Origin of the sequence: Staphylococcus sp. GDY8P45P (assembly GCF_017892745.1) — a bacterium.
GTDB classification, from domain to species: Bacteria; Bacillota; Bacilli; order Staphylococcales; family Staphylococcaceae; genus Staphylococcus; species Staphylococcus cohnii.
Genome location: NZ_JAESLS010000005.1, coordinates 57,672 through 115,342, shown reverse-complemented (window position 1 = coordinate 115,342; position 57,671 = coordinate 57,672). Strand labels below are relative to the sequence as shown.

Annotated in this window: 54 protein-coding genes and 2 tRNA genes (2 of these 56 cut by a window edge); 17 read left to right on the top strand and 39 right to left on the bottom strand. The window is 32.1% G+C overall.

The window, feature by feature from the left end; all coding sequences use genetic code 11:
* Positions 1-845, top strand: the 3' portion of a protein-coding gene (locus KA873_RS04065) for an acyltransferase family protein (RefSeq protein WP_107384693.1). Its footprint begins 160 nt before the window's first position; 845 of the gene's 1,005 nt are visible here — the last part of the coding sequence; its start codon lies beyond the left edge, outside the window; it ends in the stop codon at positions 843-845.
* A gap of 120 nt (positions 846-965) precedes the next feature.
* On the top strand, positions 966-2,126 hold the full coding sequence (locus KA873_RS04060) for an aminotransferase class I/II-fold pyridoxal phosphate-dependent enzyme (protein ID WP_107505387.1): 1,161 nt from the start codon (positions 966-968) through the stop codon (positions 2,124-2,126).
* A gap of 396 nt (positions 2,127-2,522) precedes the next feature.
* On the opposite strand, the gene KA873_RS04055 is transcribed toward KA873_RS04060, so the two are convergent.
* The 5 genes from KA873_RS04055 to KA873_RS04035 all read right to left on the bottom strand — a co-directional run bounded on the left by KA873_RS04055 (position 2,523) and on the right by KA873_RS04035 (position 8,037).
* Positions 2,523-2,960, bottom strand: a complete 438-nt coding sequence (locus KA873_RS04055; RefSeq protein ID WP_107384695.1) for a MarR family winged helix-turn-helix transcriptional regulator — start codon at positions 2,958-2,960, stop codon at positions 2,523-2,525.
* A 442-nt stretch (positions 2,961-3,402) separates the two neighbouring features.
* A complete protein-coding gene (gene menB / locus KA873_RS04050; RefSeq protein ID WP_107384696.1) occupies positions 3,403-4,221 on the bottom strand; it encodes a 1,4-dihydroxy-2-naphthoyl-CoA synthase in 819 nt (272 codons plus the stop codon).
* Entirely contained in the window at positions 4,214-5,023 is an 810-nt protein-coding gene (gene menH, locus KA873_RS04045) for a 2-succinyl-6-hydroxy-2,4-cyclohexadiene-1-carboxylate synthase (RefSeq protein WP_107521324.1), read from the bottom strand. The genes menB and menH overlap by 8 nt, the downstream gene beginning before the upstream one ends.
* Complete coding sequence (gene menD / locus KA873_RS04040) at positions 5,010-6,692, bottom strand: 2-succinyl-5-enolpyruvyl-6-hydroxy-3-cyclohexene-1-carboxylic-acid synthase (protein ID WP_107384698.1); 1,683 nt, start codon at positions 6,690-6,692, stop codon at positions 5,010-5,012. The genes menH and menD overlap by 14 nt, the downstream gene beginning before the upstream one ends.
* The gene (locus KA873_RS04035) at positions 6,685-8,037 is read right to left on the bottom strand and encodes an isochorismate synthase (protein WP_107384699.1); all 1,353 of its coding nucleotides are present in this window, start codon (positions 8,035-8,037) and stop codon (positions 6,685-6,687) included. The genes menD and KA873_RS04035 overlap by 8 nt, the downstream gene beginning before the upstream one ends.
* Before the next feature lie 190 nt (positions 8,038-8,227).
* Between KA873_RS04035 and KA873_RS04030 the strand changes: the two genes are divergently transcribed.
* Entirely contained in the window at positions 8,228-9,166 is a 939-nt protein-coding gene (locus KA873_RS04030; protein ID WP_107384700.1) for a 1,4-dihydroxy-2-naphthoate polyprenyltransferase, read from the top strand.
* Positions 9,167-9,254: 88 nt separating this feature from the next.
* Here KA873_RS04030 and KA873_RS04025 read toward each other — a convergent pair whose 3' ends face one another.
* On the bottom strand, positions 9,255-9,806 hold the full coding sequence (locus KA873_RS04025; RefSeq protein ID WP_210140169.1) for a GNAT family N-acetyltransferase: 552 nt from the start codon (positions 9,804-9,806) through the stop codon (positions 9,255-9,257).
* A gap of 176 nt (positions 9,807-9,982) precedes the next feature.
* Here KA873_RS04025 and KA873_RS04020 point away from each other — a divergent pair, with 176 nt between their 5' ends.
* On the top strand, positions 9,983-10,195 hold the full coding sequence (locus tag KA873_RS04020; RefSeq protein ID WP_107504744.1) for a TM2 domain-containing protein: 213 nt from the start codon (positions 9,983-9,985) through the stop codon (positions 10,193-10,195).
* A gap of 106 nt (positions 10,196-10,301) precedes the next feature.
* Positions 10,302-10,391, top strand: a complete 90-nt coding sequence (locus tag KA873_RS13735; RefSeq protein WP_019469096.1) for an SAR1012 family small protein — start codon at positions 10,302-10,304, stop codon at positions 10,389-10,391.
* Between the two features lie 179 nt (positions 10,392-10,570).
* Here the strand turns inward: KA873_RS13735 and KA873_RS04015 are convergent.
* The 3 genes from KA873_RS04015 to KA873_RS04005 form a co-directional block, all read right to left on the bottom strand.
* Positions 10,571-10,659: transfer RNA gene (locus KA873_RS04015), tRNA-Ser, on the bottom strand.
* A 2-nt stretch (positions 10,660-10,661) separates the two neighbouring features.
* Positions 10,662-10,736: transfer RNA gene (locus tag KA873_RS04010), tRNA-Asn, on the bottom strand.
* A gap of 153 nt (positions 10,737-10,889) precedes the next feature.
* The gene (locus tag KA873_RS04005) at positions 10,890-11,453 is read right to left on the bottom strand and encodes a competence protein ComK (RefSeq protein ID WP_107505016.1); all 564 of its coding nucleotides are present in this window, start codon (positions 11,451-11,453) and stop codon (positions 10,890-10,892) included.
* Positions 11,454-11,704: 251 nt separating this feature from the next.
* Between KA873_RS04005 and KA873_RS04000 the strand changes: the two genes are divergently transcribed.
* Entirely contained in the window at positions 11,705-11,923 is a 219-nt protein-coding gene (locus KA873_RS04000; protein WP_019469091.1) for an IDEAL domain-containing protein, read from the top strand.
* A 78-nt stretch (positions 11,924-12,001) separates the two neighbouring features.
* Here KA873_RS04000 and lplA read toward each other — a convergent pair whose 3' ends face one another.
* Positions 12,002-12,991 carry a lipoate--protein ligase gene (lplA, locus tag KA873_RS03995; RefSeq protein ID WP_019469090.1) on the bottom strand — a complete coding sequence of 330 codons (990 nt, stop codon included), beginning with the start codon at positions 12,989-12,991 and terminating at the stop codon, positions 12,002-12,004.
* Positions 12,992-13,188: 197 nt separating this feature from the next.
* Here lplA and KA873_RS03990 point away from each other — a divergent pair, with 197 nt between their 5' ends.
* Positions 13,189-13,374, top strand: coding sequence for a YkvS family protein (locus tag KA873_RS03990; protein ID WP_002508073.1), 186 nt, complete (start codon positions 13,189-13,191; stop codon positions 13,372-13,374).
* A 5-nt stretch (positions 13,375-13,379) separates the two neighbouring features.
* Entirely contained in the window at positions 13,380-13,982 is a 603-nt protein-coding gene (locus KA873_RS03985) for a CPBP family glutamic-type intramembrane protease (RefSeq protein ID WP_107384867.1), read from the top strand.
* Between the two features lie 209 nt (positions 13,983-14,191).
* On the opposite strand, the gene KA873_RS03980 is transcribed toward KA873_RS03985, so the two are convergent.
* The 7 genes from KA873_RS03980 to KA873_RS03950 form a co-directional block, all read right to left on the bottom strand.
* Positions 14,192-15,700 (bottom strand): bifunctional metallophosphatase/5'-nucleotidase, encoded by a 1,509-nt coding sequence (locus KA873_RS03980; RefSeq protein WP_107384868.1) that lies wholly within the window; start codon positions 15,698-15,700, stop codon positions 14,192-14,194.
* 184 nt (positions 15,701-15,884) lie between these two features.
* Positions 15,885-17,243 (bottom strand): TrkH family potassium uptake protein, encoded by a 1,359-nt coding sequence (locus tag KA873_RS03975; RefSeq protein ID WP_107384869.1) that lies wholly within the window; start codon positions 17,241-17,243, stop codon positions 15,885-15,887.
* 18 nt (positions 17,244-17,261) lie between these two features.
* Positions 17,262-19,004 carry a S1C family serine protease gene (locus tag KA873_RS03970; RefSeq protein ID WP_107505155.1) on the bottom strand — a complete coding sequence of 581 codons (1,743 nt, stop codon included), beginning with the start codon at positions 19,002-19,004 and terminating at the stop codon, positions 17,262-17,264.
* Between the two features lie 189 nt (positions 19,005-19,193).
* The gene (locus tag KA873_RS03965; RefSeq protein ID WP_107384871.1) at positions 19,194-19,991 is read right to left on the bottom strand and encodes a TerC family protein; all 798 of its coding nucleotides are present in this window, start codon (positions 19,989-19,991) and stop codon (positions 19,194-19,196) included.
* Positions 19,992-20,355: 364 nt separating this feature from the next.
* Positions 20,356-21,918, bottom strand: a complete 1,563-nt coding sequence (locus tag KA873_RS03960) for a peptide chain release factor 3 (RefSeq protein WP_107384872.1) — start codon at positions 21,916-21,918, stop codon at positions 20,356-20,358.
* Positions 21,919-21,930: 12 nt separating this feature from the next.
* On the bottom strand, positions 21,931-22,179 hold the full coding sequence (locus KA873_RS03955; RefSeq protein WP_267896363.1) for a YueH family protein: 249 nt from the start codon (positions 22,177-22,179) through the stop codon (positions 21,931-21,933).
* On the bottom strand, positions 22,160-23,644 hold the full coding sequence (locus KA873_RS03950) for a UDP-N-acetylmuramoyl-L-alanyl-D-glutamate--L-lysine ligase (RefSeq protein ID WP_107505157.1): 1,485 nt from the start codon (positions 23,642-23,644) through the stop codon (positions 22,160-22,162). The genes KA873_RS03955 and KA873_RS03950 overlap by 20 nt, the downstream gene beginning before the upstream one ends.
* Positions 23,645-24,074: 430 nt before the next feature.
* Between KA873_RS03950 and KA873_RS03945 the strand changes: the two genes are divergently transcribed.
* Both KA873_RS03945 and ltaA read left to right on the top strand, forming a co-directional pair.
* Positions 24,075-25,250: a diglucosyl diacylglycerol synthase gene (locus KA873_RS03945; protein ID WP_019469081.1), complete on the top strand. Its 1,176-nt coding sequence runs from the start codon at positions 24,075-24,077 to the stop codon at positions 25,248-25,250.
* Complete coding sequence (ltaA, locus tag KA873_RS03940) at positions 25,228-26,430, top strand: lipoteichoic acid biosynthesis MFS flippase LtaA (protein ID WP_181187540.1); 1,203 nt, start codon at positions 25,228-25,230, stop codon at positions 26,428-26,430. Before KA873_RS03945 ends, ltaA begins: the two co-directional genes overlap by 23 nt.
* A gap of 128 nt (positions 26,431-26,558) precedes the next feature.
* On the opposite strand, the gene KA873_RS03935 is transcribed toward ltaA, so the two are convergent.
* From KA873_RS03935 to KA873_RS03925, 3 genes are all read right to left on the bottom strand, one after another.
* The gene (locus tag KA873_RS03935) at positions 26,559-27,068 is read right to left on the bottom strand and encodes a YjcG family protein (RefSeq protein ID WP_019469079.1); all 510 of its coding nucleotides are present in this window, start codon (positions 27,066-27,068) and stop codon (positions 26,559-26,561) included.
* Between the two features lie 85 nt (positions 27,069-27,153).
* Positions 27,154-27,900, bottom strand: a complete 747-nt coding sequence (locus KA873_RS03930; protein ID WP_107504550.1) for an esterase family protein — start codon at positions 27,898-27,900, stop codon at positions 27,154-27,156.
* Positions 27,901-27,998: 98 nt separating this feature from the next.
* A complete protein-coding gene (locus KA873_RS03925; RefSeq protein WP_107384688.1) occupies positions 27,999-29,570 on the bottom strand; it encodes an alanine/glycine:cation symporter family protein in 1,572 nt (523 codons plus the stop codon).
* A 338-nt stretch (positions 29,571-29,908) separates the two neighbouring features.
* On the opposite strand from KA873_RS03925, the gene cozEa reads away from it, so the two are divergent.
* The gene (gene cozEa, locus KA873_RS03920; protein ID WP_107384687.1) at positions 29,909-30,994 is read left to right on the top strand and encodes a lipoteichoic acid biosynthesis protein CozEa; all 1,086 of its coding nucleotides are present in this window, start codon (positions 29,909-29,911) and stop codon (positions 30,992-30,994) included.
* 96 nt (positions 30,995-31,090) lie between these two features.
* Here the strand turns inward: cozEa and fabI are convergent, their stop codons facing one another.
* From fabI to KA873_RS03885, 7 genes are all read right to left on the bottom strand, one after another.
* The gene (fabI, locus tag KA873_RS03915) at positions 31,091-31,861 is read right to left on the bottom strand and encodes an enoyl-ACP reductase FabI (RefSeq protein ID WP_107384686.1); all 771 of its coding nucleotides are present in this window, start codon (positions 31,859-31,861) and stop codon (positions 31,091-31,093) included.
* Between the two features lie 302 nt (positions 31,862-32,163).
* The gene (locus tag KA873_RS03910) at positions 32,164-34,002 is read right to left on the bottom strand and encodes a monovalent cation:proton antiporter family protein (protein ID WP_107384685.1); all 1,839 of its coding nucleotides are present in this window, start codon (positions 34,000-34,002) and stop codon (positions 32,164-32,166) included.
* Between the two features lie 8 nt (positions 34,003-34,010).
* Positions 34,011-35,411: a magnesium transporter gene (mgtE, locus tag KA873_RS03905; protein ID WP_107386392.1), complete on the bottom strand. Its 1,401-nt coding sequence runs from the start codon at positions 35,409-35,411 to the stop codon at positions 34,011-34,013.
* 11 nt (positions 35,412-35,422) lie between these two features.
* Positions 35,423-36,277, bottom strand: a complete 855-nt coding sequence (locus KA873_RS03900; protein WP_107384683.1) for an RluA family pseudouridine synthase — start codon at positions 36,275-36,277, stop codon at positions 35,423-35,425.
* Positions 36,277-37,086: an NAD kinase gene (locus KA873_RS03895; RefSeq protein WP_107384682.1), complete on the bottom strand. Its 810-nt coding sequence runs from the start codon at positions 37,084-37,086 to the stop codon at positions 36,277-36,279. Before KA873_RS03895 ends, KA873_RS03900 begins: the two co-directional genes overlap by 1 nt.
* Before the next feature lie 11 nt (positions 37,087-37,097).
* A complete protein-coding gene (yjbM, locus tag KA873_RS03890; protein ID WP_107384681.1) occupies positions 37,098-37,733 on the bottom strand; it encodes a GTP diphosphokinase in 636 nt (211 codons plus the stop codon).
* Positions 37,734-37,749: 16 nt separating this feature from the next.
* Positions 37,750-38,097 (bottom strand): UPF0738 family protein, encoded by a 348-nt coding sequence (locus KA873_RS03885; protein WP_107384680.1) that lies wholly within the window; start codon positions 38,095-38,097, stop codon positions 37,750-37,752.
* Between the two features lie 189 nt (positions 38,098-38,286).
* Here KA873_RS03885 and KA873_RS03880 point away from each other — a divergent pair, with 189 nt between their 5' ends.
* The 3 genes from KA873_RS03880 to yjbH all read left to right on the top strand — a co-directional run bounded on the left by KA873_RS03880 (position 38,287) and on the right by yjbH (position 40,135).
* Positions 38,287-38,871 (top strand): CYTH domain-containing protein, encoded by a 585-nt coding sequence (locus KA873_RS03880; protein WP_107384679.1) that lies wholly within the window; start codon positions 38,287-38,289, stop codon positions 38,869-38,871.
* 87 nt (positions 38,872-38,958) lie between these two features.
* Positions 38,959-39,330, top strand: coding sequence for a truncated hemoglobin YjbI (locus tag KA873_RS03875; protein WP_107384678.1), 372 nt, complete (start codon positions 38,959-38,961; stop codon positions 39,328-39,330).
* A gap of 16 nt (positions 39,331-39,346) precedes the next feature.
* Positions 39,347-40,135, top strand: coding sequence for a protease adaptor protein YjbH (gene yjbH / locus KA873_RS03870; protein WP_019469066.1), 789 nt, complete (start codon positions 39,347-39,349; stop codon positions 40,133-40,135).
* A gap of 1,064 nt (positions 40,136-41,199) precedes the next feature.
* Here yjbH and pepF read toward each other — a convergent pair.
* The 4 genes from pepF to spxA all read right to left on the bottom strand — a co-directional run bounded on the left by pepF (position 41,200) and on the right by spxA (position 45,670).
* The gene (pepF, locus tag KA873_RS03865; RefSeq protein ID WP_107504549.1) at positions 41,200-43,008 is read right to left on the bottom strand and encodes an oligoendopeptidase F; all 1,809 of its coding nucleotides are present in this window, start codon (positions 43,006-43,008) and stop codon (positions 41,200-41,202) included.
* Positions 43,009-43,062: 54 nt separating this feature from the next.
* Positions 43,063-44,064, bottom strand: coding sequence for a competence protein CoiA (locus KA873_RS03860; RefSeq protein WP_107386401.1), 1,002 nt, complete (start codon positions 44,062-44,064; stop codon positions 43,063-43,065).
* A gap of 181 nt (positions 44,065-44,245) precedes the next feature.
* Positions 44,246-44,962, bottom strand: a complete 717-nt coding sequence (gene mecA, locus KA873_RS03855; protein WP_107384675.1) for an adaptor protein MecA — start codon at positions 44,960-44,962, stop codon at positions 44,246-44,248.
* A gap of 312 nt (positions 44,963-45,274) precedes the next feature.
* On the bottom strand, positions 45,275-45,670 hold the full coding sequence (gene spxA / locus KA873_RS03850) for a transcriptional regulator SpxA (RefSeq protein WP_040030144.1): 396 nt from the start codon (positions 45,668-45,670) through the stop codon (positions 45,275-45,277).
* Between the two features lie 303 nt (positions 45,671-45,973).
* Between spxA and trpS the strand changes: the two genes are divergently transcribed.
* Complete coding sequence (trpS, locus tag KA873_RS03845) at positions 45,974-46,963, top strand: tryptophan--tRNA ligase (protein ID WP_107384876.1); 990 nt, start codon at positions 45,974-45,976, stop codon at positions 46,961-46,963.
* Positions 46,964-47,372: 409 nt separating this feature from the next.
* Here the strand turns inward: trpS and KA873_RS03840 are convergent, their stop codons facing one another.
* From KA873_RS03840 to opp3b, 5 genes are read right to left on the bottom strand one after another with little or no spacing between them, the layout of a single operon-like run.
* The gene (locus KA873_RS03840) at positions 47,373-49,022 is read right to left on the bottom strand and encodes a peptide ABC transporter substrate-binding protein (RefSeq protein WP_107384877.1); all 1,650 of its coding nucleotides are present in this window, start codon (positions 49,020-49,022) and stop codon (positions 47,373-47,375) included.
* Positions 49,023-49,039: 17 nt separating this feature from the next.
* Positions 49,040-49,981: an ABC transporter ATP-binding protein gene (locus tag KA873_RS03835; protein WP_181187560.1), complete on the bottom strand. Its 942-nt coding sequence runs from the start codon at positions 49,979-49,981 to the stop codon at positions 49,040-49,042.
* Positions 49,971-51,056: an ABC transporter ATP-binding protein gene (locus tag KA873_RS03830; RefSeq protein WP_107384879.1), complete on the bottom strand. Its 1,086-nt coding sequence runs from the start codon at positions 51,054-51,056 to the stop codon at positions 49,971-49,973. Before KA873_RS03830 ends, KA873_RS03835 begins: the two co-directional genes overlap by 11 nt.
* A gap of 18 nt (positions 51,057-51,074) precedes the next feature.
* Positions 51,075-52,142, bottom strand: coding sequence for an oligopeptide ABC transporter permease (gene opp3C, locus KA873_RS03825; protein WP_107384880.1), 1,068 nt, complete (start codon positions 52,140-52,142; stop codon positions 51,075-51,077).
* Entirely contained in the window at positions 52,142-53,068 is a 927-nt protein-coding gene (opp3b, locus tag KA873_RS03820) for an oligopeptide ABC transporter permease (protein WP_107384881.1), read from the bottom strand. Before opp3b ends, opp3C begins: the two co-directional genes overlap by 1 nt.
* Positions 53,069-53,312: 244 nt before the next feature.
* Between opp3b and KA873_RS03815 the strand changes: the two genes are divergently transcribed.
* Positions 53,313-53,687, top strand: coding sequence for a DUF3899 domain-containing protein (locus tag KA873_RS03815; RefSeq protein WP_107384882.1), 375 nt, complete (start codon positions 53,313-53,315; stop codon positions 53,685-53,687).
* A 36-nt stretch (positions 53,688-53,723) separates the two neighbouring features.
* On the opposite strand, the gene KA873_RS03810 is transcribed toward KA873_RS03815, so the two are convergent.
* The 3 genes from KA873_RS03810 to KA873_RS03800 all read right to left on the bottom strand — a co-directional run bounded on the left by KA873_RS03810 (position 53,724) and on the right by KA873_RS03800 (position 57,412).
* A complete protein-coding gene (locus KA873_RS03810; protein ID WP_107386146.1) occupies positions 53,724-54,974 on the bottom strand; it encodes an MFS transporter in 1,251 nt (416 codons plus the stop codon).
* A gap of 240 nt (positions 54,975-55,214) precedes the next feature.
* On the bottom strand, positions 55,215-56,459 hold the full coding sequence (gene fabF / locus KA873_RS03805; protein WP_107384884.1) for a beta-ketoacyl-ACP synthase II: 1,245 nt from the start codon (positions 56,457-56,459) through the stop codon (positions 55,215-55,217).
* An 11-nt stretch (positions 56,460-56,470) separates the two neighbouring features.
* On the bottom strand, positions 56,471-57,412 hold the full coding sequence (locus KA873_RS03800; protein ID WP_107384885.1) for a beta-ketoacyl-ACP synthase III: 942 nt from the start codon (positions 57,410-57,412) through the stop codon (positions 56,471-56,473).
* A gap of 228 nt (positions 57,413-57,640) precedes the next feature.
* Between KA873_RS03800 and KA873_RS03795 the strand changes: the two genes are divergently transcribed.
* On the top strand, positions 57,641-57,671 hold the beginning of the coding sequence (locus KA873_RS03795) for a YjzD family protein (protein ID WP_046208047.1). Its footprint extends 164 nt past the window's final position; 31 of the gene's 195 nt are visible here — the first part of the coding sequence; its start codon is at positions 57,641-57,643; its stop codon lies beyond the right edge, outside the window.

Sequence of the window (57,671 nt, the reverse complement as noted above, 5' to 3'; positions counted from 1 at the left end):
TGTTCATCTCAGGTTATTTTGCTAAAAAAGCAGGCAAGGCTGGTTATCTAGAAAAAGTTTCAAAAAAATTATTGGTACCTTATTTTATTTTCTTTGGCTTTTTTACCTTTTACTACTATTTCACAGGAAAAGAAGACAGTGTTAAATTTGATCCATTTGACCCTGTATTTGCATTATGGTTTTTACTTACATTATTCTTCTTCCATGTCATATTAGTTATAGTCAAAGATTATAAACCATATTTTGTATTACCAATATCCATCATTATTTCTTTATTTGCAGGTTATTCAGATGATATTGACAATTATTTAAGTTTTTCAAGAACAATCATGTTCTTCCCTATTTTTTATTTAGGTTATTTATTTACTAGTGAACATACACGTTTATTAAGAAGTAAAAAATTCATGCCGATCGCTGTCAGCATCCTACTCCTTTTTTATATCATTTATACTTTACATCCTATAAACGCTGATTGGCTTTTAGGTGATTCACCGTATATGTCACTGGAAGGTAAACAAGATTTATATAGTCCAATTAAACGATTACTATTATACTTTATTATTTTAATTACAATGTTTTCTTTCCTTAATTTAGTACCTGAAAAAGAAAGATTTTTCACATACATTGGTCGTCGCACTATGTATGTATATTTACTACACGGCATTGTAATTGGTATTATACGTGGTTTTGATATTTATCCATTTAAAGATCAGATCTCTATAATGACTTATATCTATCTAATCTTACTCACAAGTATTATTGTATATGTATTATCAACAAGATTTATATCTAAGTGGACCAATCCAGTCATAAACTTGCAATCCCCTGCCAATTTTAAAGATTAATACGATATTCAACCGATTTGTAGTTGTTTCAAATATGTTATGATAGTAGTAATTTGATATTAAAAGCTAGTCATACTTATTTATCTACAGATCGGTATTTTTATTTTGAGGTGAAAAACAATGAAGCTATCTTTAAACGACAATTCTAAATTTTTAACGGCACCAAGTATTAGGCAATTTTCAAATAAAATTAAAGATATTGATGATTGTATCAATTTAACAATCGGACAACCAGATTTCCCTATGCCTGATGTCGTAAAAAACGCATATATTAATGCAATAAAAGAAAACCAAACGAAATATTCCCATAACAAAGGATTACTTGAAACACGTAATGCAGTCGGTCATTACTTTAAACAACGTTATGGTTTTCATTATAGTTCTGATGAAATCATTATTACAAATGGTGCTAGTGAAGCACTAGACACAGCTTTAAGAAGCATAATTAACCCAGGTGATGAAATATTGATCCCTAGTCCTATTTATGCCGGTTATATCCCATTAATTAAAACACTTGGTGGAATTCCGATATATATCGACACTACAAAATCAGATTTCAAAATAACGCCTGAAGCAATCAAGCAAAATATATCACCAAAAACAAAAGCAATTCTTTTAAATTATCCTACTAACCCTACTGGTGTCATTTTAACTTATGATGAAGTTCATGCACTTACAGAAGTGTTAAAAAACGAAGAAATCTTTATCATTAGTGATGAAATTTATGCAGAGAATACGTTTAGTAATAAACACTGTTCTTTTGCTGAATTTGAATCAATCCGTGATCAATTATTGCTTGTAAGTGGATTAAGTAAATCTCATTCTGCTACTGGTATTCGTATTGGTTTTTTAATAGGTCCTGAATATTTAATTGAAAAGTTAACATATATGCATGCTTATAATTGTATTTGCGCAAATGTACCTGCTCAAATTGCTTGTATAGCAGCGTTAAACGAAGGATTAGACGCGCCTCATTATATGAACAAAGCATATATTGAAAGACGAGATTTTTTAATCACAAAACTTCAAGCTTTAGGTTTTAAACTCAACGCTAAACCAGAAGGTGCTTTTTATATCTTCACAAGTATTGAAAATTTCACTGAAAATGATTTTGATTTTTGCGTAGATGTACTTGAAAAAGCACATGTTGCAATGGTACCAGGTTCTGCTTTTACAGATATCGGTAAAGGCCATGTGCGTATTTCTTACGCCTATGAACTTGATGCTTTAAAAGAGGCTATGAGAAGATTAGAGCTTTATATAAAAGAACACTATGAATAACAATATGTTAATTTGTAGTTTAAATATTTTTATCAATTTTAACTATGGCTATATATGTATTCAATATTTGAGCCTAAAACCTAATTGAATACATACATGTTGTTTTATGCGTATTAACATCCAACATCAGACTTCAGCATAAAAATTGATGAACTGTAACATACAGTCAGTCATTATAGTGATTAAAAATACTTGTATTTAAAATGATTCGTTGTAATGAGGCGTATGAGGCGAACTTTACTGGAAAATGTCTATATATTTAGACAGAGGTGAATTTCTGGAAAAACATCTATGTTTTAGGAAATACGATATAAAAGAGGCTCGTAAATGAATTTCAAAGAAAATTCATTTACGGGCTTCTTTTATATTATGATTTATTTTTCAGATATATACGTTTTATTGATAGATGTTTTTTTCAGCAAACTTTTTCATTAATTTATAATATATATCTATATCTTCCGAACTCATATTAAACTGTGTTAAAACTTCATCTGAAATTTGTTCAAATTTCTCTTTTAACCCACTACCCTTTTTTGTCAATTGGACTTTAACTCTACGCTCATCCTCTTCTGTTCTCATACGTTCAATTAATCCTTTTTTTTCGAGTCTTTTAATAATTGGGCTTATTGTACCAGAATCTAAATATAATTGATCGCATAAGGTTTTTATAAATACAGGTTTCGAATTTTCAATATATAACATCACCACATAATTGGGAAAGCTAATATCATACTGCTTTAGATGTTTATTAAATTTATTTACTATCTCTTTACTAGAAACATAAAACAGAAAACACATATCCTGCATAAGGTCTTTATTTTTATATTGTGCCATTCATTACTCTCCTCTGCCCTTTTTTATTATATTAATAGAAATTTTATTTTTGGTCAAATATAATAACAAAATGTTTAAAAATTTTAACATTACTAGTATTAGTCAATAGAATATTCTGAAAACGAATTTCACTCAATTTACATGTTTTACAATTGCTTTTTAATAATAAATTTAAAAACTATATTTTCATATTATATTTCAACTTTTTTCCTTAATGAAATGTATATTTTATAAATATTGGATTTATGAGCTTGAACACTTTTTTTGATCCTAATACTTACGACTAAGTATAAAATAGTGAATAAATGGCTATAAAATTGTATAAAAAAATCGTTAATTTCTATATTATCTAATAGAAATTAACGATTTTTGTTAGCTTAGCCTCATAACTTATAGTCACAACACACTAACTTATTAATGTATTGCTTTTAAGCAATTTTGCTTACGGGAATTTAGGGAATTGATCAAAATCAGGGTTACGTTTTTCCTTAAACGCATCTCTACCTTCTTTAGCTTCATCAGTTGTATAATACAATAGCGTAGCATCGCCCGCCATTTGTTGTAATCCTGCTAATCCGTCAGTATCAGCATTCATTGCCGCTTTTAAGAATCTTAATGCTGTAGGAGAATGTTGCATGATTTCTTCACACCATTTTACTGTTTCATCCTCTATATCAGCTAGAGGTACAACGGTATTTACTAAGCCCATATCTAAAGCTTCTTGTGCATTATATTGACGGCATAAATACCAAATTTCACGTGCTTTTTTATGTCCTACAATGCGAGCTAAATATCCTGAACCATAACCAGCATCAAATGATCCTACTTTTGGTCCTGTTTGACCAAATATTGCATTATCTGCGGCGATTGTTAAGTCACAAACAACATTCAAGACATTTCCTCCACCGATGGCATATCCTCTAACCATCGCAATTACTGGTTTTGGAATAATACGTATAAGTCTTTGTAAATCCAACACATTAAGACGCGGAATTTGGTCATCACCAACATAACCACCATGGCCACGTACTTTTTGGTCTCCACCTGAACAGAATGCCTTTTCACCTTCACCTGTTAAGACAATAACTGAAATACGTTGATCATCTCTAGCTCTTGTAAAAGCATCTATCATTTCTTGTACAGTATTTGGTGTAAATGCATTACGAACTTCAGGTCTATTGATAGTTACTTTTGCTATACCATTATAAAATTCGTACTTAATCTCTTTATATTCTTTAATTGTTTCCCATTGTCTAGTCATTTTGCTCCTCCTTAAAAATAAAACCTAACACTATTTTATCAAATTCTGTCATTTCTTCCACATGTACAGTATGACCACTACCATCAACTTCATATAAGCTCGTTTCTGGTATTAAATCGCACATATTATAAGCAGTTTTTATAAATTTTTCATCTAAACTTCCTACAATTATACACGTTGGAACTGTAATGTTTGCTATTTCGGGCCATAAATTGGGCATATGGCCTGTGCCATAGTCTCTTAAAGCTTTTGCTAATCGTATAGGGTTTTGTTGCAATCGCATTCGACGAATTTTTTGTTTAATTTCTGTACTTAAACCATACTGACTTTGAAATAAAGGTAATTTTTCCCAATCATTTACAAAAACTTCTAATCCAGCTATTTCTAAAACTTTTGCACGCGCTTGATCAATTTGTATTCTTTCTATGCGATCGTCTTCATTTGCAATACCTGGAGAACTACTTTCCAATATTAAACCATCTAAGTGATGTGTTCCATGGAGTGCGTAATATAAAGCAATTCTACCACCCATAGAATAACCATGTAAAAAAATACGATATGATGACTTAAATGAAGTTAATGTATCATCTAATGATTCGCAAATAAATTCAAAATTCCAAGTATGATTTTCACTTGATTGATCAAGCCCATGACCTGGCAAGTCAATAGTTAATACATTTATTTCATCTGTGAACGTTTTGATATGTTCATCGAATGTCGATTGATCACTTATAAATCCATGCAATAATACGAGCAAATCTTTTGAGTTATTTGTAGCTTGATGAAATTTATAATGTAACATCGATAATATCACTCAATTTCGTATAGAGATTTTGGTGTTGATTTAAATTCTCATCACGGTTTGTAATGATTTCATATATATGCGCACCAAGTTTTGATAGCTCAGCATATTTAAAAGTCTCAATTGTTTCAAAACATCTGTAAGAGAAATCATAAAGTAATGCAGCATGTTCAAAGTTTAATCCTGTCGGTGTACCAAAAAGTCTTTCAAAATAAATATCAGCTGACGACTTTTGTGGTAGAAAGGAAAAAATTCCGCCGCCATCATTATTTAAGAGTATGATATTTAAGTTGATATTATTTAATTTTGACATGAGCAGACCATTCATATCATGATAGAATGCTAAATCACCTATTAATAATGTTACGCGTTTATGTGCCGCCATTCCTATCGCAGTAGAAATAACACCATCTATGCCATTAGCTCCTCTATTAGCATAAACCTCTGCTTCACAATCTACAAATAAATTATCGACATCACGGATTGGCATACTATTGCTAACAAACAGCGCATCTTCTTTCGTTAATTTATCTAATACATTCGCTACAAAAGCTGATTCATCTGTAGCAGTTCTCAAATAGTCTTTGATTTGAATATGTGCTTGTTTTTCTAATGATTGCCATTTTTCTAACCAATTTTTACGTTCTACAGTAGGAATTTCAGAAAGTTGTCTAAAGAAATCATTGGCCGACATTTCGTAAGATACATGTGGTACCTTTGGAAATGCATCTGGTTGATCATTATTTTGCACTAATATTTGAAAAGCTTCTGTGGCTTTTAACCATTGATTTACTTTTTTAGAAATCACTGGTTTACCTACGCGAATAATAAAATCAGCATTTATAGATAACCCCGATCTATACAATAAATCATAAGTTGTCACTACATTAGGATGATGTTCTTTACGTAATTGGCTCAAAGGATCTGCTAATATAGGCATGTCATGGATCGTCGCAAAAGTAAGTATTTGATCGACATCTTGATGTTGCATATCACCTACAACAATTAGTCCTTTGCGTTTTTGCATAATCGCTTTGATTTCATTCAAACTTGCTGTCTTTTGATAATGTGGCAATATCTTACTATCTGAACTTAACCATTCTACTTTTTCTAAGTTCGGAGTTAAAGGCTCCCTAAATGGTAAATTCAAATGTATTGGCCCACGATGTGGCCCATAAAAATATTGACTTGCTTTTTGCATTTGAAAATTTATAGTGTCTAACAAATAATCTTGTTCTTCATCAGCATCCGCTATTGGAAAATCAAATTGATATTGAACATAGTTCTCAAACATATTTGTTTGATTTATCGCTTGAGGTGCACCTATTTCCCTTAATTCATGTGGTCTATCACTCGTCAAAACGACTAATGGTAAATGACTTAAATTACTTTCTGCAATCGCAGGTGTATAATTGGCAGCCGCAGTACCTGATGTACATAAAATTGCAACTGGTCTTTCACTGCCTTTCATTAATCCCATTGCAAAAAAAGCAGCACTACGTTCATCTGGATGAATCCAAGATTTTAGTTTAGGATGTGCCTCTATAGCAATAGCTAAAGGCGTTGAACGTGAACCAGGGCTTATTACTACTTCTCTTATGCCATATGCATATAGTTCTGAGACTAATGTAAAAACTTGTTTTGTTAAAGCGTCTGTGTAATTATTCATATTTCTCTACTCCTAAAGCTTTCATCATCGGATTGAATTTAACAGCAGTTTCTTCTACTTCACTATCAGCATCAGAATTTTGTACAATACCGCACCCAGCAAACAAAGTAGCTTGATTCTTTTTAATTAACATAGATCGAATCGCTACGATAAACTCACAGTTATCATACATATCAATATAACCTACTGGAGCGCCATATAGACCTCGAGTACCAAACTCATTGTTTTCAATATAAGAAATAGCTTCTTCTTTAGGATAACCACCTAATGCTGGTGTAGGATGAAGATTATCCAATAATCCAATATATGAATTCTGGATTAAATGCCCTTCAATTTTTGTATATAAATGGTATAAATGATCGTTCGTTAAAATTTGTGGTTTTTTATTAAATTTTATTTGCTCTACATAAGGCTTGATATCATTTAATATACTTTTCACAACAAAATGATGTTCATTTAAATTCTTTTTATCATTTAAAAATGCATCAATGTTTGCCTTATCTATGTCATCTCGATGTGTTCTTTTAATCGTACCAGCAACTGCTTTAGTTGATAGCACATCATCTTTTACTTCCATTAATTGCTCAGGGGTCTGAGAGAAAAAGACACTGTCCTTTGATTCAAGCACAAATAAATAGCTATTATGTTCACCTTGCATTGCCCTATTTAATATATATGGAATGTTAATGTTTTTATCAAACATAATAAGTCTTTTTCTTGCAAGTACAATTTTTTTATTTTCATCTAAAATATCAATTGTATCTTTAACTAGGTCACGCCATTCGTCTTTATAGATATCGTCAATTCTTTTTATTTCCCCTATCTCATCACTAGGTTGAACGTCCTTTTGCGTAAGTTTGTCAATAATTGCTAAGAAAGCATCCATCTCAAACTTATCAGCTTCGACAGTATACGTTATAAAAGATTGTCCCTCTTCCATCGTGACGAGTACTTCAGGCAAGACAAAATGATTAATACCAAACTCACGCCATTCATCACCTGATTTGTGTGTTGAAAATTGGAAACCGCCACAGATTTTCAAATGATGTTTTTCAGAATTTGGATGTATTAACTCAATATCATTTTTATACTTTTCCCACTCACGAAAAATAGATTGTTTATTTTCAAAATCGTTTTTAAATCTCGTAATAGCATGATAGCCAAAGAATGAAGTTTCGTTGTCATTTTTCTTGAAATAAAAACGGTCTCCTGCACAATCTTCGGTTAAATGAAATAATAATGTAGGTTCTAATTCATAATCTAATTTTGCTTCTACAGAAACCCAAGTTTGGTTACTTTCGTACACCGCTTCGACAATTTCACTTTCCTTGACATCTAAAGTCATCTATTTCACTTCTTTCATTTCATTATCTGTTTACACTCATTATAATATTGTACCACTTTTCACAATCTGTGTACGTTTTTCAGCTTATTTCATGTAGACATTTTTTACGTAAGTTGACCTTTATAACTTCTTCTATTAAAATTAATTTGATAAAAATTAATTATATTAAAAGAATTCGAGGTAAATTATTATGGCATCTCAATACCAACAATATTCAACAGTCAGAAAATACTGGCATCTAATGCGGCCACACACTTTGACTGCTGCAGTAGTTCCAGTTTTAGTAGGTACTGCAACTGCAAAAATATTCCTCCTAGGTAGTGAAGATCATCTAAAGCTTAGCTTATTCGTAGCTATGTTAGTCGCTTGTTTACTTATCCAAGCAGCTACTAACATGTTTAATGAATACTATGATTTTAAAAAAGGTTTAGATGACCATACTTCAGTAGGTATCGGTGGCGCAATTGTGCGTAATGGCATGAGTCCAAAATTAGTCATGAACTTAGCCATAACGTTCTATATTATCGCAGCAATATTAGGCATATTTATCGCTTCCCAAAGTTCATTCTGGTTACTACCGATTGGGTTAGTATGCATGGCCGTAGGTTACTTATATACGGGTGGACCATTCCCTATTTCTTGGACGCCTTTTGGTGAACTATTCTCCGGAATTTTTATGGGCATGATCATTATTTTAATTGCTTTCTTTATCCAAACTGGTAATTTACAAAGTTTAGCAGTATGGATTAGTATTCCAATCGTAATTACAATTGGACTTATCAATATGGGCAATAATATCAGAGATTGGGCAAAAGATAAGGCAAGCGGTCGAAAAACATTACCCATTTTATTAGGAAAAAATAATGCTGTACGCTTTTTAGCATTGATGTATATCGTTGCTTATTTACTCGTTATCTACATCACTTTCTTTAAACCTGGTGGTTCAATTTTCTTCTTGCTAGCCTTATTGTCATTCCCAATGCCAATCAAAGCAGTTAGAAGATTTAAAAAGAACGACACACCTGAAACAATGATGCCTGCAATGGCTGCTACAGGAAAAACTAATACTTTCTTTGGTTTCCTTTATGCATTAGGTATCTATATAAGTGCCCTATTAGGTGGTATTTAATAACAACTAATTTTAAGCTTTATGCTTATATATACAAAATCGTTCTTCATTCATTTGATGAACGATTTTTATTTTTAACAAATATACGCTAAATATGTACTAAGTGGTAATGCATATGACCATATAAATCAAATTCGCTCGTAATTTCAAAACCTAATTTTTCATAGACGCGTAATGCTGTAAGATTATCTATATCACAATTTAAACTCCATTTTTCATCTGGGTAGTTCGCAATAACATGTTTGATCAATTTCGTTGCTACACCATTCCCACGGTAATGAGGAAATGTTGCTACAGTTTCAATATACCATTCATCATCATTAGCCTCTTTCATAGGCATAGGTGTACCATAGGATTTTATATCTGCTTCTAAATCCATGTCTAGCCACGCTTGTTCCAGTTCTAATTCCTTATTGCCTGGATATGCAATTAAACATCCTGCTACATTGCCATCAATTTCATACACCCATACATTACTAATATGCCCTCTATATTTTACATCTACCATACTTTGTTCCATTATTTTTAGCAAACGAAACTTTTCGACTTCTTTTACTATATCGATGTCTAATTGACTCCAAATGAGATAACATAATTCTGCAATATCTTTTTTGTCACTAGGTTTAGCTTTTCTAATCATTTTATTTCTCCTTTATTTATAGCAATTATTAATTCTATTATATATGAATCAAATTAAAATTTCGATGTAATAACAACTTTATAACTCAAATTTTGTAACATTGTTTTGTTTGTTCAATTCCACTATTTAAGAGATAATTAAAATAAGAATCTAGATAACGAAAGGACATTATACACATGAAAGTAAACAAAGTCATTTACGTCGTGCTTGCATTTCTTTTAGGATGGTGTGGCATCCACAAATTTTACTCAAACCAATTACTACAAGGGATTATTCACTTAATATTTTTCTGGACTGGTATTCCCTATATTATTGCTATCATTAGTGGTATCTTAACAATTTTCTTTAACAAAGCAGATGAAAACGGGCTCATCACTTTCGAAAAATAGTTTTAAACTACCGCATAAAAATTTCATATATTTTCATTACTCTGATAATAAATGGGTAAAGGTATGTATGAAGCATGTATGAGTTTCGATGAGGAGGTAAAAGTTTATGAATATTATAAAACGTGTTTTTAGAACACTGATTGTCGGTTATATTGTAAGAGGAATTAGAAATTTAATTAGTAAAAAAACAAAATAAAGTTTGCACATAAAATATAAGAAAATTAAAGTCCCACTAACTCAATTAAATGAGTTAGTGGGACTTATGCATAATAAGATTGGCTTTTATTTATTTTTTAACAAAATAAAAAGAACGCTGATATATCAACGTCCTTCTTGTATCCAAAATATTCATTTGGATGTACTCTTATGTTTTTACGGAAACGGAGGGATTCGAACCCTCGCGCCGCTCTCGCGACCTACACCCTTAGCAGGGGCGCCTCTTCAGCCAACTTGAGTACGTTTCCAATGGCTCCACAGGTAGGACTCGAACCTACGACCGATCGGTTAACAGCCGATAGCTCTACCACTGAGCTACTGTGGATAAATAGTATCTCTAATCAAGCACAAATATTATTATATCAATTAATAACAAATTTTCAAGTCATATCACAAAAAAATATGCAGAACATTTACACTAAATTAATATAATATTCCGCATATTCTACTTTTACATTAATATTTTTAATAAACTTTACTATTTACTTTCAAATAAAGAATATTTAGCGAGTGCTTCATATATATTTAATTGAGGTTTTGTGTAATCTATGGGAGACTCTGGATCAAAAGTGGCAACTCTTGCTGCTCTATCCATCATATAATAATAATAAATGCCATTTAAATATTGATGTTGCATGCTATGAGCTGATATATTCACAACGATATATTGATTATCGACAAAGTTCACTCTACATTTTTTATCTTTTAGTGATCTAATACTTTGAACATAATGGATATTGATCCATGTATTTTGTGTTTTTCTATCAGAATGTGTCGGGAAAAAATAAGTGGGAAATAATGGAGTAAATAAAATTGGGGGCTTGCTACTAATGCCTGTAATACGAATTGTGTCCTCTTTTTTAAAAACATAGCTACTACCATAAAATCTACAAGAACGATCAATGATTTTGTGGGTGCGTTCTTTTATCATACTTTCCTCTTCTTTATATCTTAGTACTCGTGTTCCTTCATATTGGCCAACAGGCAAATGGCACGGTTGTAATGTCATATCACCTTTTTTAATAATATACGGTTGTATCATAGTTGTAACCTCCTTGCAGTTTTGGTGATACTCAAATAATATACTATCATCATTTTAAAATCAACTTATATTATAAAATAATTTCTATATATTCTACAATTAAATTTTAGTTGCGAATCTTTTTCTATTTTTTAATTATTGAAAGTTTCGTTTTACACTTATTTTTTCGGAAAAGTCAGAATATTCGTTGATTTAAAAATCAAAACCTTGTATAATATATTTTAAATATAGATAGAGGGGTTGTGTTGACAATGAAACATAATACACATGTAAAATACAATACTTTAGAGTCTTTTGTATCCACAATTAATGACTTAGGTATTGAATTAATTATTGATGAATCATTAAGGAATGTACGTAAACAACAACTAGAAAATCTCATCGATCATGCGCTTAAAAATAAAAACGAGAATGATTTCAAACGTTATACAGAAGAATACAAAAATTTGGAGGCATATCTCGTTGGTTAATTTAGTCATAATTCATTTAAAATAAGGTCTATTCACTAATTAATTATAGTTAGCGAATAGACCTTTTATATTGTTTATTTAAGACATTAATCTGATTAACTCATATCTATCAATATCTCCAAAGTAATGATAAATATCATAATCTGCTAAAGCTTCTTCTATACTATCAAAGTCATGCAATGTACCTTCCAATGCATGTTCTAATTCAGTAACGTCTCCTACGCCAAAGAAGTCACCGAAAATTTTAGCATGTTCAATTCTTCCCTTTTTAACATCCAATTTAATTTGAACAAAGCCTTTTTCGAATTTTTCTTCTCGTTCAAAATTATATTTTGGATTTCTACCGTAATTCCATTCCCAAGTTCGATATTTTTCATTACTCAATTGCTCTATGTTGGCCCAATCCTCGTCTGAAAGTTTATATTCTTCCACTTGCGTCGCTTCACCAAATATTGTTTTTAAAATAATTTCTTTAAAAGTATCAATATCTAATGGTTCAGTTAAAAATTCTGAGATGTTGGCCACCCTACTTCTCACAGATTTAATGCCTTTTGATTTGATTTTTGCAGGGTTCACACGCAAAGCATTTTGAACTTCATTTAATTCACTATTTAGCATTAAAGTTCCATGACTAAACATTCTGTCTTTTACTTTGACCATCGCATTGCCTGAAATTTTGGCTTTACCGACTTGAATATCGTTTCGACCACTCATTTCAGCATCTAAGCCAAGTGATTTCAATGCTTCTACAATAGGTTCAGTGAACTTTTTAAAATTGTGAAAACTATTACCATCATCATCCGTTATAAAACTAAAATTAAGGTTACCTGTATCATGGTACACGGCACCGCCACCAGAAATACGTCTGACTACATCTATACCATGTTCATCAATATAAGGTTGATTAACTTCTTCAATCGTATTCTGGTTTTTACCAATAATAATTGAAGGACGATTGACATAAAATAGAAAATAACTATCGTCATTCGGCATGTGTTTTAAAACATATTCTTCCATTGCCAAATTTAAAGTTGGATCGGTAATATCATTATTACTAATAAATTTCATTTACTGCACTCCTTTTCCTTTTATTGCCCTTACCTTATTTATGCAATATTTTTGTTAAAAAAGCCAATCATTTAACTGATTTATACTAATTTTTCTAAAAAAAGAATGATAACTGTATATTTAAAGGTTATTTGTTTATTTGTCTGTAGTTTTTTTGTATAATACTATCTAGTTAGCATTTCTAGGGAGGATTCAATATGACTGTTGCAGAAGTCGGAAATATAGTGGAATTTTATGACGGTTTAAAAGGCCGCGTAGAAAAAATTAATGATAACTCTGTAATTGTAGATTTAACAATTATGGAAAACTTCAATGATCTAGACCTGCCTGAAAAAACTGTCATCAATCACAAGCGATATACAATCGTCGAACAAGAAGGATAGTTTATATGAATAGAATTTCAAACGCTTTAATCTGGTTTATTGTAAGTTTTATCGTATTTCACATTATTTTATATATAATGTGGGGTGAAAAGCAAGAATACTGGTACCTTTATACTGGTATCATGCTCATCGCAGGTATCAGTTATATCTTTTACCAAAGAGATATTGAGTCAAAAAGACTATTAACATCTCTAGGGATAGGTATTATTACTGGTATCGTGCTCATTATTGTACAGCTTATTTTAGCGGTTATCTCATCAGATATTCAGTATACAGCACTGATTAAAGAGTTAACGCGAACAGGCGTATATTTTAAATGGCAAATGTTAGTTACATTATTATTTGTAATACCATGTCATGAACTCTATATGAGAACTGTATTGCAAAAAGAACTACTCAAATTAAACATTCCCATGTGGTTAAGCGTATTAATAACAGCAATTTGTTCTGCTTCTTTATTTTTCTATCTAGATAAAATGTGGATTGTTTTCTTTGTGTTTATCGTTCAAATTGTACTTTCATTAAGCTATTATTATACGCGCAGAATTGCTACGACTGTAATAGCACAAATTGTTGCAGTTGTTATTCTATTAATTTTCCACGGTTAAATTGAAACGGAAACTCAGGCTTATGAATGATGTGAAAAAGGGTTGAGATATTAACCCTTTTATCCGAATTTTAAAAGAGATTAGCCATAAATAATCTCTGCACGAAAATAAACGCCAACTTCTATTGAAATAATATAGAAATTGGCGTTTTCTTTGGTTTCGTGACATTTTTTATAGCTAATGATGACAATCAAACTTTATGTGTCATATCATATAATAACGTTAAATGTTTGTTTTTGTTCGATATGGTAATCCTTATCTTTTAAATTTCTAGAAATTAATTCTACCATTGTAATTTCTCCAGTTTCATGTATAACAGCATTTTCTAAATATTGCTTGTAGTTTCTATAGCAGTAATCAGTCATGCTTACACGATACATGTGATCCAATTTAATATTTTCTAATGTTACACGGTGATAAGGTTCAGCATTCATATCAATGGTGTAATGAACACCTTGCCAAAATGTACATAAGGTTTCATCTACAATTGTTAAACTCAATGCGCCGTCACTAAATTCTATATGTGAATAGCAATATTCTAAAATATCGTGAATTTGTTGACCTTTCATGGTTAAATCAACAGGAACATCTGGATGAGGATAAGCATTGAATAAATCTTCATTTGTAATGATGCCTCTGAGCCCTTCTTCGCCACTCGTTGGTAAGTGCACACACGATATATCATAATCATAGGCTAACCGAATACTATCATGCAATAACTGTGTAAATGGATGTGGTTTTGTAATAACATCACTCAAACCATTTACCTCAGCTGATAGAACATTTTCGTTTATGCTTTCTTCACTCCAATTACAAACTGTTTTTCTATCATAAAAAGTCAAATCTAATAATGCTTGGTCTTCTGGATAATGATTTAGATCTACGATTTTAGAATTGACATTTTCTAATTCATATGAATTTGTACGCTTTTTAAAGTTAATTTTCACATGAATAAGTTGTTCAGCATTTTGTCCAGCTTGCACATAAAGCGTTTGATCATCTCTACCAATGAATGTTTGATGTTGATGACCAGTGATTAATAAATCAATAACGCCTAAGGTTTGCATTATTTTTTCCGCTTCATTAACATTTTGTTCACGTTCATTTGATGTTTTATTTAGTTGATTAAGCCCACCATGGTATATAACAATTAAAAAGTCAGGCATTTCACTTTCGTGGATAAATCGAATCCAGCGTTTAGAAGAGCGCAATGTTTTTTCAATCCGTACATCATTTTCCATTTCAAAATGTTCACGCTCCATTAAACCATCTGAAGTTAAACCCACAATTGCGATTTTCACACCTTCAATTTCTTTAATTGTATATGGTGTAGAAAAATATGGTTCTTTCGTACGTTTATATTCAATATTTGCGGATAACCATGGGAACCTCGACAATGATACAGCCCTCGAAAAGAATGACAGTCCAAATTTAAATTCATTAGGACTAATACCACTTGCATCGTATTGCATGGCATTCATTAATTTTATCATTGGATGACGCTTATACGGTGCTACAACTGCATAATAAAATGCTGCTAACGAACCTGCTAAACTACCACCACTATCTAACAGAATAACGTGATCATTTGTTTCTCTAATACTTTTAACATAAGAGCCTGCTCTATAAATATTTGAATTATTTTCACCACTTTGAAAATAACTATGCATATCAGAAGTAGTAATAATGTCTATTGCGATCTTTTCACTTTTTTTCATTTGCCTCTCCCCTCATTAATCATAGTCTAACACGTTTCTAAAATAGCTTGAAATAATTATGAACATATATGATTTGCTATATATGTTCCCTTTATTTCAAAATTAAAAGCACCAGTACATCATTTGTTAGATATACTGGCGCCGTGGTCTCACAAATTATTAAGTTCAGATTTACTTTTGACAATCAACCAATTTGAACGCGTTCTTTAGGATAATGGAATTTATCTGGTTCTCTACGTCCACCAATCATAATGATAAAACTGATTAAGCCAACACGACCAATGAGCATCAATAACATTAAGACGCCTTTACTCATATCATTCACATCACCAGTAATACCCAACGACAATCCACATGTTCCAAATGCTGACATGACTTCGAAAAACGCTTGTAAAAATGATACCTTTCCATTTTCAACAACTAGTATAAAAATCATGCTCGTAAAAGTTAATATACTGGCCATGATAAATACAGCAAATGAACGTTGAACATCAGTAATGTGAATCTCACGATTAAATGCTTTGATAGATGTTTTCTCAGGTTGGTTACTAAAGTTTAAAAGGAATAATATTAAAATAGCAAATGTCGTTGTTCTAATACCACCACCTACTGAACTTGGAGATGAACCTATAAACATCAGTATACCCATAACGATATTCGTACCTTCACCAAATCCGCTTACATCAATAGTTTGAAGTCCCGCACTTCTAGTGGTTGCTGATTGAAACAATGCATAAAATAACGATTTATGCCAACTCATATTTTGAAAAGCTTGGTTATGTTCAAATAATAGAATAATTATCACACCAAAAATAAACAAACCAAAATATGTTACCGTTGTAATTTTTGCAAATAATGAAAATCTAAAATTAGGAATTCGATTTTTTATATATGCCTTCACTTCTATTAATACAGGAAAACCAATTGAACCTAACATAATTAAAAACATAACGATTGTTTGTACAAAATAATCATTTGCATAAGGTATAAGTGACTGTCCTGTTATATCAAGTCCACCATTTGTCGTCGCCGATACCGATACAAATAATCCTTGCATGATTGCATATTGTATATCCGGGGTATCTCTATAAAAATAAAATGCTAATAGTGATGCACCAACAAGTTCTATAATGATGATTGTTCGAACAATATCTAGAATCAATTTCACAGTGCCACTCATCGTATGTTTATTATTATCTAGCATAATCAATTGACGTTCGCGCATACCGATATGCTTACCTAAGACAACCCATAACATGGTTCCGATGGCCATAACACCAATCCCGCCCAAATTAAGTATCAGCATGATTATAACTTGACCAAAGGTTGTGTAAGTATCAATAATATTAACTGGCGTTAGTCCTGTTACGCTGACACCAGACACTGCAACAAACAATGAATCAATTGGATCTACAGACACATTGGACTTATGAACAAAGGGCAAGTTCAGCATTAAAAATGCCACAATAATAGCCACGATATAATACATTACAATCCCTTGTTGAGGACTTGATTTTTTTAACAATTGGTTGAAAATGGACAACGTTTCTTCACCTCAACGTTACTTCAGTTTAATCTTAATATCCTTTTCTTTACCATCTCTATAGATTTTAGCTGGTAATGTTTTTAAATCATCTTTATGATTAAAAATAATTTGTCTGTATCTAAGATTATCTTCTAATTCTTTACCATCTAATTCTACTATGACATCATTTTTTTGCAACCCAGATTTTTCACCTAATGAATCTTTTTTAACTTCACCTATAAATACGCCTTTTTTAACGTCTTCTGGTAAATTAATAGATTGCTTTGTAGCCTCATCAATATCTCCAATATTAGCAATCTTTACGCCAGTGTTAGGATATTTGACTTCACCTTTAGCTTCTAACTGCTTGGCAATATCTTCAGCGTCATTGACTGGTATAGCAAAGGCGATACCCTCAACATTATCCATATCTATTTTTAGTGATGCTATACCTACTAACTTACTATTTCTATCGATAACTGCACCACCTGAGTTACCTGGATTTACAGGTGCATCTATTTGAAAAGCGCTCATTAATACATCATATTGATCATCTTTATTGATATCTACTGGTATGTGTCTATTCAAACCTGAAATAATACCATCAGATATACTTCCTTTAAAGTCTACACCTAAAGGATTTCCTACTACTATGATTGGTTCACCTAGTACTAAAGTACTGGAATCACCTATTTTAATCGGTTTCACTTTACTATCTGATTTTACTTTAGCCTTAACAACAGCGATATCTGAATATTTATCCGTTCCAATAACTTTTCCAATAGAATAGTCATCATTACCATATGTAATCTTTTGCTCTTTTTTATCTCCAACCACATGTGCGTTGGTCATAATAAAAATAGAGTCGCCCACTTTTTTGTAGACGACACCTGAACCTAATTCATTTTCTTTACCTGCTTCTTGTGTCTCTTTTTCAGCAGAAGTTCTATCATCACTCGTATCATTTTCAACAGTTACTACGGAATGAATTGCACTGTTCGCACTTTTCATTGTTGTTGTATAAGTCTTATCTTTATTTTGATTATCATGAAAAACATGATCATTTGAAGTGCCATTTTCATCAACATTTTTGAATATAGCTTGTATGAGTGTCAGTAAAACAATAACTGCCACAACAATTAGAATTTTGGCCCAATGTTCAATAAAGAAAGCCTTAACTTTATCAAGTGTGTTAGTCGTATTTTGGTGCTTAGTTTCAGTATTAGAATTCGAATATTCCCTAGAACTTTTTTGTTGTGAAGTTTGCTCATCATTATTCAAATAATAATCAACTCTTGATTGTTGCGCATTTTCTGAATAAAAATTCTGTTCTTGTTCTTTTTTAGGTGGGACATGTTCTTCATTTGACGATGTACTGTTATTTTGAGTCTCGCTCTCAGTGTGTACTGATTTTGAATCTATTTTATTTTCTTCCTCCACCATATCATCGTTTTCATTATACGATTGATTGATATTATTTACTGAAGTTGTTTCATTATGCTGTGTGTCTTCTTGCTTATGTTTGGAATTCCGCGCTGCAGCAATTGCTTGTTGTTGCTGAATTTCTTCTTTTGTTAGCTTTTCAATACGTGCTTTTCTTAAATTTTCTTTCACACGTTCTTCATTATTTTTAGCAAGTATTTCAGCTTTTTCTTCACGCTGTTTTCTAGCTTTACGTTCTTGTTGCACACGTTGTTCCCGTTCCTCGTTATGAAAGTATTCACGTCGTTTACGTCCATACTTTACTTTTGGGATGACATGTTTTTTATTTTGCGTCACAGTAAGCCCCCCTATTCCTTTTGATTACAATTCTATTATGACATAACATATATAATTTTTCTGCTTTATTTTGTCATATAAAGTTAGCATACTACAGATTATAGTCTCTTTTAGTAAAAAATTCTAACTTTATCACATATAGAACAAAAAAGCCTGAGTCATAGATTTTATGACTCAGGCTTACATATATTATTTATGTTCTTTTTTATTATTTTTAACAGATGTTAACCAACCGATAATTACAAGTGCAATCATAACCGTCCAGAAAATTGATTGCCATAATACACTGTGTGGGAAATGTTCTGGTAATATTTTAATATCAGGGTGTGCTAGCACCATGATTACTAATTTAATACCTACCCAACCTACAATCGCAAATGCAGCGCCTTCTAAACCAGGATATTTGTTCAATAGATTTACAAACCAAGTGGCTGCAAAACGCATGATGATCACACCTAGCATACCGCCTAGGAACATGACTGCAAATTGTCCAAGGTCCATACCACCAAAGTGTATACCAACAGTAGGTAAAGTTACTGCAATAGCAAGAGCAGCTAACATGGAATCAATCGCAAATGCTATATCAGCAAATTCTACTTTTAATACTGTGCCCCAAAATGCTTTAGGACTTGCATGTATTTCCTCGCCCGATTCATCATAATGATGATCATCAGTACCATCCTCTTTTTGATGGTCTTTTTCTTTAAAGAATGATATGAGATTTTTGATCGACATGTATAATAAGTAAATTGCGCCTAGCGCTTGAATCCACCAAAAATGTGCGATAATGCTTATTAAGAATAAAGAAATAAAACGGAAAATAAATGCACCTAACAGTCCATAGAACAATGCTTTTTTACGTTGTTCAGGAGGCAAATGTTTAACCATAACTGCCATAACAACAGCATTATCTGCTGCTAATAAACCTTCTAAAAATACCAGTACTACTAGAACCCATAAATAAGGTAAAATCAAACTCGGATCCATTTAGGACAACTCCTTTAGTTTTTTTACATAAAAATAGAGACCTAAGCTAAGTAAATGCTACACACATTTTAATCATATACACTCACTAAAGTAAATTAAACTTTCGGTCTTATATAATTTGTATGTTTGTAACATTTATAAGCAAAGGTCTCACTCGACAGTGTTTTCCTGCCCATTTTACCGGAAACATTTAACGTTTCGTAATGACGACAAAATGACTATGTTAAAAAGATATATAAAACAGATATTTTATAATGATATTACTATCTCATATATCTCTTTAAAAACAGTTGAGTTACTCCCCTCCGACTACAAAGTCATAGGTATTCTATTAATAATATAGTATTATACACAATTAATCATGTTATAACAAACTGTATAATTTAATTTCTGGAAATTTTTCTTCAAACCATCTCGTTGCAAATTCATTTTCAAATAAGAAAACGTAATTATCATAAACATCTTTAACTAATATAGAACGAGAAGAACTCATTTTATCTTTAATATCTTCTTCATTTTCAATCCATCTTGCAATTTTTGGACCAACTGATTCCATGATGACATCAACATTATATTCATTTTTAAGTCGATGTTCAAAAACTTCAAATTGTAGTTGACCAACTGCACCAATAAGAATTTGATTAGTATGCAATGCTTTATAGTATTGAATGGCACCTTCTTGAACTAACTGCTCAATCCCTTTATGGAAATGTTTCTGTTTCATGACGTTTTTCGCAGAAACTTTCATAAATAATTCTGGTGTAAACTGTGGTAATTCTTGGAAACTGAATTTTTGGTTTCCACCTACTAATGTATCTCCAATTTGGTAATTACCCGTGTCATACAAGCCTATAATATCTCCAGCGACTGCATGATTAACAGTTTCTTTGTCATCAGCCATAAATGAAGTTGAACGTGTTATTTTTTGTTTCTTTTTAGTTCTTTGTAACGTAACATCCATACCTCGTTCGAAAGCGCCACTAACAACCCTCATAAATGCAATTCTATCTCTGTGTTTGGGGTCCATATTCGCTTGAATTTTGAAAATAAAGCCTGAAAAATCTGTATCATATGGTGTAACTTCAATATCTTCTTTCGTTTGTCGAGCACTTGGCATAGGTGCATGGTCAACATAAGCATTCAAGAAATTTTGTACACCAAAGTTTGCTAGCGCTGATCCAAAGAACACTGGTGTTAAATCACCTTTTCTCAAAGCTTCATTATCAAATGTTTCTCCCGCTTCTTCTACCAACATTAATTCTTCGATTGCTTGCGTAAAGGCGCTATCATTTTTAATTTTATGATCTTCTTCCAATTCATAATCATCATTTAAATGAAGCACATTTTGTTCATCTCTAAAAGGCTCAATCGTATGTGTATCTCGATCAATGATACCAAAGAAATTTTGTCCCATACCCACTGGCCAATTCATAGGATATGTTTCGATTTCCAATGTAGACTCGATTTCATCCAATAATTCAAACGGTTCTTTACCTACTCTATCTAATTTATTGATAAATGTGAAAATAGGAATGCCTCTCATTTTACAAACTTTAAATAATTTTAAAGTTTGCGGTTCAATACCTTTTGCACAATCTATAACCATTACAGCGCTGTCTACGGCCATTAATGTTCTATATGTGTCTTCAGAAAAATCTTCATGTCCAGGTGTATCTAAAATGTTAATTTTGTAATGATCATAATCAAATTGCATCACTGAACTTGTAACTGAGATACCACGTTCTTGTTCAACTTTCATCCAGTCACTTGTCGCAAATTTACCACTTTTTTTACCTTTTACAGTCCCTGCTTCTCTAATTGCACCACCAAATAATAGTAACTTTTCAGTTAATGTGGTTTTACCAGCATCAGGATGGGAAATAATCGCAAAAGTTTTTCTGGATTCTACTTCTTCCTTTATACTCATTTGTTCTCTCCTTTAACTCTCAAATATCGATTGACCAATATCATCAGCAATTTGTACTGCTGTTGACTCATCAAGTAACGTAAACAAGTGTATCACAAGTTCCTCCTTGATATCATCATCATTTAACGAAGTATCAATTTCTAATGACCAATTTAAGTCTGGTATTGCCAAAAGCAAGACTTCATCGTTATCATTTTTATAAATATAACTACGGACTGTTACATCATTCAGACTGATAAGCCTAATTTCCAATAGGGCCACCGCCAAACTTTTTATAAGCTGCTTCTAAACCGATTAAATCATCTCTATGTGGTACTTTTACATGACCAGGCATAATTTGGTAAGGTTCACGTCCCTTAGAAGCTAAGACAACTGTATCGCCAGGATTAGCAATTTCAATAGCATGACGAATCCCCTCTGCACGGTCTTCAAATTCTATATAATTATTATGTGTTGCGCCCTTAGCGAGTTCGCTTGTTAATTTTTTAGGATCATCATTTGCTGGGTTGTCTGGTGTAAAAATAACGTAATCCGCTCTACAAGCAACGCGCCCCATTTCAGGTGTTTTGCCCATATCTCTTTCTCCAGCCATACCGCACAAGAAAATTAATTTTTGTTTTGCAAAAGGTTTCACAGCATCTATAAGTTTATCCATACCATCTGCTGTATGTGCATAATCAATAATTAGATTAATTGGCAATTGGGGGTCTAAAACTTCAAGTCGACCTTCAACAGGTTCTAAGTTTTCTACGGCTTGAATAATTTCTTCTAACGTAGCACCTTTTGCCCAAACAGCTATCATTGCAGCCATAATATTAGAAACGTTGAAGATGCCTACATAAGGTGACTTTACAGGAAATGTACCTTCAGGTGTATTAAAATCAAACGTTACGCCTTGTAATGACTCATTAATATTTTCAGCCATAAATTGTGCACATTCATTAATGCCATAGGTAAAGACTTCATAAGGTGTAACTGAAGCTAAATATTCTGAAAATCTATCATCTTGATTTAAAACAACATATTTTTCTTTTGATAAATCTTCACCTAACTGGCTGAATAATAATGATTTAGCATGACCATAAGCTTCCATTGTGCCATGAAAGTCTAAATGATCTTGCGTTAAATTTGAAAATACCGCCACATCAAAATTAACGCCACTTAAACGTCCTAATGATAAACCATGACTTGATACTTCTAAAGTCATGGCCTGTGCTTGCTTTTCTACAGCTTCATGAATTTTTTTAGTTAGCGCAACTGTTTCAGGTGTTGTGTTTGTGCCTTTAGATTTTTCCTCATTAATTTGGAAACCATTAGTACCTAAATAAGCACTACCTTTATCTAATTTTCTATATATATGGTGTATCATTGTCGCTATAGATGTTTTACCATTGGTCCCAGTAACACCATATGTAGTTAGTTGTTTACTTGGATAATTAAATAATACATTTACGAGTAAACTGGCAACGCGCAACGTGTCAGGAACGATAACTTGTGTTACATCACCTTTCAACAATTGTTCATGATTTACTACAATGACTTTACAGCCTTGATTTACAACATCTTGACAAAATTTATGACTATCGACTGTATAACCTTTAGAAGCAACAAATATACTTCCTTCTTTAGCAGTACGCGAGTCTGTTGTTATATCATTAACATTCATATCTAATGTACCTATCACTTGTTTAACTCTTATTTTTTTAAACAACTCATTTGCATTCAACATTAACCGCTCCTTTATTTCCAATACTTCTATTATACACATTTTCAGTTGATTTTATAGAAACTAATATTGCTAATTATTTCTTTCTCTACTATTATATATTTTTCGTTTTCATTTAAAAAATTTTATAACTATCATGAGCATAAACTAGATTCAGTTTGTTAATCATATGTAATTAATTGTGTAGATTTTCTTTTTTATTTGTTTAGTTTCTTTTAAGGTCGCTTATTTTAATAGAAAGCGTGGTATGGTATACATATAGAACAATCTAAATTTAGCGTGATATAATTTTAAAAAATAAGTATGAATCATTTTCTATGCGTTTGTAAAATGATATAATCTCTAATAATTATGTTTTTTCTTTCGCATGACAATAAAATGCGTTAAACTTAGCATGAGCTAAATTTATACTATTGGAGGGTGACTCAAAATGGTTACTCGTAACAAAAAAATATTGATTATTACTGGTTCTTTTGGTAATGGACATTTACAGGTTACTCAAAGCGTAGTAAACCAATTCAATGAAATGAATCTAGACAATTTAACTGTCATTGAACATGATTTATTTTTAGAAGCTCACCCAATTCTGACTTCTATATGTAAAAAGTGGTATATCAATAGTTTTAAGTATTTCAGAAATATGTACAAATCTTTTTACTATAGTAAACCTGACCAAATAGACAAATGTTTCTATAAATATTATGGATTAAATAAATTAATTAATTTATTACTAAAAGAAAAACCAGATTTAATATTGTTGACCTTCCCTACGCCAGTAATGTCTGTATTAACTGAGCAATTTGATATGAATATCCCAATTGCCACAGTTATGACAGATTATAGATTACAAAAGAATTGGGTTACACCACATTCTCAAAGGTATTACTTGGCAACTGAGGAATTAAAAGATGAATTTGCTGAAATAGGGATCCCAAGACATCAATTAAAGGTTACTGGCATTCCAATTTCTGATAAATTCGAACAAGATATTGACCAATCTTCATGGTTACGTCAAAATAATTTGAATCCAGATAAACCTACAATACTTATGTCCGCAGGTGCTTTTGGCGTTTCAAAAGGATTCGGTCAAATGATTAGTGATATTTTGACTAAAAGTCCACAATCACAAGTAGTCATGGTTTGTGGTAAAAATAAAGAGTTGAAACGCACATTATCTAGCCAATTTAAAAATTATGATAACGTACTTATCTTAGGTTATACAAAACAGATGAATGAATGGATGGCATCAAGTCAGTTGATGATTACAAAGCCAGGTGGCATCACGATTTCTGAAGCACTAACCCGACAAATTCCAATGATTTTCTTAGATCCTGCACCTGGTCAAGAGTTAGAAAACGCGCTTTATTTTGAAGAAAAAGGTTACGGCACTATCGCTTATTCACCTGATGAAGCTATTCAACAAGTAGCGTCATTAACAAATCATCCAACTTCACTAGTAGAAATGTCTAAAGCAATGAGTGAATCACGCATTCCATATTCAACATATAAATTATGCAAAGATTTATTAGATCTTCTAGACCATTCAACACGTTATGAAGAAGTTTATGGAAAGGTTCCTTTATATGCAAAGCTCTTCGTTAAATAATACTAACTACAATTCAAGTACAAATTTTATTATTATGTTGATTATTTTATTTTTAATGGAGTTTGCTAGAGGTATGTATGTGTTGAGTTATTTAGCATTACTTCCAACGGCAACTTCTATTGCGGTAGGTGTTACATCTATCGCTATTTCTATTCACTTTATTGCTGATGCAACAACCAACTTTGTCATAGGTTTTTTACTTAAACGCTTAGGTACAAAGCTTGTTTTGACACTTGGATTTTTATTAGCGTTTGGTAGTTTGTTTTTAGTCATTTGGTTTCCTACATCACCTATCGTGCTAATCACAAGTGCAATATTGCTAGGTATCGCCGTGAGTCCTATTTGGGTCATTATGCTTGCAAGTGTTGATGAAAATAATCGTGGTAAACAAATGGGCTATGTTTATTTCTCATGGTTACTAGGTTTATTAGTTGGAATGGTTGGAATGAACTTAATCTTTAAATTCCATCCAACACGTTTTGCTTTTATGATGTCATTAGTCGTACTGATTGCATGGATTCTATACTATTTCGTTAAAATAAGACTGACTAATTATAATACAAGACCTGTAAAACAACAGTTAGGTCAAATTGTAAATGTGACTAAACGCCATTTAATTCTGTTTCCAGGTATTTTATTACAAGGTGCTTCCATCACTGCCTTAGTACCGATATTACCTACATATGCAACGAAAGTCGTGGGCGTTTCAACAGTTGAATATACGATTGCAATTATTATTGGTGGCATAGGTTGTGCCATTTCTATGTTGTTTTTATCTAAAATTATAGACAACAATGGTACATTATTTATGTATGGTATCATTTTTAGTGGATTTGTTTTATATACTTTAATGATATTTGCGTTATCTATTATTACGGATATTAAATTAGTTTGGGGCTTGGCATTATTTATCGGCCTAATGTATGGCATCTTGTTACCTGCATGGAATACTTTTATGGCAAGTCATATACACATGGATGAACAAGAAGAGACTTGGGGCGTGTTCAATAGTGTACAAGGTTTCGGCTCTATGATTGGTCCACTCGTAGGTGGTTTAATCACAGAATTCTCTAAATCTGTTAATAATACTTTTTATTTTTCAGCATTAGTATTTTTATTTTTAGCAATATTTTATGGTATTTATTTTGTTAAAAATAAACAACAACACACACACACTTAACTATATTTAGTAATGTTCAATATACAAAAGAGTCGCTATCAAGTTTTTAGATAAATTCTAAAATGATAGCGACTCTTTTAAAGTTTCAATATTATCATTGATTGAAATGATAACTTTATATAAAAAAATTATGCAAAATTAAAATTCTCTAAGACTTTCCATTTTTCCGCACTTTCATCGTAATAAACTAAAGAAAGTTGCTCAATTGCTTCTTTATAGTCAATACCCGCTAAGTTCAATTGACCAAAAATGTCTTCGAATTCTTGACTAGTTAAACCTTGTGCAATTGTAAAATGTGGTACAAATGGATGTTCAGGACGACCATAAAAATCACCACTATTGAATTGATTAAATAATTTTTCTAAATTGTCTGTTTTGGCAACTTTAAAATAAATTACATTTGTAATTGGCGCAAAGTTTGAAGCCTTTGTCGCGTGTACTTCAATAGGTGGTATCCCCTCGATTCTTGATTTGATTGTCTCTTTGACAGCGTCAAGATCACCTTCGTTTATTTTAAAATGCTCTTTAATCGTAATGTGTGGCATTATCGTTGCATAGTGAGCATCATAACGTTTACGGTATGCATTTACTTCATCTTGAAACGCTTTTGACGGAATTAATGCTAATCCTAAAATCATTTAAATTCCTCCTTTGTTTAACATAACTACATTATATCAAATTTCACAAAAATTCGTTACTTTTAACTAAATTTCCTACAGATAATTAAAAAGAAATATTATCTGATAAAAAATATTTTAATAAATCTTCTAATAAATGTTTCCAAGATTTCCATCTATGACCACCATCAAACTCTGCATAATGATAAGTTATATCACTATGTTCGATAATCGATTTAAGCTGGCGATTAGGTGTTAAAAAATCCGCTTGCTTACCTGTCGTTGGTAAAGCAAAGTTTTTTTCTTCTAATCCAACAGTATGCCATATTGTCAATTGTTCTTGAAATTGACATCGTTCGATTAATGTTTGTATCACTTCATCATGTTGAGGACTCAATAGTCCCACTTGGCTAAAAATTCTCGGATAAGATAATGCAGTAATCAAAGCTGCACTTCCAGCTAAGCTGTCACCTAAAATAACTCTGCCATTGCCTACTTTATACGTTGGGAATTGAGCATCTATAAACGGTAAAATTTCATTCGCCATACATTTTACAGTTAAAGCTGTTTTTGCTCCTTGGGGATGAAATTCTGCTCTTCTTTTTTCAACATCTTCATAATGAAAACCTACAAATATTGCTCTTTCTACTTCATTTGCTTCCCATAATTTTTCATATGTTCTGTGTATTCTGCCAAAGCTAAAAAAGTCTAAACCATCAAAACAAAAGACGACTTTGTATTTAAATAGTTCTGTAAAATCTTTAGGTAAATAAATAGATAGTGTAATATCTCTATCTAATATGTCACTAGAAAAATTAATCTTATTAATTCGCCCTGCTTGAAAATTGTCCATAAAATAATGCGCCCCCTCGTAGTCTTAATGACATTGTATCAAGAGACGCAATATTTTAAAATAACTCGCTTTTTATTTGTCTAAGTGACATATTATTTTTAGTCGTTAATATCCTCTTTTTTTAGACGTTCAGGATAATCTTCCAGCCAAAATACAGCATTAGGTACTTTTTCAGGGTCTGGTTTATAAATAGCTTTTTTACCCGATCCTAAACGTTTTTTCTGCAATTCATAATCTTTCAATGCGCTTATAGCTGGTTTGTGTAATAGCCAAATTGCAATGATATTAAGCCAGGCCATCATACCTACACCTAAATCTCCCATTAGCCATGCAATATCTGCTGTTTTCACTGCGCCATAAACGGTTGCAAGAATTAATACAATTCGCGTTATATTGATAAATATAAAGGAAGTCCTATAATTTGCGTTTCTTGTTAAGTATGCAATATTGGTTTCTGCAATATAGTAATAAGCCAATATAGTAGTAAAGGCAAAGAAAAACAAAGCAATTGCTATAAAATAAGATCCAAATCCAGAGAACGATGGATCAAAATGATAACTTCCACCTTGTAATGCTTTGTCTATACCTGCTTGTGCGTACATTGCGGTTCCAGAATAATCTTTATCTCCATTTGACATTTCAACAAAGATACCATTATCTTTAATTAAACTTGCTTTATCACTTGGTGTGTTACCGCCATCCGTTACATTATATGTACCAGAAAGCAAGATGATTAATGCTGTTGCAGTACAAACAAACAAAGTATCAACGTAAACTGAAAACGCTTGCACTAAACCTTGTTTTGCTGGGTGTGATACCTCTGCTGCCGCAGCTGCATGTGGTCCTGTACCTTGTCCAGCCTCATTTGAATAAAGACCTCTTTTGACACCTATTTCAATCATTGCACCTACTATCCCACCAAAAGCAGCTTCCATACCAAATGCGGATTTGAAAATTAATGCAAATAAAGAAGGAACCGCTTCAATATTGAGTATGATAATAATGACCGCCATTAAAATATATAATACTGCCATAAATGGTACAACTGCAGTCGCTGCATTAGCAATCCATTTTATTCCCCCAAAAATGATTAAGCCGATAATAATTGCTAAAAATATGGCTACAATCCATGGATTTAATTGAAATGCATTTTTCATAGAACTAGATATAGCATTTGATTGAACACCTGGTAATAACAATCCGACTGAAATCACAGTGACGATTGCAAAGATCAAGCCATATATTTTACCCAGTTTCCCCTTTATACCATATTCAATATAAAATGCTGGTCCACCTCTATATTGTCCCTTTTCTTCACGTTTATATATCTGACCTAATGTCGATTCTATAAATGCACTACTCGCTCCTAAAAATGCTGTTGCCCACATCCAAAATACGGCTCCCGGTCCACCAATAAATATCGCTGTTGATACCCCTACAATATTACCAGTACCTACACGACCTGCTAACGATAATGCGATTGCTTGAAAACTTGAAATACCTGTTGGTGACTTTTCCCCTTGAAACATAAGTCGAATCATTTCTTTAAAGTGTCTTACTTGGAAAAATTTCATAAATAGTGAAAATAATATACCAGTGATTAACAAACCATAAACTAATGGTTTGCTCCATACTATGTCATAGAGCCAAGTTAAAAAACCTTCTATCATAACGTATCCCCCTTGTTATACCATTAAAGAAAATGATATTTTTTAATATTATACACATATGTTATGTTCCGCGCAACGCATTATATAAGTTATTATTTTCACAAAATATATATTTCGTTATGAATTTTTTGCATAAATAACATTAATGTATTTAATATTTATATTATCTTATAATGCACTACGCATTACTGTTTTCCCTTTGTTATCATTCTGAAATTTCAATCAACCTTCACATGCACATTAAGTACAAAGTTTCACAAGTTTATCTTTTGTTCTATCTTTTTTTAAGATATACTGAATTATAAATTAAAAAAAAGTTTTATAGGAGGAACCGTTCTATGCTTAACAAAGTATGGTTTAGAACAGGTATCGCTTTATTAATCCTGTTTTTACTAATCAAACTGATTATGGAAGTACATAGTATTTTCACACCATTTATTATTATCCTTCAATCAGTATTGTTGCCATTATTATTAAGTGGCTTTTTATTTTATATTTGTTTACCTTTTCAAAAAATACTTGAAAAAAATCATGTGCCACGTTGGGGCAGCATTACTATAATCTTTATAGGCTTAATTATTATTATTAGTATTGTTATTGGTGTGTTAGCTCCGTTAATTGCAGAACAAATTGAAAACTTAGTACATCAAATACCTGCATTACAACATGAAGTGCAGAACATCATCAATTTTGCACTAGATCAAATGGAAAGATTGCCGAATGATGTAACTGATAGAATTAATAAGATGGTACAATCTATTAGCGACAGTACTGCTGATATTCTATCTAACTCTTTAGGATACTTAACATCATTTATTTCAACGCTTTTCTTATTGATAATGGTTCCGTTCTTTTTAATCTATATGTTAAAAGATCATGAGCGTTTCATCCCTTTCATTGCAAGATTGTTTAAAGGAGATAGAAAAGTTTTTACTGTAGAATTATTAAAAGATTTAAATGAAACTGTTAAATCTTATATTCAAGGCCAAGTAACAGTAAGTATCATTCTTGGAATAATCTTATACATTGGTTATTCAATTGTAGGGCTTAACTACACACTATTGCTCGTTATGTTTGCTTGTGTTGCAAATATGATACCGTTCTTAGGTCCTTGGATGGCATTTGCACCTGCTGCAGTCATTGCGATTATTCAAAGCCCTTCAACATTTATATGGGTATGTATTATCACGCTGATTGCACAACAATTGGAAGGCAATGTAATCACACCGAACGTAATGGGTAAATCACTTAATATTCATCCTTTAACAATTATAGTAGTGATATTAGCTGCAGGTAACCTTGGTGGTTTCGGTTTAATCTTAATAGCCGTTCCATTATATGCTGTAATTAAAACAGTTGTCAGAAATGTCTTTCGATATAGACAAGATATCATTGCTAAAGCAAATAGTGATGTCAAGGAATAAAATAACGTTATAAAACAAAAAGACTATTCGTTTCTGTCGTTGAAACGAATAGTCTTTTTTAATATATAAATCTTCAATTATGTTTTAAGTCATAAATTATTTAACGATGTGATAACCACTATCTACATGGATATTTTCGCCTGTAACACCACTTGATAAATCACTTAATAAGTACGCTGCAGTTTTACCTACTTCTTCTTGGTCTACATTACGTTTTAATGGCGCACGTTCTTCAATTTCTTTCATGATTGTGTTAAAACCACCAACACCTTTAGCGCTTAGTGTACGAATTGGACCAGCTGAAATCGCATTGACACGGATATTATCTTCACCTAAATCTAATGCTAAATAACGTACATTTGCTTCTAAACTAGCTTTAGCTACGCCCATTACATTGTAGTTTTGTACAGCATATTCGCCACCTAAATAAGTTGTAGCAACGATACTACCACCTTCAGGCATAATTTTTTTTGCTTCTCTAGCAACAATTGTCAATGAATATGAACTAATATCTTGTGCCAATAAGAAACCATCACGAGATGTATCTGAAAAACGGCCTCTTAAATCTTCCATATTAGCAAAAGCAATCGAATGATAAACACCGTCAATGTTACCTACTTCTTCTCCAATTTTTGCGAAACCATTGATAACATCTTCGTCTTTTTGTACATCTATTTGATACATTCTAATTGTTTGTTGATCTAATTGTTCTACAAGTTTTTCCATTTCTTTTTTACTACGATCTTTACGATATGTAAAAACTAAATTTGCACCTAATTTGTCTAATACTTTAGCCACACCAAAACCGATACTACGTTTATTAGCAATACCCATAATGACGAATGTTTTATTTTCTAAATTTAACATGAAAATAACTCCTTTTTTAAATTTTCATTTTAAACTGGTTCGAGAAGTTATAATCGTATTCCTATCACTTTGCTCGATGCCAATTCTAACAAACTTTATTTTAACATTGGTTTCATTGTTTAAACAATTCATATTACATTCTATATACGAATTTATCATTTTTTATAGGTTACAAAGTTAAAATGCTTACCAATACTTCACTCATTAAATAAATATTAACAACTCAAAATAGCTTTCAGAAATTCATTTACTGCCTATTTCTACATCAGTCTGAGACATAAATCATATCCCAGACATGGATGTTAATAATAAAACTCTAATTCACGTTTTAATTCATCAACATATTCTTTAGAACCCGTTACAATAACACGGTCTTTATAGCGTAATTGTGTATCACCATGAGGTACGATTGATTCATTATTTCGAATGATTCTCACAAATATAATATCACCGTCAAACGGGAAATTACGTAATTGAATTTGATCATATTTATGATTTAACATTGCAATTTCATACAACGATGTTTCCACATTACTTAAAAGATTTAGCATATTGGGCGTTTCTATTAAACCTTTCAAGAGTATTTTATTACTCATAAAACCACTAAATACTTCAATGCCTTCACTTTGTAGACCTTCATCACCCGTACTCGCCTCTAATCTACAAATAACTCGATTAACACCATGTCTTTTAGCCATTAGCGCCACTTTTCTATTAATATCATCATCATTTGTAGAACAAACAACGATATCTCTTTCAAATAAACCTAGACGATCTAATAACGGTTCTTCGTAATCTGCAATTTCAATCATCGAAATCGCATCTGATAATTTACGTTTATCACTTAAATCATTTCTATAATAAAGTGAAACTTGGTAAAGTTGTGATGTTAAATTCTGAGCAATAGGAATGGTTAATTGATTTTTTCCTATTAAACTCACTTCAATTTGTCTTGTAGCCTCATCTGGCATTGGGAACATTTTTTTAAATATGATAGGTACAAAGACACATGTGATAACTGCACTTAAAATTAAAATACCTGATATTTCCGATGATATTGTTCCAAGTTTTTCAGCAATTTTTGCAGAAGCAATGACCAATGATAAAGTAGATGTTAACAGGAATGCTGAAGATATTGTCGTTTTCATATCAAACCATCGACGTACGTAAAACACTGGTATTAATTTAGATACTACAAATGCGAGTATTAAAAATGGAATAATAAGTAGTAACGAAGGTTCTTTTATTAACATCGGTATATTTAAATCTACACCAACCATGATAAAGAATATTGGTATAAAGAAACCATAACCAAAAGAATCTAATTTCTCCACCATATCCTCATCTGGGCCTAATAAAGAAACAATCACACCTGCTAGGAAAGCGCCTAGAATATTTTCTGCACCAACGCCTTCTGCTAAGGCAACCAGCATAATGATTAATGCAAATACAGCACGTATACCTATCTGTGTTGTACCATCCATCAATTTCTGTAAAAATTGTGCTTTCTTAAATATGCCACCTAAGAAATAAAAAACAAGCGCAAATACTACTAAACTGCCTATTAACCATAGTGATGCACCACCAGAAGCATGTAGTGTGCCATATGCAGTTAACAATATCATTGTCACTAAGTCAGCTAATACTGCTACTAATAATATGAATTGTCCGATTGTAGTACGCATAATATTCATTTCTTTTAGTGTCGGTACAACAACACCTAATGAAATCGTAGAAATGATAATAATCATTAATAAGACATCATCAATTAAGCCAAACCACTTAAATGCATAAGCAAATACAATTGAAATTATCATAATAAATAAAAATACAGTAAGTGCTAATTGCAGGTGGCCTGGTTCTTTACTTTTATCCTTATCTCCAGACGATCCTTTATCTTTTTTAAATGCTTTAAAATCAATTTCTAAACCACTTAAAAACATTAAGAAGATAAAACCTAATGTAGACAAAATATTTAACATAGCATCACGCTCTACTATGTTTAAAAAAGAGTGTCCTATGAGAATACCCATTAGTATTTCTGCTACAACAACAGGTAAGAATGTAATTCGTAATCTATTGATTAGTATCGGTGTAAGGAATGCTGCCATTACAACGACAACAAGTGATAAAAATTCCATGTAACCCCCTATAATAAGTAAGACATGAATGAAGTTGCTAATCCAAAGTAAATCAACATACTCACAATATCATTGATCGTAGTTATAAATGGACCACTTGCAACTGCAGGGTCAATATTTAATTTATTCATAACTAATGGAATCATTGATCCCACTAACGTACCTACTGTCATAGCAATCGTTAAACTGCTCGCTACGATCGTAGCTAAAATTGGTTGACCATAAAGCACCAGTATAATAATAAATAACAATATAGCACAAATCAATCCACTTAAAAAGCCACTGCCCGCTTCTCTCAATGCGACTTTGAAATTACTTTGTTCATCAATTTCACCAGTTGAAATATTACGTACTGATACGGCAAGTGATTGTGTGCCAGAGTTACCAGACATACCACTGATAATTGGAATAAATGCTGCCAGCAACGATACTTGTGCTAATGTATCCTCAAATGATCCAAGTATCGTCGCTGTAATCATTCCTAAAAACGTTAAAATAATTAGCCATGGCAAACGTTTCTTAGCAGTTTTAATGACAGAATCATTTGTTGCATCAACATCAGATACCCCGGCTAAACGAGAGTAGTCCTCGCTCGCTTCTTCATCCATAACATCTAAGATATCATCGATTGTTATAATACCTAATAAATGGTCTTGATAATCGACAACTGGCATAGCGATAAAATCATAATCACGCATTTTTTGCGCTACGTCTTCTTGGTCATCAGCAGCGTTAGCACTGATCACACGTTCGCTCATTATGTCTTCTATATAAGCATCATTTTCTGCTACGATTAAATCTCTTAGTGATAAAACCCCGGCTAATTGTTTATGCTCATTCACAGCAAATATGACATAAATTGTCTCAGCATCTGGCGCTTGTTCTTTAACTTGCATTAATGCTTCTTTTACAGGCATTGTTGATTTTAAAGAAATATATTCCGTCGTCATGATACCACCGGCGGTATCTTCTTCGTAATGTAGTAATGCTTTAATTTCTTTTGCATCTTCACGGTTCATTAGTGTCAGCAAGCTAACAATTTTCTGCTTAGATAATTGATTCATAATGTCAACTGCATTATCGTATGACATATTTTCTAACACTTTGCTAGCATATGTAGCATCCATGGTATCGAATAGCGCTTCATACTCTTCTTCATCAATTTCTAATTGTTCGAAGAAATCCGCTACTTCTTCAGGGGACAATACTTCAAACATTTTTTGTCTAATATCTTCATCGCTGTCTTCAAAGTATTCACTTTGTTCGTATGTGTGCATCGCTAAGAATTCTTCTCTAAATTCACCTATATGATTTTCATGAAGTAGTTTATCTAACATTTCTTGATCATATACTTGCTCATCTTCTAAAACGATTTGATCTTTTTCATTTGCCAAAAGTCCCACCTCCATAGTTACTCAAATTATATCATATTAAATATATTTTCTATTGCATCATATCTATCCTGTATTTCAATTTTTTTATCATAGATTGGATGCATAAAAGATATTTTAAAACATCGTAATAACTGATGTTTATAGCTCGAGTGTCCGCCTCCATATAAATCATCACCCACAATAGGATGTCCTATATATTGAAAATGAACGCGGATTTGATGTGTCCGACCTGTTAATAAAGCAATTTCACATAAACTGTAATTACTGACATGGTCTAAACGCCTATATTTAGTTATTGCTTGTTTGCCATGTGAATTGACTTGTCTTGTAATAATACTAGAAGGATCCCTAGCAATAGGTGCATCTATAATTCCTTGTGCTTCCATTTCACCAAAGCATACACATAAATACGTTTTATCAATGTGTATGTTTGACATAAGATGATGTAGAAAACCATGTTTTGCAACCACAACAATACCTGAAGTGTTTCGATCAATCCTAGTGACAATATGTGGGACTATGTTTTGTCGTGATTGTTTAAAATAACCAAGAATTTGTTCAGCTAAACTAAAATGTTTGTGTTCCCTTGATGGTGCACAATTTTGATAAGGTTCTTTGGAAATAATTAATAAGTATTCATCTTCATATAAAATATTTAAAGTTTTCTCAAACGGGACCAAGTTGTGGCTTGCTGTTTCTTGAGCTAAATGTACCTCTACTATATCGTCTTTCTGTAATTGTTTACGCACAGTTTCTGTTTGTCCATTAACAATTAAAGCGCCATTATGCTTAATGGCGCTAATTGTATTCTTAGAATACCCTTGTTCCTGTAAAAAGGTTCTTAGCATTTGAGGGCCTCTAATTGTATACGTAAATTGCATTATTCGTCGTCTCCGCTTGAAATAAAGGAATCATGTACCCTTTTCCAAAATGGAAACGGTCTAAATCTAGCAAATCTAATTTTTTCATTTGCCACTCTAAATTGAATTGCATTAACATTTTTATGTTTTATACTAACATGGTCTATGGTCGTTAAAATCTTATCTTGATTCACTGGTGTAATCAGACATGTGTGATGTTTGGGTAATACTAATGGTGAACCAACCGTTCTGAACACTCTATTATTAATAGAAGCGATTTCTGCAATTTGCATTGCTTCCAAAGAAGGATGTATCAATGCGCCACCTAATGCCTTATTATAAGCAGTGGAACCTGATGGTGTTGATACACACAGTCCATCTCCTCTAAAACGTTCGAATTGGTTCCCTCTTATATTCACATCCACAACAAGTGTAGAGCCATTTTCAGTTTTCATTGTCGCTTCATTTAATGCCAAGTATCTCGTCTCATATCCATTATCGTTATAACGAACAATGATTTCTAATAGAGGATATTCTATAACTTGGAATTCTGAATTATTAATTTCAATAATTAATTTCTCCACTTCATGTGGCAACCAATCTGCATAGAACCCTAAATGTCCTGTATGTATCCCTACAAATGCACACCGTGATAACATATGGCTATACTGATGGAAAGCCTGTAATAATGTACCATCTCCACCAACTGATATGACTATTTCAGGATTTTCCGTATCTTCAACCATTTCAAAATCTTTCATGTGATTAATCATCTTATGCTTTAAAGCGTTAGACTTTGAATCACCTTTAGATAAAATTGTATAGCGCATGATTACACCTCCTAGTCATTATCATGCTTTTTAGCACGTTTTTTGGAATAGTATTTTTGAGCTTCTTGTATTTCTTCTTTAATTTCCGACATTTCTTCATCAAGTAAAAACGCTGCTTCAGCCGCACGTTCTAGTCGGTGCTGGATTTCTGGCGGATAATCTCCGTCGTATTTATAACGTAATGTATGTTCGATTGTTGCCCAAAAATTCATCGCTAATGTACGGATTTGGATTTCAGCTAAAATTGATTTTTCACCCTCAAGTGTTTCAATTGGATATTCGATAATAACATGATATGAACGATATCCACTTTGTTTTGTATTGTTGATATAATCGCGTTCTTCTACTACTTTAAAATCTTGACGTTGTCTCAAGAGATTTACCACAATATCGATATCATCTACGAATTGACACATTAATCTCAAACCTGCGATATCGTACATTTCTTCGTGTAATCGATCAAATGAGATTTGTCTTTTATTCGCTTTATCAATAATGCTAGTCATAGGTTTAACACGACCCGTCACAAATTCAATTGGTGAAGCATTATCTTCTACGTCATACTGTTTTCTAAGCCCTTTTAATTTAACTTTTAATTCATCAACTGCTTGTCTATATGGAGATAAAAACTGATCCCATTGATTCATTGTGCTTCACTCCGCTTCACTCTAATTCGAAAGTATCTTCCACAACAGAAACAAACTCCTTACCATAGTTTGAATTACCTTGAATATTTTCTAATATATAATTAAACTCTCTGTCGAATTGTTTTAGTTCTAATTGATCATTAATGATAATCTTCTTATTTTTATTCTCATGTAACATAGACCAGGTTTCTTGAACAAAAATCAAATATGAATATGACTGGCCATCATCTAAGATATATGCAAAACTATAATTATCACTATCAACAAGCATTTGTCCTGCTTCTTGTAAGCCTTCTGTAGATTGTTCTGTATAACACTTTAAACTATCTTCTGTTACTTTAATTTCATTCACATAAATACGCATGCTTGTTCCTCCTTATTCTTCATCATTTTAACATAATTATGACGTACATAACACGTTACATGACTATTATCATGTCATCAATTGGCTTAACGTAAATATAATAATTTTTAGCGTATAATGCAATCTAATTTAAATTAACTCACAAGTACTTTAAAATGAATTATCATAAGTATTTAAGGAGTGTAACGCGTGGCAACTAATAATGAAATTGAATTTAAACAGTTATTGTCTAAAGACAATTACCAAGCAATATACAACACTTATTTTTTAGATACAAAACCATTTAGTCAGACCAATTATTACATCGATACACGAAATTTCGATTTAAAATCACATCACTCAGCTTTGAGAATTCGTATTAAAGATGATACTTACGAAATGACATTAAAAGTACCGGCTGAAATTGGCTTGATGGAGTATAATTTCGACACAAAGGTTGAACCAAAACTAAACAAACACATCAAAAGTCAGGACCTGCCCCAAGATATTTTAAACCAACTCTTAAAAATGGATGTAGATATTGATGCATTAACCGTATTAGGAGCTTTGACTACCGAACGTTTAGAAAAAGAAATTCATGGTAATTTACTTGTCTTGGATAAAAATCAATATCTGGATTTTGAAGACTTCGAACTTGAATATGAAGTAAATGATTATGATGAAGGATTAATTCAATTTAAATCAATCCTTCATCAATTCAATATCAATCATGAAATTCCAAACAATAAAGTCCAAAGATTTTTCAATCGCAAACATAAATTAAGCAATAGTTAATTGCGCACAATATTAAGAAGTCGAATTACTTCCAAATGTAAAAATTCATGTTATATTAGTATTATATTAATAGGATATGGTGATACTATGACACAAACACCTTACGAGGTTATCGGACAAGACGCCTTATTTAAAATGATTGACCATTTTTATTATATGGTACAACGTGATGATAGAATCAATCATTTGTTTCCTGGAGATTTTGAAGAAACAAGCAGAAAACAAAAACAGTTCTTAACACAATTTTTAGGCGGTCCTCAACTGTATACAGAAGAACATGGTCATCCTATGTTAAAAAAAAGACATTTAGAATTTGTAATAACAACGCACGAACGTGACGCATGGCTTGAAAATATGTATAAAGCTATTCAACAAGCAGATTTTCCTGCAGGCGTCGGGGATTATTTATATGAACGATTACGTTTAACAGCGAATCACATGGTTAATTCCGAAAATTAATTGTAGGTGAAAAAACATGGCTGAAGAATTAAAATTAATAAATGCTAATAGTCGTGAAGATGCAAATCTTTCACCTTTGAGTAAGATTGAAATTTATTCCTTTTTCGATCCATTCAGTAAAGAGTGCTTTAAATTGTCTGCTATACTTTCAAAATTACGACTTGAGTATAAACAATATATCAGTATTAGACATATTTTAAATCCTTCCTTACGAGTATTAACAAAATGCCAAGCTCAAAGTACATCTAATTTAGATAATATCGCACTTGCTTATAAAGCTGCTGAACTCCAAGGTCGATTACGGGCTGAGCGCTTTATACATCTTGTACAAAATGAAATAATACCAAAACGAGATATTATAACTGAAGAGATGGTCAATAATTGTATTAGTAATGCTGGACTTGATTATGAAGTCTTTAAAGAAGACTTACATAAGAGTTCATTAAAAGAAAGTTTACAAGTTGACCTGCATATAGCTCGAGAAATGGAAATTGAAGAGGCACCTTCCCTTGTATTCTTTAACGAAGATATACATGAAGAAGGTTTAAAAGTTGAAGGTTTATACCCTTATCATATATATACGTATATCATAAATGAACTTATTGGTTCACCAATTGAAAAAGAACTTCCACCAAGTTTAGAAACTTACATTTATCAACAACAATTAGTAACCAAAGAAGAGTTGCTGACTATTTATGAATGGCCTGAAAAATTATTGAATAAAGAACTGAAAAAATTAGCATTACAGCAAAAAATAGAAAAACTTAGCTCACCAGAAGGTAAATTTTGGAAGTCAAAAGTTTGAAATGTTGCTAGTATTCACAACAATATATGCTTTATTTTCAAAATTATAAGTTTCATTTTATTTGAAACAGATACTGTGGCATGTATTTTATTGTTAAAAAGGACTGTCGACAAAGTCTCCGACTTTGTTGGCAGTTTTTTTGTACACGCTTTCCGCTGGCACTGCCTTAGCCTGTAGTCTTCGGCTAGTGCGCTTCCCGCAGGAGTCGGCCCAAATCACTGCCAATATCACACTGAAAATATTACTAATTCAGAGACTATTTTGTCTCAAATCAATGAAACAAACAATCAAAGAAGCTGTGAAAAAAGTTACTTTTCACTTCCAAGAAGCATTGGACAAAGGACTAATCCATAACAAAATGAATTAGTCCTTTTTTACAAGTTATCGATTGGGATTATACTGACTTACACAGAATATGAATTAAGTCTATAACCTCACACTTAGCTCAAATTCTCATCGATCGACACGTTACAAATTTTCGATAAATGATGTATTTTAACTCAAAAAAACACCTATTCCGCACTTAACTAACTACGGGAAGATGAAACAAAGTTGCACTTATATAAATTTAGTACCCAAAGCATTTTCAAATCGTCATATAATACAAAATTTCATAAAAACAAAGAAAATGCCAACTTCTATATTATTACTAAAGAAGTTGGCGCTTTTTATTGCCTCTAGTTATTATATTTCAATTGCTTTTTGTAAAATGAATCTCTACAACTTTTTCTTATTTGCTAATTGCTAAACATTATTTTCAATATACATTAGTACTTTATATAAAATTCAATGCAAATTATATGTTGAAATATCTGAATAGTTATTCAATTTCTTATACATCTCTTAGTTATTTAAAAATGGATATAAAAAAACGCCGTGTCTGATTACACGGCGCTAAACAAAGGGGATGGGAGAAATTTTTCACTTCAAACAAAGGGGTATGTTTGTTATGTGATTAATTTCATGTATATAATATAACACGCTGTTATATACCTTTCAACCATTAAAATTAAATAAATACCCTTTGTCACAAACTTGTCATATTGTAAACGAATACATTCATACTAAGCTTTCATTAACTTTTCAAAAGCGTCTAATTTTTGTTCGAATACTTGGCAAGCTTGTTCAATTGGTTCAGGTGTTGTCATATCTACACCAGCATTTTTCAAGATTTCAATAGGATAATTTGAACTACCTTTTTTCAAGAATTCATTAATATATCGCTCAACAGCCGGTTTACCTTCTGTTAAAATTTGATGACTTAAACTTTGAGCTGCACTGTATCCGGTTGCATATTGATACACATAATAATTCATATAAAAGTGTGGTATTCTAGACCATTCTTTACTAATATTTTCATCTGTTTCAACAGCATCTCCAAAATATTTTCTATTGAGATCTGCATATTCTTCATTCATACGGTTAGCAGTTAATGGTTCTCCAGCTTCTTCTATTTGATGGATTTTATGTTCAAACTCTGCGAACATTGTTTGTCTAAATAACGTTGCACGGAAACGTTCAAGTTCTTGGTTTAATAGTAGTAATCTGCGTTTGTCATCTAAATGTTTATCCATATAGTCACTTAATAATGCTTCATTACAAGTTGATGCGACTTCTGCAACGAATATAGTGTAATCACTTAAATTAGATGGTTGATTTTGACGACTAAAGTAGCTATGTGCTGAATGACCAAATTCATGTACTAAGGTATATAAATCAGAAACTGTATTTGACCAATTCAGTAATATAAATGGATTCGTTAAGTGAGCACCTGATGAGTATCCTCCAGAACGTTTACCTTTATTTTCAAAGACATCTACCCATCGATGATTTAAACCTTCTTCCACAACTTTCATATATTCTTCACCCATTGGTTGTAATGCTTTCAACATCCAATCTTTAGCCTCTTCATAAGGCATTTCAAACTTAATGTCTTTGACAAGTGGTGTATATATATCATACATTTTCATATCATCTAAGTCTAATAGTTCTTTGCGTAATTTAGTATAACGATGCAGTAAAGGTAAGTATTTATGAACTGTTTTCACTAAATTATCATAAACAGCTTCTGGAATGTGATTATTACTCAAAGCAGCTTCTCTTGCCGTTTTATAATTATGTGTTCTAGCATTAAAGACGTTTTTCTTAACTTCTCCAGCTAGTGTCGCGCTTAGTGTATTGTTATAAGCACCATATGCCTTATATAAATTTTCATATGCAGATTGTCGTAATACGCGATCATCTGATTCCAGACATTTTATGAATGTCCCTTGTGTTAAAGCGTGTCGTTGACCTTCACTATCTATTGCATCTTCAAATTCTAAGTCTGCATTGCTAAACATGCCATACACGTTGTCAGGTGTAGACAATGCATCTTGCGCCTCTGTCAATAATCTTTCTTTATCAGCACTTAATACATGCGGTCTCTTTTCATTAATTAATTTTAAATCAAATTTATAACGTTTCAAATCATCATTTTCATCAATAAAACTTTGAATCGTTGCTTCATCTATTTGTAGAATTTCAGGTACTAAAAAACTCCATGCTGAGCTAAATTTTATAATTAATTGATGCGCTCTAGATTCATAACCTGTGTATTTATCATTCGCCGTATCTTGATCTTGTTTTAAATGGGCATACACATATACTTTTTCCAACTTGGAACCTAATTCATCTTCTAATGCTAATGCATTAAATAGAGTCGATGAGCTATCAGCTAAATGACCGACATATTGTTGTTCTTTACCTATATTATTTTCAACATCTTTAAATGCATCCTCAAAAGCATTATCAGATTCAAAGATGGTAGATAAATCCCAAGTATATTCTGGATATTGACGTTCTTGCTCTTCTCTTGTTAATTGTTGTGTCATAATATCTAGTAAACCTCCTATAAAGTCTATTAGTATAATTTTCTCACGTCATAGTCATTTTTGCACGCTATAACACCCATGATTATAATAGAATTGTTTGAATTTTTGAACAATGCTATAACTTATTTGTGTTTTATCTATTTCATTATTATAAAATTGGTTTAATTCTAGCAGTTGTTTAAAATGTGTCATATTAAATGTGTTCATTTGCCACATATATATAAGTTGTAATTGCCAATACACAGGATGCGACTTAATATACATTTGTTCTGGATAAATGATCCCTAGATATTTACCTACCCATTCATCAGTTAGCTTTAAATTATACATCACACTTAAACTTGGCTCTAAAACTGAATGCGTCTTACGACATAGACTTAAATAATGTTTTATAGCACGATTTGATAGTTTTAATGTTTGTGTTGCAGCATGATAAACATCCTTTAACTGAATTTGATTAACTAAATGCTTTAATGGTATATCATACCTTTTCGCAATAAATTGTTGTCCACCAATAAAATTAATCACTTTATAACCAAAAAGCATTTCATGTGTTGTATCCCATGATAATAACAATCTATTATAAATATTAATGAAATTTCTTTCGTATTTTGATAAGTATACAACGCTATTATTTTTATTATATTTTACATCTTTTATTATCCAATAAACTTTATAACCGGCATTTTGTAAAGCTTTACTGCGTCTTGAAATACACGCTAACGTTACTTTTGAAAATTGTATTTCGAATACAATTTCATCATCTATAATTAAATCAGGATATTGGTAACTTTGTGGTACATATGGTTCAATGCTAACTTTATGATTTAAATCTTTTAGCTGTTGAGCAATGCGGTATTTCAAATCAGAATGTGCTTGCGATTCATTTTTATGGCAATATAAACGATCATTACGAACATGTGCAAAATGAGGTGTATAGTATGCCCCCTTTTTTAATAACACTTTTCCTTTACAAAATGGGCAACGATAGTTTTCACTTTTTATTGCATTTTTTGCCCACACGGCCTGGTTTTGATCATTGTTTGCGTATAACATTTCGTCACCTCATATAATTACACGCAGAAAGTCATCAAATTACTATACCTTTATTTAAGAAAAAATTATTAATACAAAAAGCCATAAGTTAACAATTAACTTATGGCTCAGTATCTAAATAATATTACTAATCAAATCATAATCAGTATTGATAATAATTTATATTAGTTTTTAATCATCATTATTCAGTTGTATCAGGAAAATAACGACGTACTTGTGAAGCGACGTTATGACTCATAATAATTTTTGCGTAATCGTTTAAATATACTTCTGATTTATCAGTAGGATATGCGAACTCAAGTAATTGACTGTAACTATCGTTAATTGTTTCTTGTCCAACTGTTTCATCAAAGTGAACAGCGTAGTAATATACATTATTAAGACTATATAATAAATCTTCAAACTCATCTGCACTTTGATTATTATGGTAAGCATAATCAATTACTTCTTCTAAGTCATTAAATCTAACTATAACAGTACGCGTATTCTGTGGTTTACGTTTGTTGCGTTCTTGATCTTGTTGCGTTTCTTTTTGTTGTTGACGTTGTTCAAATAAATCCTCTAAACTATCATCTTGCTCAAATGTTTGTGATAATAAATCATTAACTTGATGATCTAATTGATCATTGTCTTCATCAGACATATTGATAAGATCTTCGTTTTTAGATTTAGAAATCGTTACTTCCACACCTTTTTCAAAAGCATGTACTTGAATCCATAAAGGACCTTCAACAACAAAATCTTCTTCTTCATTGATTTCTTCCATCATGTTCCAAAAGAATTCTTCTCCACGTTTGCGATTAGTCCATAAATCTTCACGTTTAAAGCCTCTTGCTTCTATATCACTATATGTTATAAATAGTTTAACGGTAGTGTCGTCAACTCGCTCTATTCTCATATCATCTCACTCCTTACAGTCGATGAATAGTAATCATTATTGTATTAGAACGTAGTAAGAATTACAATTAATTTGTTTGATTAATTTTTACTATTTTCTATTTGGTCTCTTATAATAACATATACCCTTATAAAAGGCCAAAAAACAGCACTTTCTCTAGAGTGCTGTTTGAATTCAGTCAATAATCATTCACAATTGAATAACCGATTTGTTTGACGTAAGTATATATTTATCTGTTACGGTAAATACAACAAAACCACAAAGCAACATCACAATAACGTTACTTTATGGCTCAATCGCTCTATCTATACATTAATCAACCATACGTTGCGCTTCTTGCAATTGGAACGTACGTACTTTTCTAGGTAAAAAACGTCTAATTTCGTCTTCATTATAACCAACTTGTAAACGTTTATCATCTAAGATAATTGGACGTCTTAATAAACCTGGGTTATCTTGGATAATTGAATATAAGTCTTGAAGTGGTAAAGCATCAATATCTACATTTAATTTTTGATAAGTTTTAGAACGAGTAGATATGATTTCGTCTGTTCCATCTTCAGTCATTTTTAAAATTTGTTTGATTTCATCAATTGTTAAGTGTTCTGAAAAAATGTTACGCTCCGTATACGGAATGTCATGTTCTTGTAACCATGCTTTCGCTTTACGGCAAGATGTGCAACTTGGTGAAGTAAATAATGTTACCATACATCTCACTCTCCTATTTTTCATGAATATAAATTCATTAGATTTCAATTTTATATGATTAAGAATTTTTAAAGTAATTTTTATCTCTCTTAACCTTACAATTAAAGTATACCCTATCAACATTAAAATTAAATGAGAATTCTCTAATTTTTTTAAAAAATTTCAAATAAGCTTAATTCCCAATCAATTTAGTTAGAAATATTGATATGTATACAGTTTAACATAACTTACAAATGATTGAAATACTGTTATACTATTACTAAAGTATACAAATTAAATTATTATAAAGGTAGGCATCAAAAAATGGAAACTTTATTTTCTGGTATCCAACCTAGCGGTATTCCAACGCTTGGTAACTATATTGGTGCGTTGAAGCAATTTGGTGAAGTCCAAGATGATTATGATTGTTTCTTCTGCATCGTGGATCAACACGCGATTACAATTCCACAAGACCGATTAAAACTACGTAAACAAACAAGACAGCTAGCAGCAATTTATTTGGCATCAGGCATTGACCCAGAAAAATCAACATTATTTATACAATCTGAGGTGCCGGCGCACGTGCAAGCAAGCTGGATGTTAACAACTATTTCATCGATTGGTGAATTAGAACGCATGACACAATTTAAAGATAAAGCAGTAAAACAAACTGAAGGTATACCTGCTGGGTTACTTACATACCCGCCATTAATGGCAGCAGATATCGTCATTTATAACACAAATATCGTTCCTGTTGGAGACGATCAAAAACAACATATTGAATTAACTAGAAATTTAGTAGATCGATTCAATTCACGTTACAATGATGTACTTGTAAAACCAGAAATACGCATGCCAAAAGTTGGTGGTCGTGTTATGAGTTTACAGGATCCAACGAAGAAAATGAGTAAAAGTGACGATAACCAAAAAAATTATATTTCGTTATTAGATGAACCAAATGTGGGTGCCAAAAAAATAAAAAGTGCAGTAACAGATTCAGATGGCATTATTAAATTTGACCGTGACAATAAACCTGGCATTTCAAATTTATTATCAATTTATTCAAGCTTAACAGACAAAACGATTGATGAACTCCAAACACAATATAAAGATTCTAACTATGGTGAATTTAAATCAGATTTAGCTGAAATTGTGAAAGACTTTTTAATTCAGTTCCAAGAAAAATATGAATACTATTTCAACTCTGATGAATTAGATACGATTTTAGATAACGGTAGAGATAAAGCTCAAAAAGCTTCATTTAAAACGTTGAAAAAAATGGAAAAAGCAATGGGCTTAGGCCGAAAAAGATAATTTATAAAATCATAGTGAAGATTGCATAAATCTCATTCAAAAAAGGGCCAATCTACATCAAATAGATTAGCCCTTTTTTCTATAAATTTTATGGTATTTATATTAACCTGCAAATGAAACATTTCTGTAATTTCCACTCAAATTTTCCACTTGATATAACCAAATTACAATATCGTTAAGTGTACGAATTTTTCAATAACACCACAATTTCTTGGAATATATCAATAATGCCTACATTATTAATTAACGTACAAAGTCAACTCTGCTAGAGAATAATAATAGTTCAACAAATGAACCAAAATTCTTGTCATGAGGAAAACGTCAATTTCTATAACGTGATATAGAAACTGATGTTTTTCATTAATTCAATAAATTGTACTCAGGCTTCTTTTTCACCTTTTACTTCATTTTATTTTTTTTCACCTGTTTCACGGTCAATTGATTTATCAATTTTCACTTCTTTTAACGATGTATCGCCGCCGATTTGGTGATAAATTAACCCTTTAACTTGAGGATTAGTTAAGTGTGCTTCACCTTTTTGATAAACAGGTGCTACTGGCGCATCATTGAGTAACAATTCTTCTGCTTCTTTCATTGCTGCGTTACGTTCTTCAGGTTTTTTCAATAATTTACCATTTGCATCTTTAATAAGTTGGTCATACTTTTTGCTGCTCCATGCAGTATTATTTTGCGAATTACCTGTAGTCATAATATTTAAGAATGACAATGGGTCTGGATAATCTGGCCCCCAACCTGATAACGATGCTTCAAATGTTTCAGAAGACTCTTGATTTAAACGTTGTTTAAATGGTAATTGTTTAATCTTCAAAGTAACACCTGGCAAGGTACTTTCTACCTGTGCTTTAATATATTCAGCTGAAACCTTTGCATCTGGTGTATCTTCAGTATTCATCGTAAATGTTAAATTTTTAATACCTAAATCTTTTTTTGCTTTTTCAAAATGTTGTTTGGCCGCTTTAGGATTATAAGTCAGTGGTGAATCTATGGATTCAGCAAAGTCTTTACCATCTGGTGTTTCTGCCGTTAATTTAGCAGTAAATCCATCTGTCGCTTCTGATCCATTATTTTTTACTGAATTCACATATCCCTCTTTATTGATAGATTGTGCAATGGCTAACCTCAAGTCTTTATTTTTAAATTCTGGTACGTTATCCTGATTCATTTTAATATAGAACGTGCTAGCCAATAAACGTTTTTTTAATCCTGGATTATCTTGATATTTATCTACTTGGTCAGCAGTAATGGTCGTATCATCTACAGAACCAGTGTCATAAAGTGATGCACCTGCTTGCTGATCTTTTAACACTTTATAATTTACACGATCTAATTGAACTTTTTCTTTGTCCCAATAATTTTCATTTTTAACTAACTGAATTTTATCTTCAACTTTCCAATCTTTAACTTTAAACGGACCATTAAAGACTGTTTTATCTGCAGTTGTAGCATATTGCTCGCCATTCTTTTTCACAACTTTTTCATTTTGTGGCATAAATGCTCCAAAGGCGAACATTTCATTAATATATGGGATTGGTTTTGTTAATTCAACTTTCAATGTATGATCATTCAAAGCTGTAACCCCTAATTTATCAACATCTTTTTTCCCCATATTAATGTCTTCAGCATTTTTAATATCATACATTATGTAAGCATATTCAGCAGCTGTTTCTGGATTAACAACTCTTTTCCAAGCATATTCAAAATCATGAGCTGTAACAGGGTCACCGTTGGACCACTTAGCATCTTTACGCAGTTTAATAGTCAATGTCTTTCCACCATTACTTTTCTCTGGCATCTCTTTAGCAACACCTGGTTGAGCTTTATCGTTTTTATCTAATGTATATAAACCTTCATACACTTGGTTATATATATCAAACGATACAGTATCAGTGGCTAAGGCAGTATCCAAAGAAGAAATATCTTGTGATATAACTTTTCTAAATACTTGTCCTTTATCCGAGTAAACACCTTCAGCACTACTACATCCCGCAGCGATTACAGTTAAAGCTAATAAAACTACAAATAGTTTAATCCTTTTCATATTAATCCCCCTTTCCCTTATACTGATGGTGCTTGTATTTGAGATTTTAATGTTTCTGCTTCCTCATCCGTAGTAAATACAAAATGCCCTGGTTGTATTTCGTTCAAAGACCGTTGATCGTTTTTGGACATGTCTTCTTTATACACTGTTCTTTTTCGCGTACGCTCACTTTCAGGATCTGGTTGTGGCACTGCTGAAAGTAATGATTTCGTATAAGGATGTAACGGATGATTATATATTTCATCTGCAGAACCTAATTCGACAATCTTACCAAAATGCATAACTGCAATTCTGTCTGAAATATATTTCACCATCGAAAGGTCATGAGCAATAAATAGAAATGTAATATTGTGTTCTCTTTGCAACTTTAATAACAAATTGACAACTTGTGCTTGAATTGAAACATCTAACGCTGATATCGGTTCATCTGCAATAATAAATTCTGGTTCTACTGCTAATGCACGAGCAATACCGATACGTTGTCTTTGACCACCTGAAAATTCATGTGGATAACGATTGGCATGTTCCTTACTAAGTCCCACCGTTTCTAATAAATCATAAACTCTTCTTTTACGATCTTTTGTTCCACTAGCAAGCTTATGGATGTCTATCCCTTCTGCCACTATATCCATGACTTTTAACCTTGGATTTAATGAAGCATATGGGTCTTGGAAAATCATTTGCATCTTTTTATTAAACTTCAAAGAATCTTTACGGTTTTTTATTTTTTGAATGTCTACACCGTCATAAAGAATTTCTCCACTCGTTACATCATTGAGTTTAATAATTGCTTTACCAGTAGTAGATTTTCCACAACCAGATTCACCAACTAGTCCAAATGTTTCCCCTTTATAAATATCAAATGAAATATTTTCAATTGCACGTACTTCGCTACGCTTTCCTTCATTAAAATATTGTTTAACATTTTTCACTTGTAAAAGTATGTCTTTATTTTGCATCATCAAACGCCACCCTTTCTACCTGTTGCGGCTTATCGTAATTATTAGGCATCTTACGTAAACGTTTTTGTACCATTTCTGGTGGTTCAACATGCGGTGCGCGTTCATCAAGTAACCAAGACTTTACAAAATGTGTATCAGAAATTTTGAACCATGGTGGTGGAGTTTTAAAGTCTACATCTAATGCATATTGGCTACGTTCAGCAAACGCATCTCCTTTAGGTGGGTGTAATAAATCTGGTGGTGTACCTGGAATAGCTAATAATGCTGTATCTGTACCAGTTGTCAGATCAGGCATCGATGATAGTAACCCCCAAGTATATGGATGTTTAGGGTCATAAAATATTTCATCTACATCTCCTGTTTCAACCATTTGTCCTCCATACATAACAGCTACTCTGTCAGCTATATTAGCAACAACACCTAAATCGTGTGTGATAAAAACGATTGAAGTACTTATTTTGCTTTGTAATTCTCTCATCAATTCTAATATTTGTGCTTGCATCGTTACATCAAGTGCAGTAGTTGGCTCATCTGCAATTAATACTTTAGGTTCACATGCAAGTGCTGTCGCAATGACTATCCTTTGTCTTTGTCCACCTGAGAATTGATGTGGATAGGCATTAAAACGTTTTTCAGCGTTTGGTAATCCTACAAGATTTAATATTTCTAACGCCCTTTTCTTCGCATTTGCCTTATTGTAATTTCTATGTTTCATTAATGGCTCCATGACTTGCTTGCCTATTTTCATTGTAGGATTTAACGAAGTCATTGGATCTTGAAATATCATAGAAATATCTTTACCTCGTAATTTAATCAATTCTTCTTCTGATTTTTTAGCTAAGTCTTCACCTAAGAAATTAATAACACCTTTTTTAATTCTTCCAGTATCGCCTTGGAATAATTTTGTAATAGCTTTTGTTGTCACTGATTTCCCTGAACCTGATTCACCAACAATCGCCAGCGTTTCTCCTTTATCAAGAAAGAAATCCACGCCACGTACTGCCTGCACTTCCCCTGCGTCAATATCAAAGGAAACATGCAAATCGTTCACTTCTAATATTCTTTCTGACATAAAATGTTGCCCCCTTTATTATTTACGCATTTTCGGATCAAATGCATCGCGTAACCCATCACTAAATAGATAGAAGAATAGTATTAATAAACTTAAAATAATAGCCGGAATAAATAATTCATGTGGATGAATCAATAACATTGCTCGACCTTCATTTACAAGTGACCCAAGAGAAGTTCTTGGCGCTGGTACCCCGATACCAATAAAGCTTAAGAATGCTTCGAAGAAGATTGCATTCGGTACTGTAAACATGGATGTAACTACAATAACCCCTAAAGTATTAGGTAATATATGTTTAAATATTAATTTAAGTTTAGAGGCACCTAGTGTTTTAGATGCTAATACAAATTCTTGACCTTTTAATTTTAAGAATTCCCCTCTGACCACACGGCTCATGCCAATCCAACCTGTGATAGCCATCGCTAATATAATCGTCCATATAGATGGTTCAAAAATTAAAACGAATAAAATAACAACAATCAACGTTGGGATAGACGCAACAATTTCAATAATACGCTGCATCACATTATCAATACGGCCTCCAAAAAATCCTGAAATCGCGCCATAAATAACACCTATAAAAATATCAAGCAGTGCTGCAACAACACCGATGAATAGTGATACTTGTGCACCTTGCCAAGTACGAGACCACAAATCTCTACCTAATTGATCTGTACCAAACCAAAAATTCTCTTTCACTCCAGCTTCTTTATACGCATCTTTACCTTGAGCACCTTCACCATCAAATGGTAAAAATGAAATTTGATCTAGAACAGGTATTTTTGCTGGCAAGTTACGTCTTTCAACATCTTGTTCAGCATAGTCATGTGCACTAAATAAAGGGCCAATTAACGCTAAAATAATGATAATAATTAACCCTATCATACCAACTACCGCTAATTTATTACGCTTTAGTTGTGACCATGCATCCTGCCAAAAGTTTTTACTCTCTCTTTGTATTTCTGGCTCTTTTTCAATGTCATTGTTACTTCTAATAAAGTCTGATGCTGGAATTCCTTCTGAGGTATGTGACATAACTGCATTTGAATAATCTTGATTTAAATTTTCATTTTTATTATCAGCCATTATTTTTTACCTCCTTGTACACGTATACGTGGGTCAATAACACCATATAATATATCTACAAGGAATATAGAAACTATAAATAGTGTACTGAATAAAATGGTTGTCGCCATAATTACTGGGAAATCATTCGTGGTAATCGATCTTACGAATTGGTCCCCTAACCCTGGTACACCAAAAATATTCTCAATTGTCAAAGTACCTGTTAATATACTTGCCAACATTGGCACAATAATTGTAATTACTGGAATCAGAGCATTTCTTAATGCGTGTCCAAATAATACTCTCATTGTTGAATTACCTTTGGCACGTGCAAGTAAAATATAATCTGAACTTAACACTTCTATCATTTCTGCTCTTATGTATCTTGCTACCGTCGCTAAAACTGCTGCTGATAGTGCTAAAGATGGTAAAACTGCTGTTGAAACACCTTCCCAACCTGCTACTGGGAACCATTGCAACCTTACTGAAAATACATATTGTAATAAAACAGCTAATACGAATGATGGTACCGAAACCGCTATAACTGAAATTACAGTAGCTGTATAGTCAGCCCAAGTGTTTTGCCGGACTGCTGCAATAACCCCTAAAATTAAACCGAGTATGACACCAATCACCATCGCTGTTAAACCCATTTCTAAAGATGGTAATAATCTTGGTTTGATTAATTCCCAAACTGGTTGGTTATCATATTGGAATGAGTTACCAAAGTCCCCCGTAACAACATTCTTTAAATAACTCGCATACTGAACTGGTACTGGATCGTTTAAACCATATTTTTCGTTAAGAATTTGCTTTTGTTCTTCATTTAATTTTTCATCGTTAAACGGTGAACCTGGCATAAGTTTCATCAAGAAAAATGTAATGGTAATGATAATGAATAATGACAAAATCATATAACCCAGTCGCTTTAAAACATATTTAAGCATATCGTATCCCCCTTTGAATCGAATTAAACATTCCCTTCGCAATATTCAGAATATTTAATAACATTATACGTTTAGTTAAGATTTTAATCAATATTCTATTGCTTTACTTTATTAAAGAAATTAAAAATTATTTAATTTTAAACTTCTAATTAAATACTGTTGTTAACGAATTTATAGTAATTTTTATTCATTTTTTAGTTAACTTAAGTTACAATTAATTTAATTCTTTTTAGGGGGCGCCAACATGAAATATTTAAAGCACCTAGTAATTTTTTTACTTTTTACACCCATAATTTCATTTATTTTATGGCTATTTTCAAACCATACTTGGATAAACTTTATTAATACTTTATTTTATGTCTCTATGCTCTTAGCAATTGTCTTTTTTATCATTTTGATTGTACAAGAAGGCATTTTAGATCCCACGAGTTTTGGTTTTAGAAGGCTAAAATACCAATTGACAAAAAAGAAACATAGAAGTGCGTTTGAAAATGATGAATTTTTTAAACCTACTCAACCTAAAAAAGATGTTTATATTGTCTCTTCTTGGGTAAAAATTGCTTTTCTTTGTAATCTTATTTATGTCATTATTTCTATTTTCATATCATTTGCTATATAAAAAGACTGGATTAGAAATTGTATTTAATAACAATAACTAATCCAGCCTTTTTTGTTTACGATTATCAATGTTGGGATTGCAGAAAAGTGCATAATAAAGTAAGACAAATCCTAATAAAACAATGACTGCCACATAGATTGACATCATCCATGGCAATATAAATGCGCCAATAATAAGCCCAAAACGTGCTAAAATATTTCCACCGTAAAATGATACCATCGCAAATGTGCTATACGTACTACGTTTATCTTCAGGAATCATTAAGAATCTTTGTGCATTTTGGATAGGTGAATATATTAATTCTCCTATCGTCGCTACAATTGAAAACAAACATAGAATCCAAAACGATGTTGCAGATGTCAAAATACTGTATCCTAATGTATACAAGACAATCCCAATCATAAATGCAATTCTAGTTGAAGTCGCTGCAACAATTCTGTTGACAGTAAAAGTTAAAGTTGCAACTACTACTGTGTTAATAATCATAATGACCGTGAACATTCTGACACCATCTATATAAAAACCTAAAATAGATAATGGTTCAAAAGCATCTTTCAATCTTACCACGACATAAGAATTTAAACTTAATTCAGCCATAATGACCATCATATAACCTAAATTTAGCATCATATAATACTTGTCTTTAACTACATCTCGATAACTATCAAAAAAATGTTTAAACTTAGTCGTTAAATCTCCCTTTTTGTTAATGATTTGTTCAACATTATAATACTTTTCAAATAAATACCAACTCACTAACATTGCGATAAAGAAGAGGATAAATAATAAATGTTTATGTCCCAAGTATAACAACGCACCTAGTGCCATACCGATAGCTGTACCAATATTGAACATCCAATAATTTAATTGGTATACATATTCTCTAACATCTTCATATATAGCATCCATAATTGCCGCTTCAAATATTGGTTCACTTGCAGCAAACAATAATTGAAAGATAAACACAGCAATGCAAAAAATTAGTAAGCCGATGCCATTCATAGTAACCGTAATACTTAGAATAATTAAGCAAATTGCGTATAAAAAATGGATATAATTCACTATTTTCTTCCTATTATAATTATCGCCTAAATATCCACCTAGGAAAGACACAATAAAACTCACCACAATATTAACAATTAAAAATGTCCCTGCAAAAACTGCGTTCACTTTACTCGTTAAATAAAGTGCAATAAAAGGCATGATTGCTTGACTTGCAATAATCAAGATAAAATCTGCAATCATTCGTGTTTTCAAAGTTGTTGATAAAGATGAGAAGCGTTTCATCTTGACTGCCTCCTTTTAACCTAAATATAAAGCACATTATACATTAGGTGTACGTCATAAATATACAAAATATCAAAATTAATCATGTATTTTACTATTAATTATCTGCATTATTAATTTTTCATACTTTATACTATCCAAAGCTTATTTATAAAATTTCCGTATCTGTTAAATAAATTTAGCCAAAATAAATAAGGCTGGACAAATAAATTGTCTCAGCCTTTAACATTACATATTATTTTAGTCGTTAAATTTTTTCAAAACAAGCACGGCGTTATGGCCACCAAATCCTAGACTATTACTCATTGCATAAGTAATATCTAAATCTTCAGCTTTATTAGGAACGATGTCTAAATCACATTCTGGGTCTGGAGATTCAGCATGGATGGTTGGTGCGATACGTCCATCTCTAATAGATAAGGCAGAAAAGATTGCTTCTAAGCCACCAGTTGCACCTAATAAGTGACCAGTCATTGATTTTGTAGAGCTAATTTTTAAGTTTTTAGCTGCTTCACCAAATGTATTTTTAATCGCTTGAATTTCAGTTAAATCACCTACTGGCGTACTTGTGCCATGTGCATTTAAATATTGTATATCTTTGGCCTCAATGCCAGCATCATCAATCGCAGCTTGCATTGCACGTGAGCCGCCTTCACCTTCTGGTGCTGGCGCAGTAATATGATAAGCGTCACCTGTTGAACCATATCCAACTACTTCGGCATAAATTTCTGCACCACGCGCTTTTGCTGATTCTAATGATTCAAGTACAACAATACCTGCACCTTCACCCATCACAAAGCCATCACGACCTTCTTGGAATGGTCGACAAGCTGTTTCCTTATCTTCATTCGTTGTTAAGGCACGGCTTGCACTAAAGCCTGCTATAGCCATATGTGTGATTGGTGCTTCTGTACCTCCAGTAACCATAGCATCAGCGTCACCACGTTGGATAATCTTGAAAGCTTCTCCAATAGAGTTTGTACCTGTTGCACATGCTGTAACAGTAGCACCATTAGGACCTTTTGCACCTAAATCAATAGATACTTGGCCAGTAGCCATATCTGGAATTAACATCGGTACAAAGAAAGGACTCACACGTCTAGGACCACGCTCTAGCAATTGACTATGTGATAATTCAAATGTTTCCATGCCTCCGATACCAGAGCCAATCCAAACACCAATTCTATCAGCAGTATTTTCATTAATTTCTAGTTTTGCATCTTTGACCGCTTCTCTTGCAGCAACTACAGCATACTGTGTGAATCGATCCATACGACGCGCTTCTTTTTTATCTATATGATCTTCAATATCAAAGTCTTTTAATTCACCAGCTAAATGAACTTTATATGCTGATGTATCTAAACGTGTTATTTCGTCTATACCACTAACACCATTTAGTGCATTTTTCCATGAAGTTTTTGCATCATTACCGATTGGAGATAAAACACCCATACCAGTAATTACAACGCGATGTTCCTTGCTCATAAATTATCCTCCTATTTTCCCCATCTTATAGTTACAGCACCCCAAGTAAGACCACCACCGAATCCTACAAGTACTAAAACATCATCATCTTTAATTTTACCATTTTCTAATTCTTGTGCGATACTTAAAGGAATTGAAGCTGCAGAAGTATTACCAAATTTATCAACTGAGACGCTCATTTTTTCTTTTGGTATACCTAATCTTTCTCTTGCAGATTCCATAATTCTAATATTAGCTTGATGTGGTACAAACATATCGATATCTTTTGGTTCTAAATTTGCTTTTGCAACTGCATTATTTGAAGCTTCACCCATGATTCTAACAGCAAATTTAAACACTTCTCGTCCATTCATAAATATCTTACCATTTTCTGGATTTAAATATAAATATTCTCCTCCAGAACCGTCTGACCCAAGTTCATAACTTAAAATGCCTCGGCCTTCAGACACTTCACCGATAACTACTGCACCAGCACCATCACCAAATAATATAGCTGTTGAACGATCAGTGTAATCCGTGATCTTAGATAATTTATCTGCTCCTACAACTAAAATATTTTTATAATCACCTGATTGTACGAATTGTTTAGCATTGATCATTGCATACATGAAACCACTACATGCAGCTAACTGATCCATAGAAGCAACTTTTCCGATTCCAAGTCTATCTTGTAATATATTAGCTACAGTTGGAAACGGAAAATCTCCTGTAGATGTTGCAACAATAATCATGTCTATATCAGTTGGTTCTATACCAGCATCATTGATAGCTTTAACACTTGCTTGATAAGCTAAATCAGACGTCTCTTCATCTTCATCAGCCCATCTTCTTTCTTTAATACCTGTCATTTTTGAAATCCACTCATCTGAAGTTTCTAAAAATGATTCAAAATAGGCATTCTCTACTACTTTTTCAGGCGCATATGCACCGAAACCTTTAATACCCACGTTCATGGTTGTACACCTTCTTAATAATTTTTTAATACCAGGTATTAATTTAACATAATACATATTTCCAATACAAGAACTTCACCTAGTATACTCATTAAAATCACATTATTTATTATAGTTTATCGTAAATGTTAGCACAATTAAAATCTATACTTTATAAGTTACTACTATACAAATACTGCTTTCTTATTTATAATGAATGTATATATATTAAATTGGAGGCATTACATAATGAAATACCTCGCAGTGTTATTTTGGTCTA

Bases quoted from the DNA above. Each gene is read 5' to 3' on its own strand.
- KA873_RS04060 (WP_107505387.1), top strand. From the start codon at position 966: ATGAAGCTATCTTTAAACGACAATTCTAAATTTTTAACGGCACCAAGT.
- KA873_RS04055 (WP_107384695.1), bottom strand. From the start codon at position 2,960: ATGGCACAATATAAAAATAAAGACCTTATGCAGGATATGTGTTTTCTG.
- menB (WP_107384696.1), bottom strand. From the start codon at position 4,221: ATGACTAGACAATGGGAAACAATTAAAGAATATAAAGAGATTAAGTAC.
- menH (WP_107521324.1), bottom strand. From the start codon at position 5,023: ATGTTACATTATAAATTTCATCAAGCTACAAATAACTCAAAAGATTTG.
- menD (WP_107384698.1), bottom strand. From the start codon at position 6,692: ATGAATAATTACACAGACGCTTTAACAAAACAAGTTTTTACATTAGTC.
- KA873_RS04035 (WP_107384699.1), bottom strand. From the start codon at position 8,037: ATGACTTTAGATGTCAAGGAAAGTGAAATTGTCGAAGCGGTGTACGAA.
- KA873_RS04030 (WP_107384700.1), top strand. From the start codon at position 8,228: ATGGCATCTCAATACCAACAATATTCAACAGTCAGAAAATACTGGCAT.
- KA873_RS04025 (WP_210140169.1), bottom strand. From the start codon at position 9,806: ATGATTAGAAAAGCTAAACCTAGTGACAAAAAAGATATTGCAGAATTA.
- KA873_RS04020 (WP_107504744.1), top strand. From the start codon at position 9,983: ATGAAAGTAAACAAAGTCATTTACGTCGTGCTTGCATTTCTTTTAGGA.
- KA873_RS13735 (WP_019469096.1), top strand. From the start codon at position 10,302: ATGAATATTATAAAACGTGTTTTTAGAACACTGATTGTCGGTTATATT.
- KA873_RS04005 (WP_107505016.1), bottom strand. From the start codon at position 11,453: ATGATACAACCGTATATTATTAAAAAAGGTGATATGACATTACAACCG.
- KA873_RS04000 (WP_019469091.1), top strand. From the start codon at position 11,705: ATGAAACATAATACACATGTAAAATACAATACTTTAGAGTCTTTTGTA.
- lplA (WP_019469090.1), bottom strand. From the start codon at position 12,991: ATGAAATTTATTAGTAATAATGATATTACCGATCCAACTTTAAATTTG.
- KA873_RS03990 (WP_002508073.1), top strand. From the start codon at position 13,189: ATGACTGTTGCAGAAGTCGGAAATATAGTGGAATTTTATGACGGTTTA.
- KA873_RS03985 (WP_107384867.1), top strand. From the start codon at position 13,380: ATGAATAGAATTTCAAACGCTTTAATCTGGTTTATTGTAAGTTTTATC.
- KA873_RS03980 (WP_107384868.1), bottom strand. From the start codon at position 15,700: ATGAAAAAAAGTGAAAAGATCGCAATAGACATTATTACTACTTCTGAT.
- KA873_RS03965 (WP_107384871.1), bottom strand. From the start codon at position 19,991: ATGGATCCGAGTTTGATTTTACCTTATTTATGGGTTCTAGTAGTACTG.
- KA873_RS03960 (WP_107384872.1), bottom strand. From the start codon at position 21,918: ATGAGTATAAAGGAAGAAGTAGAATCCAGAAAAACTTTTGCGATTATT.
- KA873_RS03945 (WP_019469081.1), top strand. From the start codon at position 24,075: ATGGTTACTCGTAACAAAAAAATATTGATTATTACTGGTTCTTTTGGT.
- ltaA (WP_181187540.1), top strand. From the start codon at position 25,228: ATGCAAAGCTCTTCGTTAAATAATACTAACTACAATTCAAGTACAAAT.
- KA873_RS03935 (WP_019469079.1), bottom strand. From the start codon at position 27,068: ATGATTTTAGGATTAGCATTAATTCCGTCAAAAGCGTTTCAAGATGAA.
- KA873_RS03930 (WP_107504550.1), bottom strand. From the start codon at position 27,900: ATGGACAATTTTCAAGCAGGGCGAATTAATAAGATTAATTTTTCTAGT.
- KA873_RS03925 (WP_107384688.1), bottom strand. From the start codon at position 29,570: ATGATAGAAGGTTTTTTAACTTGGCTCTATGACATAGTATGGAGCAAA.
- cozEa (WP_107384687.1), top strand. From the start codon at position 29,909: ATGCTTAACAAAGTATGGTTTAGAACAGGTATCGCTTTATTAATCCTG.
- fabI (WP_107384686.1), bottom strand. From the start codon at position 31,861: ATGTTAAATTTAGAAAATAAAACATTCGTCATTATGGGTATTGCTAAT.
- KA873_RS03910 (WP_107384685.1), bottom strand. From the start codon at position 34,002: ATGGAATTTTTATCACTTGTTGTCGTTGTAATGGCAGCATTCCTTACA.
- mgtE (WP_107386392.1), bottom strand. From the start codon at position 35,411: ATGGAGGTGGGACTTTTGGCAAATGAAAAAGATCAAATCGTTTTAGAA.
- KA873_RS03900 (WP_107384683.1), bottom strand. From the start codon at position 36,277: ATGCAATTTACGTATACAATTAGAGGCCCTCAAATGCTAAGAACCTTT.
- KA873_RS03895 (WP_107384682.1), bottom strand. From the start codon at position 37,086: ATGCGCTATACAATTTTATCTAAAGGTGATTCAAAGTCTAACGCTTTA.
- yjbM (WP_107384681.1), bottom strand. From the start codon at position 37,733: ATGAATCAATGGGATCAGTTTTTATCTCCATATAGACAAGCAGTTGAT.
- KA873_RS03885 (WP_107384680.1), bottom strand. From the start codon at position 38,097: ATGCGTATTTATGTGAATGAAATTAAAGTAACAGAAGATAGTTTAAAG.
- KA873_RS03875 (WP_107384678.1), top strand. From the start codon at position 38,959: ATGACACAAACACCTTACGAGGTTATCGGACAAGACGCCTTATTTAAA.
- yjbH (WP_019469066.1), top strand. From the start codon at position 39,347: ATGGCTGAAGAATTAAAATTAATAAATGCTAATAGTCGTGAAGATGCA.
- pepF (WP_107504549.1), bottom strand. From the start codon at position 43,008: ATGACACAACAATTAACAAGAGAAGAGCAAGAACGTCAATATCCAGAA.
- KA873_RS03860 (WP_107386401.1), bottom strand. From the start codon at position 44,064: ATGTTATACGCAAACAATGATCAAAACCAGGCCGTGTGGGCAAAAAAT.
- mecA (WP_107384675.1), bottom strand. From the start codon at position 44,962: ATGAGAATAGAGCGAGTTGACGACACTACCGTTAAACTATTTATAACA.
- spxA (WP_040030144.1), bottom strand. From the start codon at position 45,670: ATGGTAACATTATTTACTTCACCAAGTTGCACATCTTGCCGTAAAGCG.
- trpS (WP_107384876.1), top strand. From the start codon at position 45,974: ATGGAAACTTTATTTTCTGGTATCCAACCTAGCGGTATTCCAACGCTT.
- KA873_RS03840 (WP_107384877.1), bottom strand. From the start codon at position 49,022: ATGAAAAGGATTAAACTATTTGTAGTTTTATTAGCTTTAACTGTAATC.
- KA873_RS03835 (WP_181187560.1), bottom strand. From the start codon at position 49,981: ATGCAAAATAAAGACATACTTTTACAAGTGAAAAATGTTAAACAATAT.
- KA873_RS03830 (WP_107384879.1), bottom strand. From the start codon at position 51,056: ATGTCAGAAAGAATATTAGAAGTGAACGATTTGCATGTTTCCTTTGAT.
- opp3C (WP_107384880.1), bottom strand. From the start codon at position 52,142: ATGGCTGATAATAAAAATGAAAATTTAAATCAAGATTATTCAAATGCA.
- opp3b (WP_107384881.1), bottom strand. From the start codon at position 53,068: ATGCTTAAATATGTTTTAAAGCGACTGGGTTATATGATTTTGTCATTA.
- KA873_RS03815 (WP_107384882.1), top strand. From the start codon at position 53,313: ATGAAATATTTAAAGCACCTAGTAATTTTTTTACTTTTTACACCCATA.
- KA873_RS03810 (WP_107386146.1), bottom strand. From the start codon at position 54,974: ATGAAACGCTTCTCATCTTTATCAACAACTTTGAAAACACGAATGATT.
- fabF (WP_107384884.1), bottom strand. From the start codon at position 56,459: ATGAGCAAGGAACATCGCGTTGTAATTACTGGTATGGGTGTTTTATCT.
- KA873_RS03800 (WP_107384885.1), bottom strand. From the start codon at position 57,412: ATGAACGTGGGTATTAAAGGTTTCGGTGCATATGCGCCTGAAAAAGTA.